The organism is Halomonas sp. KO116 (assembly GCF_000734975.2).
Lineage (GTDB): Bacteria > Pseudomonadota > Gammaproteobacteria > Pseudomonadales > Halomonadaceae > Vreelandella > Vreelandella glaciei.
In genome coordinates this window covers 2,126,202-2,183,872 of sequence record NZ_CP011052.1, presented here as the reverse complement: position 1 = coordinate 2,183,872, position 57,671 = coordinate 2,126,202, and the positions used below count along the sequence as shown (strand labels likewise).

General features: G+C 52.9%; 54 protein-coding genes and 2 tRNA genes (2 of these 56 cut by a window edge). 20 read left to right on the top strand and 36 right to left on the bottom strand.

Features of this window, described 5'->3' with window-relative positions:
• Together KO116_RS10120 and KO116_RS10115 are read left to right on the top strand one after the other, a co-directional pair.
• A protein-coding gene (locus KO116_RS10120) for a 6-carboxytetrahydropterin synthase (protein WP_035557537.1) crosses the window boundary here: on the top strand, positions 1-253 show its 3' portion. The gene continues 593 nt to the left of window position 1, outside the view; 253 of the gene's 846 nt are visible here — the last part of the coding sequence; its start codon lies off the left edge, out of view; the stop codon is at positions 251-253.
• Entirely contained in the window at positions 250-507 is a 258-nt protein-coding gene (locus KO116_RS10115; protein ID WP_035557534.1) for a YkgJ family cysteine cluster protein, read from the top strand. The genes KO116_RS10120 and KO116_RS10115 overlap by 4 nt, the downstream gene beginning before the upstream one ends.
• 44 nt (positions 508-551) lie before the next feature.
• On the opposite strand, the gene KO116_RS10110 is transcribed toward KO116_RS10115, so the two are convergent.
• Complete coding sequence (locus tag KO116_RS10110; protein ID WP_035557531.1) at positions 552-4,451, bottom strand: AAA family ATPase; 3,900 nt, start codon at positions 4,449-4,451, stop codon at positions 552-554.
• 27 nt (positions 4,452-4,478) lie between these two features.
• Complete coding sequence (locus tag KO116_RS10105) at positions 4,479-5,150, bottom strand: tRNA-(ms[2]io[6]A)-hydroxylase (protein ID WP_035557528.1); 672 nt, start codon at positions 5,148-5,150, stop codon at positions 4,479-4,481.
• 527 nt (positions 5,151-5,677) lie between these two features.
• Here KO116_RS10105 and acnB point away from each other — a divergent pair.
• From acnB to KO116_RS10090, 3 genes are all read left to right on the top strand, one after another.
• A complete protein-coding gene (gene acnB, locus KO116_RS10100; RefSeq protein ID WP_035557525.1) occupies positions 5,678-8,281 on the top strand; it encodes a bifunctional aconitate hydratase 2/2-methylisocitrate dehydratase in 2,604 nt (867 codons plus the stop codon).
• A gap of 182 nt (positions 8,282-8,463) precedes the next feature.
• Positions 8,464-8,958: a ribonuclease E activity regulator RraA gene (gene rraA / locus KO116_RS10095; RefSeq protein WP_176303724.1), complete on the top strand. Its 495-nt coding sequence runs from the start codon at positions 8,464-8,466 to the stop codon at positions 8,956-8,958.
• A gap of 37 nt (positions 8,959-8,995) precedes the next feature.
• A complete protein-coding gene (locus KO116_RS10090; RefSeq protein WP_035557518.1) occupies positions 8,996-10,939 on the top strand; it encodes a glycerophosphodiester phosphodiesterase family protein in 1,944 nt (647 codons plus the stop codon).
• 5 nt (positions 10,940-10,944) lie between these two features.
• Here the strand turns inward: KO116_RS10090 and ggt are convergent, their stop codons facing one another.
• Together ggt and ppsA are read right to left on the bottom strand one after the other, a co-directional pair.
• Complete coding sequence (ggt, locus tag KO116_RS10085; protein WP_035557514.1) at positions 10,945-12,735, bottom strand: gamma-glutamyltransferase; 1,791 nt, start codon at positions 12,733-12,735, stop codon at positions 10,945-10,947.
• A 115-nt stretch (positions 12,736-12,850) separates the two neighbouring features.
• Positions 12,851-15,226, bottom strand: coding sequence for a phosphoenolpyruvate synthase (gene ppsA, locus KO116_RS10080; protein WP_035557634.1), 2,376 nt, complete (start codon positions 15,224-15,226; stop codon positions 12,851-12,853).
• Between the two features lie 273 nt (positions 15,227-15,499).
• Here ppsA and ppsR point away from each other — a divergent pair, with 273 nt between their 5' ends.
• Positions 15,500-16,333, top strand: coding sequence for a posphoenolpyruvate synthetase regulatory kinase/phosphorylase PpsR (ppsR, locus tag KO116_RS10075; RefSeq protein WP_035557511.1), 834 nt, complete (start codon positions 15,500-15,502; stop codon positions 16,331-16,333).
• Between the two features lie 20 nt (positions 16,334-16,353).
• On the opposite strand, the gene KO116_RS10070 is transcribed toward ppsR, so the two are convergent.
• From KO116_RS10070 to KO116_RS10055, 4 genes are all read right to left on the bottom strand, one after another.
• A complete protein-coding gene (locus KO116_RS10070) occupies positions 16,354-16,932 on the bottom strand; it encodes a hypoxanthine-guanine phosphoribosyltransferase (RefSeq protein WP_007114399.1) in 579 nt (192 codons plus the stop codon).
• Positions 16,933-16,980: 48 nt separating this feature from the next.
• Positions 16,981-18,012 carry a beta-N-acetylhexosaminidase gene (gene nagZ, locus KO116_RS10065; protein ID WP_035557508.1) on the bottom strand — a complete coding sequence of 344 codons (1,032 nt, stop codon included), beginning with the start codon at positions 18,010-18,012 and terminating at the stop codon, positions 16,981-16,983.
• 64 nt (positions 18,013-18,076) lie between these two features.
• On the bottom strand, positions 18,077-18,613 hold the full coding sequence (locus KO116_RS10060; RefSeq protein ID WP_035557504.1) for a L,D-transpeptidase: 537 nt from the start codon (positions 18,611-18,613) through the stop codon (positions 18,077-18,079).
• Positions 18,591-19,268 (bottom strand): TetR/AcrR family transcriptional regulator, encoded by a 678-nt coding sequence (locus KO116_RS10055; RefSeq protein WP_035557501.1) that lies wholly within the window; start codon positions 19,266-19,268, stop codon positions 18,591-18,593. Before KO116_RS10055 ends, KO116_RS10060 begins: the two co-directional genes overlap by 23 nt.
• A gap of 268 nt (positions 19,269-19,536) precedes the next feature.
• Here KO116_RS10055 and lexA point away from each other — a divergent pair, with 268 nt between their 5' ends.
• Positions 19,537-20,217: a transcriptional repressor LexA gene (gene lexA, locus KO116_RS10050; RefSeq protein ID WP_035557499.1), complete on the top strand. Its 681-nt coding sequence runs from the start codon at positions 19,537-19,539 to the stop codon at positions 20,215-20,217.
• A gap of 9 nt (positions 20,218-20,226) precedes the next feature.
• Here lexA and KO116_RS10045 read toward each other — a convergent pair whose 3' ends face one another.
• Both KO116_RS10045 and purU read right to left on the bottom strand, forming a co-directional pair.
• Positions 20,227-20,898 (bottom strand): energy-coupling factor ABC transporter permease, encoded by a 672-nt coding sequence (locus tag KO116_RS10045; protein ID WP_035557496.1) that lies wholly within the window; start codon positions 20,896-20,898, stop codon positions 20,227-20,229.
• Positions 20,899-20,922: 24 nt separating this feature from the next.
• Positions 20,923-21,777 (bottom strand): formyltetrahydrofolate deformylase, encoded by an 855-nt coding sequence (purU, locus tag KO116_RS10040; RefSeq protein WP_008956237.1) that lies wholly within the window; start codon positions 21,775-21,777, stop codon positions 20,923-20,925.
• A 230-nt stretch (positions 21,778-22,007) separates the two neighbouring features.
• Between purU and KO116_RS10035 the strand changes: the two genes are divergently transcribed.
• Positions 22,008-23,618: a ribonuclease J gene (locus KO116_RS10035; protein ID WP_035557492.1), complete on the top strand. Its 1,611-nt coding sequence runs from the start codon at positions 22,008-22,010 to the stop codon at positions 23,616-23,618.
• 36 nt (positions 23,619-23,654) lie between these two features.
• Here KO116_RS10035 and moaE read toward each other — a convergent pair whose 3' ends face one another.
• The 10 genes from moaE to KO116_RS09985 form a co-directional block, all read right to left on the bottom strand.
• The gene (gene moaE / locus KO116_RS10030; RefSeq protein WP_232774576.1) at positions 23,655-24,071 is read right to left on the bottom strand and encodes a molybdopterin synthase catalytic subunit MoaE; all 417 of its coding nucleotides are present in this window, start codon (positions 24,069-24,071) and stop codon (positions 23,655-23,657) included.
• Between the two features lie 41 nt (positions 24,072-24,112).
• Positions 24,113-24,910 (bottom strand): cyclic pyranopterin monophosphate synthase MoaC, encoded by a 798-nt coding sequence (moaC, locus tag KO116_RS10025; protein ID WP_035557486.1) that lies wholly within the window; start codon positions 24,908-24,910, stop codon positions 24,113-24,115.
• Between the two features lie 5 nt (positions 24,911-24,915).
• Complete coding sequence (gene mobB / locus KO116_RS10020) at positions 24,916-25,479, bottom strand: molybdopterin-guanine dinucleotide biosynthesis protein B (protein ID WP_035557484.1); 564 nt, start codon at positions 25,477-25,479, stop codon at positions 24,916-24,918.
• A 58-nt stretch (positions 25,480-25,537) separates the two neighbouring features.
• The gene (locus tag KO116_RS10015) at positions 25,538-26,770 is read right to left on the bottom strand and encodes a uracil-xanthine permease family protein (RefSeq protein WP_035557480.1); all 1,233 of its coding nucleotides are present in this window, start codon (positions 26,768-26,770) and stop codon (positions 25,538-25,540) included.
• A gap of 87 nt (positions 26,771-26,857) precedes the next feature.
• Entirely contained in the window at positions 26,858-27,487 is a 630-nt protein-coding gene (gene upp / locus KO116_RS10010; protein WP_035557479.1) for a uracil phosphoribosyltransferase, read from the bottom strand.
• 93 nt (positions 27,488-27,580) lie between these two features.
• Complete coding sequence (gene ung / locus KO116_RS10005; protein WP_200897148.1) at positions 27,581-28,264, bottom strand: uracil-DNA glycosylase; 684 nt, start codon at positions 28,262-28,264, stop codon at positions 27,581-27,583.
• Between the two features lie 2 nt (positions 28,265-28,266).
• Positions 28,267-28,746: a xanthine phosphoribosyltransferase gene (gpt, locus tag KO116_RS10000; protein WP_008956229.1), complete on the bottom strand. Its 480-nt coding sequence runs from the start codon at positions 28,744-28,746 to the stop codon at positions 28,267-28,269.
• Positions 28,747-28,752: 6 nt separating this feature from the next.
• The gene (locus KO116_RS09995; protein WP_035557476.1) at positions 28,753-29,298 is read right to left on the bottom strand and encodes an adenine phosphoribosyltransferase; all 546 of its coding nucleotides are present in this window, start codon (positions 29,296-29,298) and stop codon (positions 28,753-28,755) included.
• A 53-nt stretch (positions 29,299-29,351) separates the two neighbouring features.
• Complete coding sequence (locus KO116_RS09990; protein WP_035557474.1) at positions 29,352-30,650, bottom strand: NCS2 family permease; 1,299 nt, start codon at positions 30,648-30,650, stop codon at positions 29,352-29,354.
• A gap of 201 nt (positions 30,651-30,851) precedes the next feature.
• Positions 30,852-31,493, bottom strand: a complete 642-nt coding sequence (locus tag KO116_RS09985; protein ID WP_035557472.1) for a riboflavin synthase — start codon at positions 31,491-31,493, stop codon at positions 30,852-30,854.
• 574 nt (positions 31,494-32,067) lie between these two features.
• On the opposite strand from KO116_RS09985, the gene KO116_RS09980 reads away from it, so the two are divergent.
• The 4 genes from KO116_RS09980 to KO116_RS09965 all read left to right on the top strand — a co-directional run bounded on the left by KO116_RS09980 (position 32,068) and on the right by KO116_RS09965 (position 35,236).
• Positions 32,068-33,126 (top strand): methionine ABC transporter ATP-binding protein, encoded by a 1,059-nt coding sequence (locus tag KO116_RS09980; protein ID WP_035557469.1) that lies wholly within the window; start codon positions 32,068-32,070, stop codon positions 33,124-33,126.
• Complete coding sequence (locus KO116_RS09975; RefSeq protein ID WP_008956224.1) at positions 33,107-33,760, top strand: methionine ABC transporter permease; 654 nt, start codon at positions 33,107-33,109, stop codon at positions 33,758-33,760. Before KO116_RS09980 ends, KO116_RS09975 begins: the two co-directional genes overlap by 20 nt.
• A 103-nt stretch (positions 33,761-33,863) precedes the next feature.
• Entirely contained in the window at positions 33,864-34,655 is a 792-nt protein-coding gene (locus KO116_RS09970; protein WP_008956223.1) for a MetQ/NlpA family ABC transporter substrate-binding protein, read from the top strand.
• A 101-nt stretch (positions 34,656-34,756) separates the two neighbouring features.
• Complete coding sequence (locus KO116_RS09965; RefSeq protein WP_035557466.1) at positions 34,757-35,236, top strand: GAF domain-containing protein; 480 nt, start codon at positions 34,757-34,759, stop codon at positions 35,234-35,236.
• Between the two features lie 57 nt (positions 35,237-35,293).
• On the opposite strand, the gene KO116_RS09960 is transcribed toward KO116_RS09965, so the two are convergent.
• Together KO116_RS09960 and KO116_RS09955 are read right to left on the bottom strand one after the other, a co-directional pair.
• Positions 35,294-35,370, bottom strand: a tRNA-Val gene (locus tag KO116_RS09960).
• A 23-nt stretch (positions 35,371-35,393) separates the two neighbouring features.
• Positions 35,394-35,470 (bottom strand) — tRNA-Val (locus KO116_RS09955).
• Positions 35,471-35,686: 216 nt separating this feature from the next.
• Between KO116_RS09955 and KO116_RS09950 the strand changes: the two genes are divergently transcribed.
• A complete protein-coding gene (locus tag KO116_RS09950; protein WP_035557462.1) occupies positions 35,687-36,757 on the top strand; it encodes an endonuclease/exonuclease/phosphatase family protein in 1,071 nt (356 codons plus the stop codon).
• A gap of 20 nt (positions 36,758-36,777) precedes the next feature.
• Here the strand turns inward: KO116_RS09950 and KO116_RS09945 are convergent, their stop codons facing one another.
• Positions 36,778-38,154 (bottom strand): class II fumarate hydratase, encoded by a 1,377-nt coding sequence (locus tag KO116_RS09945; RefSeq protein ID WP_035557459.1) that lies wholly within the window; start codon positions 38,152-38,154, stop codon positions 36,778-36,780.
• Between the two features lie 309 nt (positions 38,155-38,463).
• On the opposite strand from KO116_RS09945, the gene KO116_RS09940 reads away from it, so the two are divergent.
• The gene (locus KO116_RS09940) at positions 38,464-38,838 is read left to right on the top strand and encodes a phasin family protein (RefSeq protein ID WP_035557456.1); all 375 of its coding nucleotides are present in this window, start codon (positions 38,464-38,466) and stop codon (positions 38,836-38,838) included.
• A 123-nt stretch (positions 38,839-38,961) separates the two neighbouring features.
• Here KO116_RS09940 and hda read toward each other — a convergent pair whose 3' ends face one another.
• Together hda and KO116_RS09930 are read right to left on the bottom strand one after the other, a co-directional pair.
• The gene (gene hda, locus KO116_RS09935) at positions 38,962-39,669 is read right to left on the bottom strand and encodes a DnaA regulatory inactivator Hda (protein ID WP_035557453.1); all 708 of its coding nucleotides are present in this window, start codon (positions 39,667-39,669) and stop codon (positions 38,962-38,964) included.
• Entirely contained in the window at positions 39,666-40,811 is a 1,146-nt protein-coding gene (locus KO116_RS09930) for an AI-2E family transporter (RefSeq protein ID WP_035557450.1), read from the bottom strand. The genes hda and KO116_RS09930 overlap by 4 nt, the downstream gene beginning before the upstream one ends.
• A gap of 225 nt (positions 40,812-41,036) precedes the next feature.
• Between KO116_RS09930 and purM the strand changes: the two genes are divergently transcribed.
• Together purM and purN are read left to right on the top strand one after the other, a co-directional pair.
• On the top strand, positions 41,037-42,104 hold the full coding sequence (gene purM / locus KO116_RS09925) for a phosphoribosylformylglycinamidine cyclo-ligase (protein WP_035557447.1): 1,068 nt from the start codon (positions 41,037-41,039) through the stop codon (positions 42,102-42,104).
• A complete protein-coding gene (purN, locus tag KO116_RS09920) occupies positions 42,101-42,868 on the top strand; it encodes a phosphoribosylglycinamide formyltransferase (RefSeq protein WP_035557444.1) in 768 nt (255 codons plus the stop codon). Before purM ends, purN begins: the two co-directional genes overlap by 4 nt.
• A 101-nt stretch (positions 42,869-42,969) precedes the next feature.
• Here purN and dcd read toward each other — a convergent pair whose 3' ends face one another.
• The 4 genes from dcd to cobA all read right to left on the bottom strand — a co-directional run bounded on the left by dcd (position 42,970) and on the right by cobA (position 46,776).
• Positions 42,970-43,536 (bottom strand): dCTP deaminase, encoded by a 567-nt coding sequence (gene dcd, locus KO116_RS09915; RefSeq protein ID WP_008956214.1) that lies wholly within the window; start codon positions 43,534-43,536, stop codon positions 42,970-42,972.
• A gap of 11 nt (positions 43,537-43,547) precedes the next feature.
• Entirely contained in the window at positions 43,548-44,348 is an 801-nt protein-coding gene (gene apbC / locus KO116_RS09910; protein ID WP_052703755.1) for an iron-sulfur cluster carrier protein ApbC, read from the bottom strand.
• A gap of 151 nt (positions 44,349-44,499) precedes the next feature.
• Complete coding sequence (locus KO116_RS09905) at positions 44,500-45,789, bottom strand: kinesin K39 (RefSeq protein ID WP_035557440.1); 1,290 nt, start codon at positions 45,787-45,789, stop codon at positions 44,500-44,502.
• A 186-nt stretch (positions 45,790-45,975) separates the two neighbouring features.
• Positions 45,976-46,776 carry a uroporphyrinogen-III C-methyltransferase gene (gene cobA / locus KO116_RS09900; protein ID WP_035557436.1) on the bottom strand — a complete coding sequence of 267 codons (801 nt, stop codon included), beginning with the start codon at positions 46,774-46,776 and terminating at the stop codon, positions 45,976-45,978.
• 266 nt (positions 46,777-47,042) lie between these two features.
• Here cobA and KO116_RS09895 point away from each other — a divergent pair, with 266 nt between their 5' ends.
• From KO116_RS09895 to KO116_RS09880, 4 genes are all read left to right on the top strand, one after another.
• A complete protein-coding gene (locus KO116_RS09895) occupies positions 47,043-47,945 on the top strand; it encodes a GGDEF domain-containing protein (RefSeq protein ID WP_035557433.1) in 903 nt (300 codons plus the stop codon).
• Between the two features lie 30 nt (positions 47,946-47,975).
• The gene (locus tag KO116_RS09890; RefSeq protein ID WP_035557430.1) at positions 47,976-48,314 is read left to right on the top strand and encodes a 4a-hydroxytetrahydrobiopterin dehydratase; all 339 of its coding nucleotides are present in this window, start codon (positions 47,976-47,978) and stop codon (positions 48,312-48,314) included.
• Positions 48,315-49,505 carry an amino acid aminotransferase gene (locus tag KO116_RS09885; protein WP_008956208.1) on the top strand — a complete coding sequence of 397 codons (1,191 nt, stop codon included), beginning with the start codon at positions 48,315-48,317 and terminating at the stop codon, positions 49,503-49,505. It abuts the gene before it with no gap.
• A 139-nt stretch (positions 49,506-49,644) separates the two neighbouring features.
• Positions 49,645-51,129, top strand: a complete 1,485-nt coding sequence (locus tag KO116_RS09880) for a uracil permease (RefSeq protein WP_035557427.1) — start codon at positions 49,645-49,647, stop codon at positions 51,127-51,129.
• On the opposite strand, the gene KO116_RS09875 is transcribed toward KO116_RS09880, so the two are convergent.
• The 7 genes from KO116_RS09875 to KO116_RS09845 form a co-directional block, all read right to left on the bottom strand.
• Complete coding sequence (locus KO116_RS09875) at positions 51,126-52,460, bottom strand: MATE family efflux transporter (protein ID WP_035557632.1); 1,335 nt, start codon at positions 52,458-52,460, stop codon at positions 51,126-51,128. The genes KO116_RS09880 and KO116_RS09875 overlap by 4 nt on opposite strands.
• Positions 52,461-52,568: 108 nt before the next feature.
• Complete coding sequence (locus KO116_RS09870) at positions 52,569-53,153, bottom strand: YceI family protein (protein ID WP_035557424.1); 585 nt, start codon at positions 53,151-53,153, stop codon at positions 52,569-52,571.
• 83 nt (positions 53,154-53,236) lie between these two features.
• The gene (locus KO116_RS09865) at positions 53,237-53,818 is read right to left on the bottom strand and encodes a cytochrome b (protein WP_035557421.1); all 582 of its coding nucleotides are present in this window, start codon (positions 53,816-53,818) and stop codon (positions 53,237-53,239) included.
• A 201-nt stretch (positions 53,819-54,019) separates the two neighbouring features.
• Entirely contained in the window at positions 54,020-55,234 is a 1,215-nt protein-coding gene (locus tag KO116_RS09860) for an O-succinylhomoserine sulfhydrylase (protein WP_035557418.1), read from the bottom strand.
• A 12-nt stretch (positions 55,235-55,246) separates the two neighbouring features.
• Entirely contained in the window at positions 55,247-56,767 is a 1,521-nt protein-coding gene (gene purF, locus KO116_RS09855) for an amidophosphoribosyltransferase (protein WP_008956202.1), read from the bottom strand.
• 100 nt (positions 56,768-56,867) lie between these two features.
• The gene (locus KO116_RS09850) at positions 56,868-57,443 is read right to left on the bottom strand and encodes a CvpA family protein (protein ID WP_035557415.1); all 576 of its coding nucleotides are present in this window, start codon (positions 57,441-57,443) and stop codon (positions 56,868-56,870) included.
• Between the two features lie 3 nt (positions 57,444-57,446).
• Positions 57,447-57,671, bottom strand: partial view of an SPOR domain-containing protein gene (locus tag KO116_RS09845; RefSeq protein WP_035557410.1) — the end only. The gene runs 459 nt beyond the window's last position; only the last 225 of its 684 coding nucleotides appear in the window; its start codon lies beyond the right edge, outside the window — the gene reads right to left on this strand; it ends in the stop codon at positions 57,447-57,449.

Below are 57,671 nucleotides of genomic sequence, written 5' to 3'. Positions count from 1 at the left end.
TGAGGAGGCAGATATCGCGGCTCGCAATAGTGAAACGCTTACCTGCCGCTACCGAGCCGCCCAGGGGGATTTTTCCATTACCCTGCCACAGTCGCTGTGTACCGTGCTGCCCGGTCCGACCACGGTAGAAAATATTGCGGCCTGGCTGGCACAGGAAGTCGCCACACAGAGCGGTCAAGCCACACGCATTCAGGCATTCGAGGGTATCAACAAGGGCGCGATTGCTATGTTTTCACCAAGTGCTGCGCAATGAGCGAGGAATGTCGTGCGGGGTGTGGTGCCTGCTGCATTGCGCCTTCGATTAGCTCTGCTATTCCCGGCATGCCAGAAGGCAAGCCGGCAGGGGTACGTTGTGTTCAGCTAGATGAGCACAACCTGTGTCGTCTATTTGGTGACCCGAGCCGCCCAAAGGTTTGCGAACGTTTTAACTTTGATGCCAGCGTGTGTGGCGAGCACCGAGAAGAGGCGCTCGCCACGCTGACCTGGCTAGAAGAAGACACACGTTAGAAAGTGCAATTTCTGCCCCTCTGCCAAAGACAACTCCCTTAGGGCTAGCTTTCAATGCTCACGGGGAGCGGCAAACGGCGGTCCAGCAAGCTGATCCAGCGTGTCAACACCGGGGCATCACTGTGGCTGACTTCGCTCAACAAGCGCCTGAAACTCTCTTTGGCCTGCTGGTCATTAGGCTCAATGCGCGTCAACCATAGCTCAAGGGCCGCCAGCTCCTGGTGACGGTTGCCATGCTCGCGAGCTTGGTTAATCGCCATCTCAGCTAATGCTTTCACCTCATTGGCGGGATGCCCAAGCAGATCACGCACCTTGGCAAGCTGGGTGGCTAATTCCGGCAGGAATAGCGTTGTCCTTTCACGGGCGATCACTAAGCACTGATCCAGGTAATCCTCTGCAGCGTTTAGCTCGCCCAGCTCAATACACGCATCCGAATACCAGAGCACTGGCCGCTGGTAGCGGTTACGCCCTTTCAGCTCGGCCATCTGATCTAGACAGTCACGCAGTTGGGTAAGCCCCGCCGTATCCCCTGCCAACGCCCGCTGCCAGCCGAGAATAATTTGTGCGGAAATTTGCCATAGCTGCAAATCTGGTGTGCCGGTCATAGCGGCCGCTCGCTCGGCGTGCCGGGCAGCCAGATGAACGTGTCCCAATTGACGATAAAGCGCCGCGGCAAATAATAGCGCCATCGCCAAAGTCCCAGGGTGTGCAATCTTCTCCGCTAGGCGAATCGCCGACGAGACTTGACGTTCAGCGCGCTGATAATCGCCACGCAAACAGAGCGCCCAGCCTTGAAAGCAGGCAGCAGAAACCTGCGGGTGATCAGAGAATGGCAGCCACTCAATCATCATCTGCGCATTCAGCGGATCAATTTCATCCAAGTGATCGTGCGCCTGCTGAATGCGCCCAGCCCAATACTCGCAATTAGCCCGGGCATAATCGGCTAAACGGCGATAACGCGGGTCTTCGAGACGAGACGCGATATCGGCCAGAGTTGAAGCCAAAGCAAACGCATCCGCATGGGCATAGCGCTGACTACGACCGACCCAGAGCCCCCATTTGACCAGGAATATCTGTTCAAGATCTTCCGGGTCTTCAAGGCTATCGCTGCCCGATTCACGCAGCAGCTCTCGTGCACGCACAAAGCTTTCGTGGGCGGTCGGTGAACCATGCCCCTCTAACGAAAAGGCCGCCTGACCGCGAACGGTGAGCAGACTCACTTCACGCTCGATCTCGTGCTCAACATGGCGAAGGCTCGCTAAGCCGAAATCCGCCATACGCAGTGCGGTTCGGTTAGCACTGACCTTGAGCGCTTCCCGAGCGGCCAGCTCAAAGTAACGGGCGCCACGGGCATAGTGCCCACTACGACGTAGGTGGGTCGCGAAATCACCGGGGTGACGACTGATCCATACCGGAAAACGCTCTTCTATTAAAGTCACCACCTGCTGGTGCAGCTTGACCCGCACATCTCTCGGGCAAGAGAGATAAGCGGCTTCCTGCAGCAACTGGTGACTAAACTGGAATTCATGGTCACCACTCTCTTTATCAACCGGCTCAACAATTTCCAGTACCCGCATATGCTCAAGCGCTTGGTTAAGCCGACCTTTTTCCCAGCCACTGCACTCAAGTAGAAAATCCAACCGAAAGCGCTTACCCAGTACCGCTGCTACGTGGGCAATTTCACGGTCGCCCTCAAGTTGATCAATACGGCTTGCTAAAAGCCCTAATAACCCTTTGGGCAGTTCTTCAAACTGAACACTGCGCCCTTCTCGGCGATCCATATCCAAACGACGGCAAATCTCCTGCATATACAGAGGCACACCATCGCAGCGCTCAATAATTTGATTACGCAACCGCGGACTCAGGTGGATACGGTAACGGCGGGAAAGCTGCGACAATAGCCGTGAAGACTGCAGCGCATCCAGGTTGCCTAAGCTAATTTGCTGATCCCAGTGCAATTTCACCGGCAACGCTTCACGCCCATGATGACTAGCGACCAACATAAAAGCAGTATTGATGGGTAGTCTTGCCTGCAACCCTGCCAATACTTTAAAGGAGGGTTCATCCAGCCACTGTAAATCATCAATCATGAACACCAGCGTGTGGGTCGTTGCTTGCCGCTCAATTAAACGGTGCAAAAGCATCACGACCAGCTCAACGGCTTCGCCACTTTGGGCAAGCTGGGTGATCTCCTGTACTTCATGCACTCCAAGCGCTTGCTCCAACAGATGCTGCCGGTCAGCCGTCAGCTGATCAAACCCTAGCGTTGCCTGTAGTTCGTGAATGGCTTCAACGGTAAGCGCCTGCTTGAGATACCAGCCAACCAGCGTGCGGGCCACCCCATAAGGGTCTAGCACCGAAAGACGCGTGGTGGGCTGCCAGCATATCGCCGCGTCACGGCTAAGTTCTAATTGGCGAAAACCGACCATTAACGCCGATTTTCCCATACCCGAGGCACCACGCACCAATACACTTTGGCGCAAGCCAATACCCGCCCGCGCCAGCGCATCGCGCAGGGTACGCAGCGACGTCTCACGGCCCACCAAGCTGGGGGGAAGTGCATCGCGGCCGCCTTCGTTCTGGCCCAGCACCAGAGCACGCAGGCGCACACGACCATCGCTGGCGATCAAACGTGACACCAGGCGTGGCTGAAGATCAAGCGCGGGCGGCATATGCTGACTGGCTTCTTGGGAAATAACCAGTTCACTACCTTCTGCAGCGCTCATCAGCTCCAAAGACATTTGCGTGACTTGCCCTAACGGGTCCGCCAACTGACGCTCGGGTAGGTACACCACACGACCGCTGTGCAAGCCAGCGGCCAACTCAAAGTGCGGTATATCACCCTCACCAGTCCAGTGGCGCCCGCTCTCTTGGGGAAGGGCCTGACGACAATGCTCATAAAGCGCCACTAGCTCCGCCAACTGATGCGCGGGGCCATGAGTGCCGAAACAGGCCAAGCCTAAGCCGCCCGTAGCACCTGGAAGCCAAAAGCCGCCTAAGTGATGGCACTGCTGCTCTAACCAGCGTAGTAATTCCAACTGCAGCGTAAGGCAGTGGCGTGTCGCCGCGCGATCTTGCCACTCCCCTTTTAGATGCAAGCGTATAGCCATCACGGAGAGCTGACGCAGTTCGATTTCATCTTCACGGAGCGGCTTACTATCTGCTGCCAGCGCGCGCGAAAAGGCACCTTGAGGGCTCATCATCCGCGGGTCGTGGTGGCCATCTGACCAGTAGCTGGCTAACTGCAGAAAGCTTGGCTCAGGCTGCTGACCCGACAGCGCTAACAGCTGTAAATAGCTGTTGTATTGCTCATGGGCAGCAGCCATTTGGTTCTGTTCGGCGAGTTGACGAACCAAACGCTCATGAAAGGGACCGTAGCCTGAAAAGCGGCTGACCAACGCTTCCAAAATTGCATCAGGTACATCGGCGTGAGCTTCGAGCACCTGTTCAGCAAAACGAATGACACGCTGACGCCACTCATTACGAACTTGGACTAACCAACGCTGAAATTCGCTACAGTTGGTCAGTTGCAGCTCTTCAATCAAGTCGCCTTGGTAACAAGACATCAGCGCTTCAAGGGTATTTAAATCGCGGGGTCCTTCTAAGAGCCGCTGCAGCGTATGGAGGTCAACCTGCCAGTTATTAGGAAGTTGAAAAGCAATCGTTTGCCGGGAGACACTTAATACATGGTCAGCGCTCTCACCTAACGATTGGCGCAAACAGTGCAGCGCATGGCGCAGGTTGGTTCTGCCTGATGACAACCCTTGGTCGGGCCACAACAGCTCTGCCAGAGCAGCCCGATTGACCGGCTGGCGGTGCAGCAAAAGATAAACAAGCAGCGCTTTCACTTTGTCGTAACTAAAGTGGGTCAATACATCTTCGCCCTGGGTAAGCGAAAAGTGGCCGAATAAGGTTAACTGGTCTGTCTCACGAGCATCGCGCATGATAAACATCCTGCCGGGCTAAGCGGCTTAAGCTGGCACACCGCTATGAAAACGAAAAGCCGTATCGGGCGAAGTAATCAGCTCCGCTTCACGCGCTACAAAAAAAGCGATCCGCTCGTCAATAGAGCTTGCTGTTTGCTGGCGAGCGAGCAACAAATAGTCTTCAAAATGACGGCCTTCTGACTTCACAAGAGTGCGATAAAACTTGGCAAGCTCTTCGTCTAAATAAGGGATCAAACAAGCGAACCGTTCACAGCTACGTGCTTCAATAAGTGCACCGATGATTAACACATCAATTAGCCGTTCGGGATCATTACTACGCAAGTGTCGCCTAAGCCCTTCAGCGTAGCGTGATGCCGTTAAATGTTGGTAAGCAACGCCGCGTGCTTCCATGAGCGCGACTACCTGCTCGAAATGGAGCAGCTCTTCACGGGCTAATTGCGACATTTTGCTGAGCAACAGCGGTTGATCAACATAGCGATAGAGTAGACTCATTGCCGTAGAAGCGGCTTTTTTTTCACATTGCGCATGGTCGATTAATAGCGTTTGAGGATTTTCGAGCGCCCACTGTAGCCATGCGTCAGGGGTTGCACAGGCCAGAAACTGGTGCAGACTTTCAGGCAACAAATCATCCGCTTTTAACGCATGGTCAGCCCTTTGCAAGGCATTCGTTTGTAAAGTACTGGATTGTATCGACATAACACCATTACCAATCTTGTGTTTCATTATTGTACAACATATAAGCGCTAAAAACGCTCAGTCCCTGTTAGGTACAAATCTTTATACCTTGCATCGCCTATTACTAATGTAATCATTCGCTCAAAAATGCTCCATACACTTTATAAGCACACTATTAATACGATGCCTCTAAGGTTATAAATTGAGGTCTATGGTAACCCGCTGTAACCCCAATCACACCCGCACCACCCTATGTTAACTTAGAAAATGGTAAAAACTTTCCTGATTTTGAGCCAAACGACTAATAAAAAGGTGCTTTTTGATTCATTTAGATCGTAGCATCAACATAAAGTACAACAGACGTCACGCCATGCCAGCTTAACATTGTCGACAGTTTGCCGTAGAATCTCGGCCATCCAACCATATGCTGTTTGTCAAGCGTATGTCATATGTGATTGGTCCACTTTCCAACACTGCGCAGCCAATACGGTGCTACGTGTAGGCCGTCACCATAAAGTAAATCAGAACGTAGATGAGAGGGCCCCAACGTGCTTGAAGCTTACCGCCAACATGTCGAGGAACGTGCTGCTGAGGGCATCCCGCCCAAACCCCTAACCGCCGAACAAGTAGCGTCAGTGGTTGAGCTGCTTAAAACGCCACCGGCCGGTGAAGAGGAGTTTATTCTCGATTTAATCACCAATCGCGTACCGCCCGGTGTTGATGAAGCCGCGTATGTAAAAGCGGGTTTTCTAACTGCAGTCGCGAAAGGTGAAGCAAGCTCGCCGCTGATCGACAAGGTGCATGCTGTTAAACTGCTTGGCACCATGCAGGGCGGCTACAACATTGTTTCAATGGTTGAACTTCTCGATAACGAGGAGCTTGCCCGTGAAGCTGGTGAGCAGCTCAAGCACACACTGTTGATGTTCGATGCTTTCCATGATGTCGAAACACGCGCCAAGAACGGCAATAGCGTTGCTAAAGAAGTCATTCAATCTTGGGCAGATGCTGAGTGGTTCCTCTCTAAACCGGCCCTGGCTGAAAAAATTACACTCAGCGTGTTTAAAGTACCTGGCGAAACCAACACGGATGACTTGTCTCCGGCGCCAGATGCTTGGTCACGCCCTGATATACCGCTGCACGCCAATGCGATGCTTAAAAACGAGCGTGATGGCATTGAGCCTGTGGTGCAAGGCACCACAGGCCCGCTCAAGCAGATTGAAGACGTTAAAGCAAAAGGCTTTCCGGTTGTTTACGTTGGTGACGTTGTGGGCACTGGTTCATCACGTAAATCAGCGACTAACTCCGTACTCTGGTTCTTTGGCGACGACATTCCTTACGCCCCGAACAAGCGCGCTGGCGGTTTCTGCTTTGGTAGCAAAATCGCGCCTATCTTCTTCAACACCATGGAAGACTCAGGCGCCCTGCCGGTAGAGATGGACGTCACCAACCTGAACATGGGCGACATCATCGACGTTTATCCTTATGAAGGCAAAGTCTGCAAGCATGGCAGCGATGACGTCATCACTACGTTTGAACTTAAAACGCAGCTGATCCTGGATGAAGTTCGTGCTGGCGGCCGTATCCCTCTTATCATTGGTCGCGGACTAACCGGCAAGGCGCGTGAGTCGTTGGGAATACCGGCCTCTGACGTTTTCCGCTTACCCGATCAGCCCAAAGATACTGGCAAAGGCTTTACCTTAGCCCAGAAGATGGTTGGCAAAGCGTGTGGTTTGGACGGCGTTCGCCCAGGCATGTACTGCGAGCCTAAAATGACCACCGTTGGGTCTCAAGACACCACCGGCCCGATGACACGCGATGAGCTGAAAGACCTTGCTTGCCTAGGCTTCCAGGCCGATCTGGTCATGCAGTCTTTCTGCCATACCGCCGCTTATCCTAAGCCGGTCGACGTGGATACCCACCACACTCTGCCGGACTTCATCATGAACCGCGGCGGTGTTTCACTACGCCCCGGCGACGGTATCATTCACAGCTGGCTGAACCGCATGCTGCTGCCTGACACAGTAGGCACCGGCGGCGACTCGCACACCCGCTTCCCGCTGGGCATCTCGTTCCCAGCCGGTTCAGGCCTGGTAGCATTTGCTGCTGCTACCGGTGTAATGCCGCTGGATATGCCGGAATCGGTACTGGTTCGCTTTAAGGGCCAACGTCAGCCGGGCGTTACGCTGCGCGATCTGGTTCACGCCATTCCACTTTACGCCATCAAGCAGGGCTTGTTGACGGTCGATAAATCCAACAAGAAAAACGCCTTCTCAGGCCGCGTGTTGGAAATTGAAGGTTTGGAAGACCTAACCGTCGAGCAAGCCTTTGAGCTTTCCGATGCCTCTGCCGAGCGTTCTGCTGCTGGCTGTACGATTACGCTGTCAGAAGAGAGCGTGACCGAATACTTGAAGTCCAACATCACCCTATTGAAGTGGATGATGGGCAACGGTTACGGTGACGAACGTACCATTAGCCGCCGTATTGAAGGTATGGAAGCATGGTTGGCTAACCCGAGCTTGATGCGTGCCGACCAAGATGCCGAGTACACTGAAGTTATCGAAATTGACCTGGCTGAAATTAAAGAGCCGGTTCTGTGTGCCCCGAACGACCCCGACGATGCTCGCCTGCTATCAGAAGTAGCTGGCCAGAAAATCGACGAAGTCTTTATCGGTTCATGCATGACTAACATCGGCCACTTCCGGGCTGCGGGTAAGTTGCTTGAAAAGCAGCCTGCCGGTAGTTTAAAAACCCGGCTGTGGCTGGCACCACCGACGAAAATGGATCAGCACCAGCTGACCCAAGAAGGCTACTACGGTATTTACGGTCGTGCCGGTGCCCGCATGGAAATGCCGGGTTGTTCACTGTGTATGGGTAACCAGGCGCGCGTTGCTGCCAAGAGCACCGTCGTGTCTACGTCTACACGAAACTTCCCGAACCGCCTGGGCGATGGTGCCAACGTGTACCTTGCCTCTGCGGAACTGGCGGCTGTTGCCGCGGTAGAAGGACGCCTACCCAGCGTTGAAGAGTATCAACGTTACATGGGTGAGTTTGACGCCATGGCTGGCGAGATTTATCGTTATATGAATTTTCACGAAATCGAGGAGTATCAAAAGATCGCCTCTAACGTGATTCCGATCGCTCAAGAAGCTTAGTTTAACGCTTGAGTCTGATCACCCCATCGCCGATGCTCGCACCATCGCAGAGAATGTGACAGATTGCATTTTCTGAGTCGATGACCGAACGCCCCGCCACTGTTCTTCAGGGCGGGGCGTTTTTTTGCACTGCCTTTGGACACCGGTTTAATATCAACAGCCTCTACCATTAGGAGCGTGTGATGACGAATTCAACGCAAATTGTGACACCCGATCTTTGTGATGCGCACCCAGAAGTCGCCGTGCTAGACCCACTGTTTGTTAACTTTGGCGGTCTTGAAGCCTTTTATGGTCCTATTCGCACCATTAAATGTTTTGAAGATAACTCCATGGTTAAGCAGGCGGTCGCCGAGCCAGGTAATGGCGCGGTACTGGTGGTCGATGCAGGCGGCTCGCATCGCTGCGCCATGCTGGGTGATATGCTGGCAGAGCAGGCCGTCGCCAACGGCTGGGCAGGCGTTGTGATGTACGGCTGCGTGCGTGATGTGGATATACTCGCCGCCTTGCCGATTGGCGTTCAGGCATTGGGAAGCCATCCCCGCAAGAGTGAAAAGCACGGTGAAGGTCAGCGCGACATCGACGTCACCTTTGCAGGCGTCACCCTTCAGCCCGGACAGTGGTTATATGCAGATAACAACGGCATTATTGTTGCTGCGCAAAAGCTGTCACTTTCCTGACTATTTTTACTACCTATAAAGGTTGATTACAGTCCACTTGCCAGGTGTGGTGCTTACTGCCACCCTGGTGATTCATTCTTACCGTTTAGTGACGATGCAGCCTTTGACCTACCTTGGCTCTGCCTTACTGCGCACGCTGCGCGATCATCTTCGCCCTCTGATCGCCTATCACCTCTTTTTTACCCTGCTCGCCTCAGCCTTACTGCTGCCAGCGATCACCTGGGTGACGCGTGGGCTGCTGGCCCAACTCAACCGCACCGTCGTCACCAATGATGAATTGATTGCTCTGCTCTTTAGCCCGCTGGGATTGATAGGCATGCTGATAGGGCTTGGGTTCGCTTTTCTGATTATTTACTGGCAGCAGGCAGGCATGCTGCAGGTAGCCGTCAGACCGCGCGATAACCATTACCGGCTCGCCCTTGAAGCACTCTGGCTGAGCACTCGTCGGCTGCACACCCTGGCGGGCCTTGTCATACTTCAAGTAGGCACACACTTATTATTGCTCGCGCCCTTTATGGCCGGCCTCACATGGCTTTACGACTTCTGGCTGAGCGACATAGACCCTTACTACCTTCAGCGTGTGCGCCCTCCTGCACTGTGGTACTTCATTGGCTGCGCCCTCCCCCTGATCATTGCCTGGATATGGGCGGCCTCATGGCTCTATCTGCGTTGGCTGCTCGCACTGCCCTTAGTGGCCCTGGAAAGTTGCAACCCCTGGCAAGCACTGAAGCGTAGCGTGAGCCTAACGCGCGGCTGGCGCCGTTCGATTGGTGCAGCGGTGTTGCTCTTGCTACTGATTATTATCAGCCTGCCGTTACTGACCACGTTGCTATTCGACCGGCTATTTACGCCCTTGCTGTGGTGGCTGCCTGAGCATAACGCCGTACTCATACCGGCGATGTTGGCGTACCTGTTGGGCTATGTGCTGATTACACTGACCATTACCTTTTTGGGTATTGCCACTAACGCCCTCCTTTCTGCCTGCTTGTACATGCAGCTGGCGCATCAAGAACCACGCCCAGCGGCCCCACCGGACGATACGAACGCAGGGCGCCTTGCCTGGGCGGTTGAGCTCAGTGTGCTTGTTTTTGCCGGCCTTCAAGCGTGGTGGATTCTGAATAGCTTCGAAATTCGTGACAACGTCGCAGTGATAGCCCACCGCGGGAGCTCCATGGTGGCTCCTGAAAACACCCTCTCTGCATTAGAGCAGTCACTTATTGATGGTGCTGACTATATCGAAATTGACGTACGCTTGAGCAGTGACCAGCAGGTAATGCTCTACCATGACCGCAGCATGGCACGGCTAACTGGCGACAGCCGTGAGTTTGGCGAGCTAACCAGAGACCAACTTAGCCAATTCGATGTGGGCAGTTGGTTTGGAGATGCGTTTCAAGGCGAGAACATTCCTGGCCTGGACGAAGCGCTCGAAAGAGTTCGCGGAAAAGCAGGGTTAATGATTGATATCAAGCCCTTGCCGGGTCAAGAGCAAGCGTTAGCCGATGCCGTTATTGATACCTTAAATACCGAGAGCGACATTCGATACCGCTGCTGGGCAACCCAACAAAGCGCCTTTGATGGTTATACCGCCTGCGGTTTCCCCAATACGCTGTTGGATATGCGGATGGCGACCATGTCGCCGTCACTACTTGAGTATATTAATGCCCGGGCGCCAGAACTACGAGTTACTTTGTTGGCGCAGCTCATTCTGCCCGGCACACTCAATCGACGTGGCTTTGATGCACTCGGCCTACGCCATAACCGCATCACGGAAGGAGAAGTTCGCCTGGCACGGCTTTACGGCTACGAAATACACGCATGGACGGTTAATGATCGCGCCAGAATGTCGACGTTGATTGACCTAGGCGTCGATGCCATCATCACCGACTACCCAGATCGTTTAACAGAGCTTATTCAGATTCGCCGTGAGTTAAGTGACGGGGCGCTAATGCTAGTGAAACTGCGCAACTGGCTTCGTCAGTAGCGCTCCTAATCGCCCATCACCACACCCTCACGCCGTGGGTCAGCGCCACCAAACAGCGTACCATCGTTTAGCCGCCTAATGGCTTGTAGCCCGCTGGTCAACTCCCGTTCGCTAACCGTGTGGCCGCGCTCCCTTAGTGACTCAATAGTTTCCTCAGGAAAACGCCCCTCTTCGATGTAAACATCGCCGCCCAACGTAATGGCATGGGGAAGATTGAGTGCTTCCTGGGCACTCAGCCCCCAGTCACGCAGCGCGATTAGAGTGCGGGCCGTATAATGAATGATCGCCGCACCACCCGGCGAACCCAAGCTAGCCACTAGCTCACCGCTTTCTTGATCGAATACCAGCGTAGGGCTCATGCTAGAACGCGGGCGCTTGCCTGGCTCGACTCGGTTCGCCACCGGGTCGCCATCCACTTCAGGAGCAAATGAAAAATCGGTGAGCTCATTATTGAGCAAGAAACCACCCGCTAGGCCTGTTCCGCCATCCGAGAGAATGCGCGAACCGAACGCCTGCTCAATGGTGGTCGTCATGGCCACCGCATTGCCCTCCTCATCCACAATACTGATATGGCTAGTGCCATACTCAGGCTGATCGGGCTGGCTGGCCCAACTAACGGCAAGCTCGCCGGGATTGCCCGGTTCAGCGCTGTCGCCCATGCTCATCTCTTCAATGAGCTCACTGCGTTGCTCAAGGTAGTCAGGGGCCAGCATCAATGACCAATCGCCCCCCGGTGCTTCGACAAAGCCTGGGTCGGCGATATAACGACCGCGGTCAGCAAAAGCGAGCCGCGAGGCTTCCAGAAACTGGTGCAACCACCCGCTGCTTGGAGCGCCGTTATCTAACGGGGCTTCAAGCAGCGGCTGTTGATCGAGCATGCCCAAGATCTGCATCACGGTGAGATGGCCCGACGAGGGAGGCGGAAAGCCGCATACTTCCCACTGCTGCCAAGGCGTGCATAAAGGTTCGCGGTCAAGCGCCTCGTAGCCACGCATATCTTCAACCGACAAACTACCTGGCCGCTCAGGGTGATTCTGAACCCGCTCAACGATATCTTCCGCCACGGAACCTTCGTGCAAGGCAGCGCTGCCTTGGGTTGCTACGCGACGTAGTACCTCTGCCAAGGCCGGATTCTTGAGTGTTTCGCCAACCGCGATAGCCTCACCTTCGCTATCGTAATAAAACTGGCTGGCTAACGGATCTTGGCGCAGAAACTCGTCACTCGTCAGGCTGGTATGCAACCGATTGCTGACAGCAAAGCCTTCTTCGGCCAGGGTAATAGCCGGTGTAAACAATTCTTCCCAGGCTAGCTCACCATGCTCTGCATGGGCTTTTTCAAGCATACGCAGCGTACCCGGCACACCGACAGAAAGGCCGCTAACCACCGCGTCGTTAAACGCAAGCGGCTCGCCATCCTCTAAAAACAGCTCGCCATTGACTCCCTGCGGTGCGGTTTCACGGCCATCATAGGCGCGCACTTCGCTTCCATCGTAATGCATTAGAAAAGCACCGCCACCGATACCGCTGGATTGAGGCTCTACCAAGTTCAGTACCATTTGCACTGCAATGGCCGCATCAATAGCGTTACCACCGGCTTTCAATACTTGATAACCAGCATCGGTTGCGAGCGGGTTGGCTGCCGCCACCGCAAACGACTCAGCCTCCCAGCCTGGCTTCTCTTCATAGCCAGACTCGCTTTCAGGAGCAATGGAGGGTGTCTCGTAGCTAAACCCCCAACTATAAAGCGGCGTTACCAGCAGCACAGGTAGCGCAAACTTAGCTGATTTTGTGAACATTTCAGCGCTCTCCGCGACAAGTTAAATACAAAAACACACATAAAAGAGTAGTCTATAAAAACAGCAACGCCCGGCTCAATGTCCGGGCGCAAACTAAATGTTTTAGCAAACAAACTTATTCAATTTTTTGGCCTGCGAGCATAAACCACGTTTCCAGGACCGCATCGGGATTGAGCGATACGGAGTCGATCCCTTGTTCCATCAACCACTTCGCCAAATCGGGATGATCTGACGGCCCCTGGCCACAAATGCCGACGTATTTCCCCTTCGCTTTACACGCCTGAATCGCCATCGCAAGCAGCTTTTTAACCGCCCCATTACGCTCGTCGAACAGATGTGCAACGATGCCCGAATCACGATCCAACCCCAATGTTAACTGCGTTAAATCGTTAGAGCCGATAGAGAACCCATCAAAGTACTCAAGGAACTCGTCGGCTAGCAGGGCGTTAGCTGGCAGTTCGCACATCATAATCACTTTCAGGCCTGTCGGGCCGCCCCGCTCCAAACCGTTGGCGGCCAACAGCTCTACCACCTCTCGCGCTTCGTCGGTGGTACGCACGAAGGGCACCATGATCTCCACATTCTCGAAACCCATCTCTTCACGCACCCGCTTCAGGGCACGGCATTCAAGTTCAAAGCAGGGCCGGAACGCTTCAGAAATGTAGCGCGACGCACCCCTAAAACCGAGCATCGGGTTCTCTTCACCCGGCTCATAGAGCTTACCGCCAATCAGGTTTTCGTATTCATTAGACTTAAAGTCTGACAGCCGCACGATCACACGCTGCGGGTGGAACGCGGCTGCCAGCGTCGAAATACCCTCAACCAGTTTATCGACGTAAAAACTGACGGGGTCGGCATAACCGGCCGTCCGTAAATCGATCACCTGCTGCAAATCCACCGGCAGCGTGTCGTACTCCAACAGTGCTTTAGGGTGAACGCCGATCATGCGGTTAATAATAAACTCCAGACGCGCCAAGCCTACCCCCGCATGAGGTAGGCTGGCGAAGCCAAAGGCGCGATCGGGATTGCCCACATTCATCATGATCTTGAAGGGGATTTCCGGCATAGCGTCGACACTGGAAACTTTGCAGTCAAACTCCAGCAGCCCTTCGTAGACATTGCCGGTATCGCCTTCCGCACACGAAACCGTAACGTCGATGCCCTCTTTGAGCTGAGTCGTTGCGTCGCCACACCCCACTACCGCGGGAATGCCCAATTCACGGGCAATAATGGCGGCATGGCAAGTGCGCCCGCCACGATTGGTGACGATGGCGGAAGCGCGTTTCATTATTGGCTCCCAATCCGGGTCAGTCATATCGGTGACCAGAATATCGCCATCATGGATCTTGTCCATATCGTCAGGGCTGAGCACCACTTTAACGGTACCGCGGCCAATGCGCTGGCCAATTGCTCTGCCGGTGATTAATGTGCGGCCTTTTTCGCGCAGCTGGAAACGTTCAAGCTTGCCGCCTTCCTGCTGGGAGACGACCGTTTCAGGACGCGCCTGAACGATATACAGCTCACCATCATCGCCATCTAGCGCCCACTCAATATCCATGGGGCGCTGGTAGTGCTGCTCGATCGTCATGGCCTGACGAGCCAGCTCCATCACCTGTTGATCATTAATACAGAAGCGACCACGGTCTTGATGGGGCACATTGACGGTTTCAACGGATTTACCGGCGCTGGCATCCTGGCCATAAACCATCTTTATTAACTTGGAACCCAAGTTACGGCGCAGCACTGCCGGGCGGCCCGCCGCTAGGGTCGGTTTATGCACGTAGAACTCATCGGGATTGACTGCGCCTTGCACCACGGTTTCGCCTAAGCCCCAGGAGCCAGTAACGAAAACCGCATCGCGGAAGCCAGACTCGGTATCCAAGGTAAACATAACGCCCGACGCACCTATCTCAGAGCGCACCATTTTCTGCACACCGGCCGACAAAGCAACATTTTCATGGGCGTAGCCACGGTGGACGCGGTAGGAGATAGCGCGGTCGTTAAACAGCGAGGCAAATACTTCGTGCACGGCGCGCTTAATATTGTCGAAGCCGTCAATATTGAGAAAAGTTTCCTGCTGACCCGCGAAGGAAGCATCGGGTAAATCTTCAGCGGTAGCAGAGCTGCGTACAGCCACTTTTAACTGAGGATGCTGTTGCTGGAGCTGTCCGTAAGCGTCGCGAAGGGCTGCCTCAAAGCTAGGCGGCAACGGCGTATCAATAATCCATTGGCGAATAGTGCGGCCCGCCTCGGCGAGCGCTTTAACATCGTCCACATCCAAGCGCGCAAGCGTGGCATTAATGCGCTCGTTAAGGCCTTCGTGGGAGAGAAACTCGCGGTAGGCATGAGCGGTAGTGGCAAACCCGCCAGGCACCGTTACGCCAGCACCGGACAGATTGGAAATCATTTCACCTAGTGAGGCGTTTTTACCACCCACGCGTTCGACGTCTGACATGCCCAGTTGATCGAACCACAGAATGTACTCTTCCACGTAACCCCCTCGCTCATAGACATCGACACGATCACTAATATTGCCGTTTAGACGTAGGATCATGGATTATTGATTGAGACACCCTAGCACCGCGCTACTATATTCGCCATTGGTCTAATAGCGAAGGGAATGGAGGATTTTTACAACACGAAGGGTTTTTAGGTCATTTGTGTAGTCAGTCACTTTGCCCCTCCCTAGCCAGCACGCATAGCGAGTTGCTCTAGCAAACGGCTCAGCACACAATAGCGCAGTTACTTACCAGTGGATGTCACTATGAAACGTACGGCTTTTTTTATCTCTGATGGCACCGGGATCACAGCAGAAAGCTTAGGGCGCAGCCTGCTGGCCCAGTTCAGCGATGTTGAGATCGATATGCAAACCAAGCCTTATATCGATACGCTGGAAAAAGCTCAGGCACTAGCAGCCATTATCGAAGCGACAGCCAGCCGCGACGGTCATCGTCCGATCATCATTGACACCATTGTTGACCAACAAATTCGCAACGTCATTCGGCAAGCATCCGGCTTCAAGGTCGATATTTTTTCAACCTTCCTGGAACCATTGGAACAGGAACTTAATACTCACTCTTCCTATAGCGTTGGGCGTACGCACTCAATTGGCAGCGATGACGTCTATATGGACCGTATTCACTCAGTGCACTTTGCGCTGGATAATGATGACGGAGCACGCACTCATCAATACGATAAAGCAGATATTATTCTGGTCGGCGTCTCACGCTGCGGCAAGACCCCGACCTCTCTTTATCTGGCACTTCAGTTTGGTATTCGAGCGGCCAACTATCCGCTTACGGAGGATGATTTAGACGAAGATGGCATTTTAAAGCTGCCCAAGGCGCTAGCGCCCCATCGTCAAAAACTGTTTGGGCTAACCATTGATCCGCGGCGTTTATCAGCGATCCGCAATGAGCGGCGGCCAAATAGCCGTTACAGCTCCATTGATCAGTGTCTTCAAGAAGTAGGGCAAGCGGAGTCGCTTTATCGCACCATGCACATTCCCTTTATTGATGCGACGCGCTTCTCGGTAGAAGAGATATCAACGCGGATGATTGCGGAAACGGGTTTAGCGAGGCGCTTTTCGCCCCGCTAACGATCCATTCTGCGGCTAACTTACATTCCTTTAGGGGCAAAAATTCCCGGCGCGTTTCGCCAGTAGCCTTTGTAATCCATCCCAAAACCAAACACATAACGGTCGGCGACTTCCAAGCTGCAGTAGTCGGCCTTTAAACCAGGCACCGCTTTACGGTTGTGCTGTTTATCCACCAGTACAGCCGTCGTGACACTGGCGGCCTGGGCTTCTTCGCAGTAAGCCAAAATGGCGGCTAATGTGGCGCCTTCGTCCAAGATATCGTCAACGATCACCACATGGCGCCCCGCCATCGGCACCTCAGGAGACACACGCCAAAACAGCTCACCGCCGCGCAGCTCGTTACGGTATCGAGTGGCATGTAAGTAATCCACTTCAAGCGGAAAGCCCAGTCGGGTTAGTAAATGCCCTGTGGTGATTAAGCCGCCATTCATAACGCAGTAAAAGACCGGAAGTTTGTCGCCTAAATCTCGCGTGATCGCTTCCGCCATACGATCAAGTGCCCGCTCTACCTCTTGCTGAGAAATAAGGCAGTCGGCGTTATCCATCAATTCACGCATTGAGTCCAATGACTCTAAGGCTTCTTTATCCAACTTTGACATCTAAACTCCAGGCGGGTTAAAAGCTTCAATTACATCAGTCGTGTGAATTTACACAGCATTGGGTTTCGGTTTATCAGCCAATGCTTCCAACTTAGCGTGGGTACGACGCCATCTGCCCAACGCACTTAGGGCATCGATATCAGGCCGTGCACGGCTGTAGCGCAGTTTGGCGGGACGTTTGGTTTCAATACCCCGGCAGGCTTCAATCACCTCAAGTGCCGCGGCGCGATCATTGCATACCAGCAACATATCGCAACCAGCCGCTAGTGCTGCCTGGGCTCGCTGTTTGGGCCCACCCGCCTCGTGGGCGCCCGCCATACTTAAATCATCAGAAAAGATGCAGCCTTTGAAGCCCAACGATTCACGCAGCATGCCCAACCAATGAGGGGAAAACCCGGCAGGACGCGTATCGAAAGCACTGTAAATCACATGCGCAGGCATTACACCGTCTAACGGCGCGGCCAAATGGGCAAAGGGCACCAGGTCACGTTGTTTAATCACTTCTAGCGGGCGGTCATCCACCGGCAGCGCAACGTGAGAGTCTGCCGCAACTCCGCCGTGACCGGGGAAGTGCTTCCCGACAGCGGCCATACCAGCCTCATGGAGCCCTTGAATAAAGGCGCTGCCGAGCTGCGCCACATGCTGGGGATCGCGGCTAAAACTTCGGTCTCCAATAACACTTGAGACACCGCTTTCGACATCCAGTACCGGAGCAAAGCTAAGATCCAAACCGCAGGCGGCCATTTCCATGCCCAATAGCCAGCCAGCATCTTTTGCGAGCGCAAGACCATCATCGGGGTTGGCGCTATAACACTCACCAATGCGAGCCATGGCAGGAAGACGCGTCATCCCTTCTTTAATACGCTGAACGCGGCCACCCTCTTGATCAACGGCAAGCAATAAGTCCGCACGCACACGTCGAATATCGCTGCAGAGCTGGCGTACTTGGTAGCCGTTCTCGACATTGCGGGCAAACAGAATAACGCCCCCTACCACCGGTTCTAGCAGCAAGCGCTTTTCTGCGGCCGTTAATTTCGGGCCTTCAAGGTCGAGCATGACCGGGCCTAACGGTTGAGTCATCGTGATAGGTCCATTAAAAAAGAGGCGGTGATTCTAGACGATCGTCTAGCGGTGTCAAAACAGATTAGTCAAACGACTGACGACCGCCGTGCAGCCAAACGGGGGTTCCTGGTAACGCTAACGAAAAGATATAGAGCAAATCACTATTGCGTAAACGAATACAGCCGTGGGATGCAGCAACCCCCATGGGCTGGTCAGGGGGCGTGCCATGAAGATAAATATAGCGACGCTGTGAATCGACCTGACCACCACGGTTCACGCCTTTTTCTAATCCGCATAACCACAGGATGCGGGTCAAAATCCAATCCCGCTTCGGATATGCTTCAGCTAGCGCAGGAGAGAATGCCTCCCCCGTCCAGCGACGACCCCGAAATACCGCATTATCAGGCATCCCGTTGCCGATCGCGGCTCTTATATAGTGCCAACCATGGGGTGTTTTGCCACTGCCGTTGTGCTCACCAACGCCCGCGAGGCCAGACGATATCTCACACTCATACAGCACCTTCGGCCCTCGCCAACAGCGTAGCTGCTGCTGTGTGGTATCGATTTCCAACCAGATGTCCTCTACAGGGGGAAGCTCAGCGAGCTTGGGCGTTCGCATATTTTCCTTCTTCAAGTGCTGGGGGCAACGGTGCATTCATGGCAGCCACCACTACTGGGCGCAACCGCCTAACCAAATCCCGCACGGTGACCTGCTCTTGATAATCCTTTTCAGCGATATCGCGCAGTGCATCAAGGCCTGAAAGCGTAAAAATCACCGTACCAAGCATAAAGTGTAGCCGCCAAAAGCGTTCCGCGTCAGGCAAGTCGGGCGTGGCTTGACGCACTAACTCGGTGAAGCGGGTAAACACATCACCATACTCTTGCTGAATATGACGCCTAAGATGCCCCTGCGCTTGGCTATAGGCAAGGCCCAGCAAGCGCATAAACACCTTTAAACTGTTGCGCTCGGCAGGCACAGCCAGCACGGTGGTCGCCATGGTTTCGAGTAGCGTTTCCAACGGAATAACGCGCCCTGCATGCTGGGCTTCAAGTTCATCAAGCGCAGTATGAAAACGCTGGGTGAACGGGTCCAGATAGCGTGAAAACACGGCCTGAATTAAGGCTTTTTTGGAACCAAAATGGTAATTCACCGCCGCTAAATTGACGCGCGCTTTGCTAGTGATGTTGCGCAGCGATGTTTCAGCAAAACCTCGCTCAGCAAACAGCACTTCCGCGGTGTCGAGTATTCGAGTTACCGTATCAGATTGAGCCATGCCGCTCTCCGGGGAAACGAGTGTTTAAAACATAGCAAAATACTATGCCATATCGCTGGTGGGCTCAACGCTTGATTTTCTGATGAAATATGGCTGTCTATATGAGTAGAAGCTTAGTTTAAAACGATTAGGAAAAATTCGGGGCCTTTCTAGAGAGGGGGTTGACAAGACATGTACTGGACAGAGGAACATACTGTATACTTAACCACTTACCGATTAAGTCGACATTTAATTTGTTACTGTCTATTCACTATTTTTGGAGTCTGGTATGTCGCGTCCGCTAACCGCTCGCCAACAGCACGTATTTGATTTTATTGTTAAGACCATGGGCGAATTTGGCTACCCTCCGACCCGTGCTGAAATTGCGAAAGCACTGGGGTTCCGCTCACCTAACGCCGCGGAAGAGCACCTGCGCGCACTTGAGCGTAAAGGCGCTATTCGCATTATTCGCAATACGTCACGCGGTATTCGACTACCCAATCAAGAGCCCCAGGAATTAGTAGACAGCACCGCAAGCGCGTTACCCGCTGCCAATATTGAAGCCTCGCCTGCTGGCCTGCCGGTGATTGGCGAAGTAGCCGCCGGGAGCCCTATCCTAGCGGCTGAGCATATTGACCGTTACTGCCCTTTGCCAGCCGAGTACTTCACTCCTAAAGCCGATTATCTGCTGCGTGTGCGGGGCCTTTCGATGAAGGATATTGGTATTTTAGAAGGTGATTTATTGGCAGTTCACCGTACCGAGCGGGTGCGCGATGGCCAGATTGTCGTTGCGCGCCTGGATGATGAAGTAACCGTTAAGCGCTTCAAACGTCAGGGCCACCAAGTAACGCTATTTGCGGAAAATGCAGACTTTGCGCCGATTGAAATCGATCTGCGTTCACAGTCACTCGACATCGAAGGTGTCGGCGTTGGCGTCATTCGTGGCGGTAATGGCCAAGCACTGGGCTAACCACCGTCATTACTGCATGTCGATATAGCGGTGGTCATTAAAGGTGGCCACCCAGTTAGGATGATAGACCAGCAGAATACTCAGCAGCATCCCGGTAATAAACGCCTCTGAAGGCATTAGTAGAGGTAAGAAGCGTGCATACTCCTGGGCAAGATAGATAGCGTTAGGATCTGTGCCTGCCATGATAATCAGCAGCACGGCAGCCACCCCTGCCCCTAATGTTGCCAACGCAGCCCCAAAAAACCCGCAGGCAAATAAAAACACCATCAGGTTATCCGGCAGGCGGCGATCTACCAGCCGCCACACTGTGCCAATAATGGCAGCCGGAACAATGCCCGTTACCAGTACATTTGCCCCCAGCAGCGTCCACTCATTGCGGCCGATAACTACCATTGCCACATTAATGAGCACATTGCTGATCAGCGCTAATGGCGCTTTAAACACGAGTGTCATCAATACCGTAAAGACGAGATGCAGCGTTAGCCAGTCGACCGCCTGAGCGCGTAGCTGCCACATCAGCGCCACTGCCAGCGTTGCGCCTAACCAACGGTGCTGAAGAGCAGCGTCTTCCAGTAGCACTTGCCAGGGCCGCCGCCAAAGAGCCCACACCACTACGCCTAACGAGAGTAGCGAGGTGAATATCAGCGCCCAGGGCGCCAGTACACTTTGTGCGAACGACATAGCGGCTTCTCACATTATCGAGCGTTAGCTAAACACCACGGTCTTGTTGCCATGCACTAAAACCCGATCCTCAAGATGCCAGCGTAAACCGCGTGCGAGAACGGCTTTTTCCACATCACGCCCAAAGCGGACTAAATCGGTTGGGGTATGGCAGTGGCTAACGCGATGAATATCCTGTTCGATAATCGGGCCCGCGTCGAGTTCCTCGGTAACATAGTGGCAGGTGGCGCCAATCAGCTTCACTCCGCGCTGATATGCCTGGTGGTAGGGCTTCGCCCCAGCGAAAGAGGGTAAAAAACTGTGATGAATATTAATCACCCGCCCTGCATAGCGGGCGCACAGGTCAGGCGGCAGAATTTGCATATAACGCGCCAGCACGACGCAATCAGCACGTGCACTATCGATTTCTGCTTGCACCTTGGCAAATGACACTTGCTTGTTATCGGGGTCGACTGGCACATAGTGATAAGGAATGCCGTACCATTCGGTCAATGAACGCATATCGTCATGATTGGAAATGACGCCAACAATATCGCAATCCAACTCACCCGCCTGCCAGCGATAAAGCAAATCTACCAAGCAGTGTGACTCTCTAGAGACCATCAATACCACCCGGCGGCGCTGCTGTGTATCCACCAATGACCACTGCATATCGAATTCGATTGCCACCGGCTCGAACGCTGCACGTAGCGCTTCTACCGACATCCCCACTGAATCCGCCAAGATTTCGTAACGCATAAAAAAACAGCCCGTTTCTAAATCAGAGTGCTGGCTGGCTTCAGTGATAGACCCCCCTTGCTTAGCAATAAAGCTCGATACTCGGGCCACAATACCTACCCGATCAGGGCAGGACACAACTAAACGATAATAATGGGACATGTGAGCGACTCTTGACCTATTTCTAAGGTAATTATGACAAACCAACGGCTTAGGTTGCATAGTGTATCGGAAGGCCAAGGATGATTGTTAGCCGCCCCTGCCTTCCCGTATAGTTGAGTCACTACTTTTTAGGCTTTTCATAACTGATGCACTCTTCACGCGTTCAAATTCGTCCCCGTCGTCGTCCTCCGCTGCGCATGTTGCCGCTGGGGGGATGCGGTGAGATTGGCATGAATCTAACGCTCTACGGCTACGATGATCACTGGATTGTCGTCGACTGCGGCATGATGATTCGCCAGGATTTCCCCAACTCACCGCTACAAGTGCCTAATCTTGATACACCAAAATCATTAGGGATAGTCCCGAAAGCACTATTTGTTACCCACGGCCATGAAGACCACATTGGCGCCGTCGCTTGGCTCTGGCCGATGTGGAATTGTCCTATTTATGCCACGCCATTAGCCGCAGGGCTGTTACGCCTTAAATTTGCTGAACATCAACTTAGCAGCGCTGCGATTCATGTCATCGAACCAGGTGAGGCACTTGAAAGCGGGCCGTTTACGCTGCGCTACTTGTCGTTGACGCATTCAATACCCGAAAGCTGTGCCATTATGATGATGGCTGGTGGTTATCGCGTTTTACATACTGGTGACTGGAAACTTGATCCTGAGCCGCTTATCGGTTCACCGGTAAGCGCGGCGCAGTTTAGAGCGCTGGCCCCGGTCGATTTAGTGGTCGGCGATTCCACCAATGCCCCCATGCCAGGCCACTCCGGCAGCGAAGGTGATGTGGCAAGAGCATTGGTAAAAGCCCTCGCCAACTGCCAGGGCCGTGTGGTGGTATCTTGCTTTGCCAGTAACCTTGCGCGGGTATTAGCTATCGGGCGCGCAGCGCATCAGTGTGGCCGTCGCATCAGCTTAATGGGGCGCTCAATGGAGCGAATGGTTAGCGTTGCGCGTGGGCTTGGCTATATGGATGACTTACCGCCGCTGGTACCCAATCACGATCTGGGTTATCTCCCCCCGGATGAAGTGGTCATTATCGCCACCGGCAGCCAGGGTGAGGCCCGTGCCGCGCTTCAGCGTCTTGCTCAGGGCCGCCACCCCTTTGTGGATCTTCAGACCGGCGATAATGTTATCTTCTCGGCTAAAGCCATTCCAGGCAACGAACGCCCTATTGAACAGCTAAAAAAACGTTTAGCGCAGTTAGGTGTTCGTATTTACGACGAAATCAACCATCCCGAGTTACATGCTACTGGGCACCCCGCTCACGATGAGTTAATCAAACTCTATCAATGGGTTAAGCCGAAGCACCTGATGCCTGTCCACGGCGAAGCAAGGCATCAGCAGGCGCATCAGGCAATTGCCCGTCAATTAGGGATCAGTGCGCCGTTGTCGCCAGTTAATGGCGATTTAATAAGCTTTGATAACCAAGGGCTGCGCTGCGAGGCACGCTATCCCCAGCCGCCCTGCATCGTCAGCCAAAACAGCGTGGTTCCTCACCCAGGGTTGGAAGTAAAAGACGCCGGTACGGCACGTCGTGGCAGTTTGTACCTAGCACTGCCGGTGACCGCGACTGATACGGGCTGGGTGCGCATTGGACGTTTGATGCTGGATGCGACGGGTGCCAGCCCGCTGGATGAAGATAGCTTTAGTGATTGGCTGGATGATCAGCTTGATGAGATTGCCGCCGACACACTGGCCGACCTTCGCCAAGCATTGCAGCCTCGCTTGGTACACTGGCTGGCGGAGCATATGCAGCACCTGCCCGATGTGCATCTTCAGATTATGGCCGCCGAAATGCCAGAAGCCCTTACCTTGGAAAATGCTGCCAATCGTTAGTGGTGCATCATTGCGGAGTAGCAAGACGTGGCAAACTCACTCCCAGCGTGCCGCGTCTTGTTGGTCAGAGTGGCGTTCTTTGACCCAATATTCTCCCCGAGTGGAGTGCTCTTTCTTCCAAAAAGGCGCCTGGGTTTTTAAAAAATCCATAATAAAATCGCAGGCTTCAAATGCCTCTCGGCGGTGAGCACTAGCTACAAGCACCCGCACGATGGGGTCGCCAGGGCCCAGATAACCAACGCGATGAATTATCCGCACCGCTTGTAGCGACCAACGCTGCCACGCCTGCTCGCCAATCTCCGTTAGCGTGCGCTCGGTCATACCGGGGTAATGCTCCAGTGTTAACCCCGTAACATCGGGCGTCTCGTTGAAATCACGCACCAGTCCGGTAAAGCTCACCACCGCGCCAATATCGCTGCGCCCGACTAATGCATCGCTATAGCCGTAGTCCATCGAGAATGGCGCTGCTTGAACCGCTACTTTAATATCCAACGTTAACCCCCTGTGACCGGTGGGAAAAACGCCACTTCGTCATCATCGGTCACTAGCGCATCATCGTTTGCCATTACCTGATTAATGGCACATAACGTGCGCTGATCAGTAAGCAGTTTAAACCGATCATCGCGCTCGGCCAGCGCTGCCTTTAAACCACTGATATCGCGGCTAGCAAGCTGGTCCAGCCCAACAGTCGCCTCGCTTTCTCCTACCCGCTCGCGCAGTTCAGCCAGAAATTTAACCCGCACGCAGGGGGAAGGACAGCGCTCACCCAGGCTTACTTCTCCTGAGGTGCCTTCGCCCGTCACGATAGGCGACTGCCTATTCACACGCTGATAATCCCCGCGTTGGCCGCCCTGCTTGCTGTCGAGCTGGATCGCTTCAATATGCATGCCCTTATCGACCGCTTTGCACATATCGTAGAGGGTTAAGCAGGCGACTGAAACGGCTGTAAGCGCCTCCATCTCAACACCGGTGCGACCATTTAAACGACACAGCGACGTTACATGCACACAGGACTCGGCCATGTCGATCTCGAATTCAACCGACACCTTTGATAGCGCCAATGCATGGCAGAGTGGAATCAATTCATGAGTGCGTTTTGCAGCCTGAATGCCCGCGATACGGGCGGTGGCGAGGACATCTCCTTTCGGCAATCCCCCTTCGGTGAGCAATGTCAGCGTTTCAGGCAGCATTACAATGCGCCCCGAGGCGACGGCTTCGCGGCGCGTTTCTTGTTTATCGCCGACATCCACCATGTTGGCTTCGCCCCGGGTATTGAGGTGGGTTAGATGCATGCTGGTCACCTTTCCTTTTTTGAAGCCACAGTTTGGTTTTTTGCGTTTATCCAGGTCACTATCCAGCGCGCGATTGCGTCGCTGTCATCAAGATTTAACTGCGCTACGCAAGAAGTTAAATCAATTGGCGATGGCGCGCTTAATGCAACCGCCTCGACCCATGGGTCGGTCAAAATTGCCGAGTCCCCTACGCCATCGCGATAAAGCACCAGCTTAGGGATCGGCCAAGCTTTAAAGCCTTCGACAATCACTAGGTCGGGATGGTGCGGCACCATCATGGTTATTAAGCTGGCTAAATCGGGTTCTTCCTGGTCGGGCGTTTCCTGCATCAGCGCAAATCGTTGCCGTGAAGCGACTAGAACAGGGGCCGCGCCCGCACTACGCAGTTTATAGCTATCCTTTCCAGGCTGGTCGACTTCAAACGAGTGATGAGCATGCTTAATCACGGCTACTTTCAAACCATACGCAGCTAATAGAGGCAGCAGCTTCTCTAACAGTGTCGTTTTGCCGGTACCGCTCCAGGCAGCAATCCCTAGAATGGGGAAGGATGCGGTTAGTTCGTTACTCATACAGCCTACCCCCCTACTTGCCATTCATACGATGCTTACAGCGTTAAAGTGGATGACTTTACTCGCCCTCTTGCGCCTTGGGTAATAGCCAGTTCAACGCAATACCTACCAGTGCAGCCAAGCTCACGCCTTGCAGGGTAAATTGACCGCTCCCGAACTGCATACCACCTATTCCGAATACCAGTATGAGCGAGACCACTACTAAGTTGCGAGGTGCCGTCAGCGACTGCCCTGCTCGCACTAGCGTGTTCATACCAACGACCGCAATAGAACCAAACAGCAATGTCATAATCCCCCCCATGACCGGGCCGGGTATAGTCTGCAGCAGCGCACCAAGCTTAGACACAAACGCCAGCACAATGGCAAAAATCGCAGCAACAATCATGTACTTGGGGTTAAATGCCCGAGTCAGCGTTACCGCCCCCGTGACTTCCGAGTAGGTTGTATTCGGGGGGCCGCCAAATAGCGCTGCCACACTGGTCGCCAACCCATCGCCTAACAGGGTGCGATGCAGGCCGGGTTTTTCCAAATAGTTTTTGCGGGTCACTGAGCCAATAGCAACCATGTCACCAATGTGCTCTACCGTCGGGGCGATAGCGACCGGGATCATAAATAGAATAGCGGCCCAGTGAAAACTGGGTGCGGTAAAGCTGGGCACCGAAAACCACGCCGCTTCGCGTACCGGGGTAAAATCTACTAATCCCATTAACAACGCCAAGCAATAACCCGTGACGATACCCCCCATAATCGGCACTAGGCGGAGCAGGCCGCGGCCAAAAACGGCCAGCAACAAAGTCACCAACAAGCTGGTCATTGAGAGAAAAATGGCCGGACCATAGCCGATGTTGTCACTGGTTTCACCGGTTGCCATGCTGACTGCCACAGGCGCCAGCGCCAAGCCAATGACCATGATTACCGGCCCGACCACAACGGCAGGGAGTAAGCGGTGCAGCCAAGCGGTACCTTTTAATCGCACCGCTTGTGAGATCGCGACATATACCAGCCCTGAGGCCATCAGACCGCCCATCGTGGCCGGCACACCGAAGCTTGCTACCGCCCCCTGAATAGGCGCGATAAAAGCAAACGAAGAGGCCAAAAAAACGGGCACACTTTGCTTCGTCACTGCATGAAATATCAACGTGCCAGCCCCAGCAGTAAACAGTGCGACACTCGGGTCAAGTCCGGTTAAAAGCGGTACTAATACCAAGGCACCAAAAGCCACAAACAGCATTTGTGCACCGGTTAATACTACTTTTGGCCACGACTCTGCCTGGCTGGTAGCTTCACGCATTAGAGAATTCCTAGTGATTATTAGAGAGTAGATATGCAAAAAAATGCCCCTAACGCGAAGCGTGAGGGGCTAATTTAAAAAAGGCGCTTAGCGCGTTCCGAAAATCTTATCGCCTGCGTCACCTAGTCCAGGGACGATATAGCCATTTTCATCGAGTCGCTCATCGACCGAAGCAGTGTAAATTTCGATGTCGGGATATGCTTCCTGCACCCGTTTGATGCCTTCAGGGGCAGCGACAAGCACAATCACCTTCATATGCACACAGCCACGCTCACGCAGCATGTCCAACGTAGCCACCATTGAACCACCGGTGGCCAGCATAGGGTCAATCACGATTGCCATACGCTCTTCGATATCGTTAGCGAATTTGGCGAAATACGGTACTGGCTCAAGCGTCTTTTCATCGCGGTAAAGACCAACAACACTGACTCGAGCACTGGGAATTAAGTCTGTTACACCTTCTAACATACCCAAGCCTGCGCGCAAAATCGGTACCACGGTAACTTTTTTACCCTTAAGCCGTCGTGTTGCAATCGGCTCGCCGTTCCATCCTTGGATTTCGTGATCTTCCAGCTCAAGACCTTTGGTTGCTTCATAGGTCAATAGCTTAGCGACTTCACCTGCCAGCTCACGAAAGCTCTTAGTGCTCAGATCAACTTCGCGCATCAGTCCCAGCTTATGTTGAACAAGCGGATGGTTAATGGCGTAAACACTCATGGGACTTCCTCACAGCTGGGGATTCAAAATGACAATCTGGGTATGTCACTAGACGCAAAATTGCGCACATTCTACCCGCAACCTAATAGGAGGTTAAGGGGTTTCCGGCAATTGCCAGTCGATAGGCGTGCGCCCCTGCGCTTGCAGGAATTGATTTGCTTGCGAAAAGTGCCGGGTGCCAAAAAACCCTCGATGCGCAGAGAGCGGCGACGGGTGCGGGGCTTCAAGCACCAAATGGCGACTCTGGTCAATTAATGCTTTCTTCTGGCGCGCCTGACTTCCCCATAACAAAAACACACATGGCGACGCATGCTGGCTAACGGCTTCAATGGCGCGGTCAGTGAATACCTCCCACCCCTTGCCGCGATGAGAACCAGCATTCCCTTGTTCAACCGTTAACGAGGTGTTTAATAACAGGACGCCCTGCTTGGCCCAACTATCCAAGTTGCCATGCTGCACCGGTTTAAAGCCGACATCGCTGGCCAACTCTTTGTAGATGTTAGCTAGCGAAGGCGGCACCTGTACACCGGGCCGTACGGAGAAACTCAAGCCATGAGCTTGGTTGGGGCCGTGGTAAGGATCTTGCCCCAAGATAACGACTTTCACTTCATGCAGAGGGGTTAACTCAAAGGCGCGAAACCATTGCGCTGAGTGGGGGTAAATGGTTTTTTTAGCCGCCTTCTGCTGCGCCAAAAACTCCTTTAGTGCGAGCATATAGTCAGCCTTAAACTCATCACCCAGCCACTGACTCCAATCGTCAGGAAGTGGATTGGCCATCATTACCTCTTCATTTGATCGACGAGTGGTTCAACGTAAGCAACACCCATATCCCAAGGAAACTGGATCCAGCACTGCTGCGCTACTTCCGTTAGGTATTGATCCACCAATGGACGACCGTCCGGTTTGGCATAAATGGTCACAAAGTGTGCCTTAGGCAACATTTTGCGTACTGCGCGTGCAGTTTTGCCAGTATCGACTAAATCATCGACGAGTAGCCAGCCATCACCGTCATGGTCGACACCCTTCATAATATCCAGGCCACCCTGATCCATATGGTCGTAGCTCTTAATACACACCGTATCGATCAGACGAATATTAAGCTCACGGGCGATTAGTGCGGCCGGAATTAAACCGCCACGGGTAATCGCCACAATGCCCTTAAAATCACGCTCGATCATCTGATGACAAAGCGTACGCACATCACGGTGAAGCTGATCCCAGGAGACAGTGAAGTGTTGGTGATAACGATCGCTGCTCATTGGGGGCTACTCGTCTTCGTTGAAGGAACAAACTGCGAATACGCTGTAACCCGCATCGCGAATTTTTTGTGACCCACCCAGTTCGGGAAGATCAATAATCGTAGCCGTTTCCACTACGTGACCACCGCTGCGCTGGATAAGGTTAGCCGCTGCCAGCATAGTGCCACCGGTGGCGATCAAATCATCCATCAGCAGAATACGGTCATCTTTCTGGAAAGCATCGGAGTGCAGCTCAACTTCCGAATGACCGTACTCCAGCGTATAAGTCTCGCTGATGGTTTTAAACGGTAGCTTGCCCTTCTTACGCACCGGCACAAAGCTACACCCCAACTCATAAGCGAGCGGTGCGCCAATAATGAAACCGCGCGCATCGATTGCCGCGATAGCATCCAGGTTCATTTCCTGATAGCGATGTACGAAGCTATCAATCAGCTTGCGAAAGGCCGCGCTATTTTGTAGCAAAGGAGTGATGTCGCGAAAATTCACGCCTTTCTCAGGCCAATCTGGAACCGTGCGAATAACGGACTTAATGTAGTCGCCGTAGATGCTCATCGCGTCTCTCATTGAGTAGTAAAATTAAGTAGTTAGAAAGCGGAAAAGGCCGATCAAACCAAGAAGAGATACCTTACCGCAAACAGGAGCGCCAAAATAATAACGGCCGGATTCAAGTCGCTAAAACGGCCTGATAACGTTTTGATCGCTACGTAGCTGATGAAACCGAGTGCAATTCCTTCGGCAATCGAGAACGTCAGCGGCATTGCCAAAGCAGCAATCAGTACCGGCGCAGCATCCGTTGGATCTTCCCAATTAGCATGCGCCAAGCTACCCGTCATTAATACCGCTACATACAGCAGCGCACCAGCGGTAGCGTAGGCCGGAATGGAGCCCGCCAACGGTGCGAAGAACAGGCTGATCAGGAATAGGCCGCCCACGACTACCGCCGTCAAACCAGTCCGGCCACCGGATGCGATGCCCGCTGTTGATTCAATATAGCTAGTGGTAGTGGAAGTACCCAATGCAGCACCCGCCATAGACGCGGCACTGTCAGCCATCATGGCACGGCCAAGGCGCGGCAGCTTGCCATCTTTATCCAGTAGTTTGCCCCGATGAGCAACGCCCACCAACGTGCCCGAGGTGTCAAACAAATCAACAAACAAGAAGGCAAAAATGACGCTGAGCATCGCTACATCTAGCGCGCCCATTAAATCCATCGCCATAAATGTAGGCGCAATCGAGGGAGGCATCGACATTAGACCGCCGTACTCATTATGGCCCAGCACCATGGCAATCACTGTCACGCCCAAAATACCGATCATGACCGCACCGGTGACGCGCAGGTAAGAAAGCGCGGTAATCACAAAGAAGCCTAACAGCGCATATAAGGCGGGCGGCTGAGATAGATCACCTAAAGAAACAAAGGTAGCGGGATTAGCAACCACAATACCGGCATTTTTCAGCGCAATCATCGCCAAGAAAAGACCGATACCAGCAGCGATCCCGAGTCGCAATGTCATGGGAATAGAGTTAATAATCCATTCACGAATTCTAAAAATGCTTAACAGGAAGAAAGAGAGACCAGAGAAGAAGACGGCGCCGAGTGCCGCTTCCCATGTATACCCCATACCCAATACAACACCGTAGGTGAAAAAGGCATTCAACCCCATGCCTGGTGCTTGGGCGATTGGATAATTGGCCCATAGGCCCATCACGAAACAGCCAATCGCTGCGGCTATGCACGTCGCCACAAATACCGCACCGTAGTCCATGCCCGCTTCAGACAGGATGCTCGGGTTAACAAAAATAATGTAGGCCATCGTCAGGAACGTAGTGATCCCGGCGATAACTTCTGTTTTCACATTAGTTTTGTGCTCAGTGAGCTTGAAATAACTATCCAGAAGTTTCATGAATTTTCTTATCCTTAGCGATAACGCAGCACGCGCACGCGTTCTGGTGCTGAGAAAAGCCGCACATACTACCGAAACGCTCACCGTGATGCGAGCGCTTCAGCATGGCGACCCATGTAAGCGAGAGCAGCCCCGCCGCTGTATACAAAGCAATCTTCAGGCCACAACCTAACCGATCGGTCAATTCAATGGCGGATTAAGCTAAAGAGGGTTGCTGCGCCCGTTTTTTTGAGAGAGCACGCGCTCTACCGTTTCAACGATCACCTGGGTTTGCGGATCAATTTCAATATTGACTTGATCCCCCGGCGCTCGATCCTGAAGCGTAGTGCGCGATAAGGTTTCAGGGATTAAATTGACGCTAAACTCTACGCTTCCGCTACCGCTTTGACGTACATCACCGATAGTCAAACTGATACCGTCCACCCCGATATAGCCTTTCTCGAACACAAATCGGCCAAGCCTTTCCGGCAGGGAAAACCATAATCGACGGTTATTGGGCGCTTCTTCAATAGCCACTACCTCTGCCATGGAAATGATGTGCCCCGACATAGAGTGCCCACCAATCTCATCGCCAAAACGCGCCGCACGCTCTATATTGACGCATTGCCCTGGCACAATTGCACCAAGATTAGTCAATCTCAGCGTTTCACGCATCAAATCAAAACTAACGCTATCACCATCGATGGCCGTCACCGTTAAGCAAACGCCGTTATGAGCAACAGATGCACCAATCTCAAGCCCCTCGCGCATGGCTGGCGGCATTTCCACAACATGTACGCGAAAATCATCCAGCTCACGCACCGCTACTACCTTGGCGACCCCTTGCACAATGCCCGTAAACATATGGCTCATTCTCCTAATGGGTAAAAACTAAGTATTAAAAAACTAAGTATTAAAAGCGGGGAGGTAAAAATAACCAAAATCATGGGCACAAGCTTACTACTGGCGCCCCCTATGTGTGCACTCTTATGGTGATTTCCATAAGAGCATGAAACGTGAGGCCCTCTATTCTACGTCACTCGTTTTTATAGGGTCTTGCGTAAGCGTGTTTTTCTCTCATCGAACACGCCCCTCTAAGCCTGTCGACAGCTCTAAAAACCTAAACACTCTTTTCTAATAGAATAAAAGACTATTGTAAGCTCCTAAAACATAAAATCAGACGGCTATAATTGACAAAACACCTACCTATCTCTAAGCTTTTGCCGCAAATGTAATGACGCCGATTTGTACCCAGATTGCGGGCGTCCACCAAGTTTCTAACTCGGTGAAGTGCAGCTAAAAGGGTGTGTCCAGCGTTGATGGCCGCCCATTAGGGTGGCCTTTTTTGTTTCTCATTCGCTGCAGGCCCGCCCTATACTGACCCGCCCAATGCTTGCACCCCGCACTCCGTCTTCGGCCTACCGTTAAGGCAGACGCTATGATTGAACTTAGCAACGTCAGTAAAACCTATTTCAGCAACAACAAAGGCAACGGCTCCAATGCCATCCATGCGCTTAAAGAAGCCAACCTCATCGTGCCCAAAGGCACCATTCACGGCGTCATTGGCCTGTCTGGCGCGGGGAAATCGACACTAATTCGCTGCGTTAATCTGCTAGAGCGCCCCACTAGTGGCACCGTGACAGTGGATGGCCAGGAAATGACGAGCCTGAGTAACGCAGCCCTTAACCAGGCACGTCACCGCATCGGTATGATTTTTCAGCACTTCAATCTGCTAACCACGCGCTCGGTCTTCGATAATGTTGCCCTACCGCTTGAGCTGATGGGACAAAAACGTCATACCGTTCGCGAACGTGTTATTCCACTGCTGGAAATGGTTGGCCTGGCAGATAAAGCGGATCAGTATCCCGCCCAGCTTTCAGGCGGCCAGAAACAGCGCGTCGCGATTGCTCGGGCACTGGCCAGCAAGCCGCAGGTATTACTGTGCGATGAGGCCACCTCCGCGTTAGATCCACAGACCACCAGCTCTATATTAGAACTGCTGCGTGACATTAATCATCAACTGGGGATCACCATTCTACTGATCACCCACGAGATGGAAGTGGTGAAATCGATCTGCCACCGCGTCAGCCTGATTTCAGACGGCGAATTGGTGGAGGATTCCGAAGTCGGCGACTTCTTCACCGCCCCTCGCACCCAGCTTGGCCGTGAGTTTCTCAATGACTTTCTTCAGCTAACGCCGCCTAAAGAGCTGATAGAAAGACTCGTTGATACCCCTGGCGATAATACACATCCGGTGGTACGCCTAACGTTTTCTGGCGACGCGGTTTCCACACCGCTGATTTCACGCCTGGCTCGCGAGTGCGGGGTCGATGTCAGCATTTTGCAAGCCAAGGTAGAGTCGATCCAGGAACGCACACTGGGCCTGATGATCGCTGAGCTGCTGGGCACGCCGACGCAAACTCAGCAAGCCATGACCTATCTTGAATCTCATCAACTACAGGTAGAGGTACTCGGCCATGTCCAGCGCAATGATTGATCTTATTTTACAGGCCACGCTGGATACCCTTTATATGGTGGCCGTCTCAGGGCTTATTTCTACCCTAGTGGGCCTACCGCTTGGCGTGATGCTGTATGTCACTCGCCCACGCCAAATATTGGCGAAGCCGGTGCTCAATCAATTGCTGAGCATTATTACCAACATTGGCCGCTCTATTCCGTTCATTATTTTGATGGTGGCCATCATCCCTTTTACGCGCATGTTGGTAGGTACCTCAATTGGTATTAACGCCGCGTCAGTGCCGCTTACTATTGCTGCCATTCCGTTTGTTGCTCGGCTGGTAGAAGCAGCGCTGAATGAGATTTCGCCAGGATTAATTGAAGCCGCCCAAGCCATGGGGGCAACGCCGTGGCAGATCATTTGCAAAGTACTGATCCCAGAAGCCCGTGGCGGAATCATGACTGGCTTAACGATTACCGCCGTCACGCTGGTCAGTTACTCCGCCATGGCGGGTGCCGTCGGCGGCGGCGGCCTAGGCGACTTGGGCATTCGCTACGGCTACAACCGCTTCAACCCCACCATCATGCTGATTACGGTAGTGATTCTGGTTGTTATGGTGCAAGGCTTCCAAAGCCTGGGTGACTACTTGGTGCGCAAGAGTGATCGTAAATAAAAGCGCCCAACGGAATAATCCAATATAACCAAAACGCATTAGACAACTGCTTCTTATTACCGCATCATTGAACCATTACGTACAACGTTACTGGAGAGACCTCATGCAAAAACTCATTATTGGTAGTCTTACCGCCTTAGCCCTTGCGGTTAACGTCGCTAACGCTGAAACGCGCAGCATCAAGATGGGTACCGTTGCCGGCCCTGAAACGGAAGTAATGGAAGTGGCAGCGCGCATTGCCAAAGAAGAGTATGATCTGGATGTCGAAATCATTGAGTTCACTGATTACGTCACGCCCAATGCTGCTCTGGCCGACGGCAGCCTGGATGCCAACGCCTACCAGCACGAGCCCTACTTGCAGTCGATGGTAGAAGATCGCGGCTATGACCTGGCAATTGCGGGTTATACCTTCGTTTACCCAATCGGCGCTTACTCAGAAAAATACGACAGCATCGACGATCTACCTGACGGTGCGCAAATCGCGCTGCCCAACGATCCTTCTAATGAGGGCCGCGCGTTGATCCTGATGCACAACGAAGGGCTGATCACCCTTAACGACCCAGAGTTTCTGGAATCAACACCTATTGATATCGCTGAAAACCCCCGTGACTTCCGTTTCCGCGAAATTGAGGCGGCCCAGCTTCCTCGCGTACTGCCTGATGTCGATATGGCGTTCATCAATAATACCTTCGCGCAGCCTGCTGGCCTGAGCCTGGATGACGCCTTGATTAAAGAAGGCCCTGAATCTCCGTATGTTAACTTGATCGCCGTACGTGGCGGTGACGAAGAGCGCGAAGAGATTCGCCAACTGGTCGACGCCTATCAGCGTGATGAAGTGATTGAAAAAGCGGAAGAGCTATTTAAAGGTGCTGCGGTACCTGGCTGGACCGAGTAAAACCGCGAATTAGTAATCAATAGATGACATCAGGCCGGCACGCATAGGTATCTCCTATGCAAAAAGTGCCGGCCTGTTGCGTTAGTAGCAAGAGAGGCTTCATGCAAAACAGCGTTGACTACCCACTTCTTAATCGCCAGCTCGAAGCGCTGCTTGATACGCGCGACTGGCTCACCAACAGCGCCCAAACGTGTGCTTTTATTCAGCAGCAGCTTAGCGACCTTAACTGGGTCGGCTTTTATCTCCAGCGCCAGCCTGACGTCTTGGGCCTGGGCCCGTTCCAAGGGCAGCCTGCCTGCCACCCGATCCCATTCAGCAAAGGCGTATGCGGTGCCGCTGCACGCCAGCAAATCACTCAGCGAGTCGACGATGTGCATGCGGTGGCTGACCATATTGCCTGCGACGCCAACTCACGCTCCGAGTTGGTAGTGCCCATTGTAGTCAACGGCACCCTTTGGGGGGTTCTTGACCTGGATAGCCCTCGCCATGCGCGCTTTACCTCACAAGACCAAGCAGGCATTGAAGCGCTAGTCGCCACCTTTATACGTCAGACAGAGCTGCCCGACTTAATTGAACGCTAACAACGCCCATACAAAAGCACCCCGAGCAATAAATGCCGGGGTGCTTTTGATAATAGCTGGTAGGACCAGGCGGATTTGAACCGCCGACCTCCACGATGTCAACGTGGCGCTCTAACCAACTGAGCTATGGTCCTAGAAATTGGGGCTGGCTAGCGAATGGTAGGACCAGGCGGATTTGAACCGCCGACCTCCACGATGTCAACGTGGCGCTCTAACCAACTGAGCTATGGTCCTATTGCGCGCTGAAACAGATGGCGCTAGCTAAGCAACGGATGCGTATTTTACGCTTTCATCACTGAATTGCAAGCTATTTTACACCACGAGCGAATGCACCCTGAGCCGCTCAACGGGATATAGATCGTCATTTATAGCGCATTTCTATCTTTATAATCCTTATACCGCTAGGCTGGGTATTTTAATATTCTTGATATTCATTAAGGGTGATAGACCATGCTGGGTATTTTGCTAGGAAGCATAGCCATCGTGTTATTAATAGCGACACTGATGGCGCGCATAGAATTACATTGGTGGTGGGTTCGCAGTTTTGAGTTTCCACGCCTACAGATTATTAGCCTAGCGTTAGTCACCTTCATTGCAACGGCAATACTGGTCGAGGCTGGCCCATGGCAATGGGTAGCACTACTTGCGTCAGGCATCACTTTTCTGATCCAAGGCTACTACATTATGCCTTTTACTCGCCTATGGCCTATACAGGTTAAAACAGCAAAAAGTAACGACGAAGATAAAACCATTACCCTGCTGATTGCTAACGTGCTGACGCCTAATCGGCAAGTTCAACCGTTAATCGATATGATCAAACAGCACCAGCCTGACATCGTATTAACGCTAGAGTCTGACCAATGGTGGCAAGACCAATTGGATCCCGCGTTAGCTGAGCAATGGCCCAATAGCGTTAAAATCCCGCTAGACAATCTTTATGGCATGCACCTCTATTCTCATCTTGAGCTTACCGACACCTCCGTTGAATGGCTGATTCAAGATGACATCCCGTCTATTCATACCAGAGTAACGCTGGCTAACGGTGACTCTATTCGCCTATTTGCCCTGCACCCTCGCCCGCCAGCACCTAGCGAGAGTGAAAAATCCCTTTGGCGCGATGCAGAGCTGTTGTTGGTAGGCAAACGTATTCATGAAGACCCCCAACCGACACTAGTCGCTGGCGACCTTAACGACGTGGCATGGTCACGCACAACACGCCTGTTTTGCCGTGTTGGCGGCATGCTTGACCCACGCCGAGGACGCGGGTTGTTCAGCACCTTCCACGCCAAATACCCGATATTGCGCTGGCCACTGGACCATATTTTTGTGACCGAACACTTCACACTGCTGGGTATGCAGCGGCTGAAGTACTTTGGTTCTGATCATTTTCCTATGTTGGCAACGTTTTGCTATCGCCCTTCGCGCAAAAATGAAGCAGAAACCCCAGAGGCCAGTACGGAAGAGCGAAGTGAGGCCAGCGAAACAATCCAAGAAGGTAAAATTGAAAAACAAGAGACCTGATCGCTGGCTACCTGCATTGCTTACTCAGGGACGCCTCCCTGGGTAAGCACGGCCGGGTCTAGCAGCCGCTCTAACGTTTCGCGATCCAGGTCGGTCCTCTCCTCAGCAACATCAATAATCGCCCGCCCGGCTTGATAAGCCTCTTTAGCAATCGCCGCGGCAGCGTTATAACCAATCACGCCGTTTAATGCCGTTACCAAAATAGGGTTCTTTGCTAGCGGCCCTTTTAAATTCTCTTCACGCACTTTAAAGGTCGCAATTGCTCTATCCGCTAGCAGCCGGGCGGTGTTACTCATCAGGCTAATGGAGGTAAGTAGATTGGAAGCGACCAGCGGCAACATCACGTTCAATTGAAAATTGCCGCTTTGCCCGGCAACCGTAATGGCCGTATCCAGGCCAATCACTTGCGCGGCAGCCTGAGCGGCTGATTCTGGAATCACCGGGTTAACTTTTCCTGGCATAATGGAGCTACCGGGCTGCAGTGCCTCAAGTTCAATTTCCCCCAGCCCTGCCAGTGGGCCAGAGTTCATCCAGCGCAAATCATTGGCAATTTTCATGATGACGCAGGCGAGCCCTTTCAGTTGCCCCGACAGCTCTACTGCCGCATCTTGTGACGAGAGGCTGGCAAAAAAGCTGTCATTGGGCGTGAACATTAACCCGGTCTGTTCACTAAGCTCTTGAGCAACCTGCTCAGCAAAACCGGCTGGCGCGTTAACACCGGTACCTACAGCGGTCCCGCCTTGCGCTAATCTGCAGAGCCTCTTCATTGCGCTGTCAAAACGCTCTATGGCCTGATTAATCTGGCTCGACCAAGCGCCCAGCTCTTGATCCATGCGCAGCGGCATAGCGTCCATAAGATGCGTACGGCCGGTTTTTACCACATGGCTTAGTTCGCTTGCGCGCTGATCAATAGTATCGCGCAGATGAACAAGGGCTGGGCGCAGCGATTCGTGAACAGCAATGGCCGCGGAAAGATGGATAGCCGTTGGGATCACATCATTACTCGATTGCCCCATATTAACGTGATCGTTCGGGGTTACCTCAACGCCCTCCCTGCTTGCTAAGGTCGCCAACACCTCGTTGACGTTCATATTGGTGGAAGTGCCTGAACCGGTTTGAAAAACATCGATGGGGAAATGCTGGTCATGCTTGCCGGTTAATACGTCACGAGCCGCTTTTTGGATAGCTTCACCACGTGCGCTATCTAACCCTCCCAGGGTTTGGTTTGCACGTGCTGCGGCTAGTTTGATGCGGGTGACCGCATGAATAAAAGCGGTCGGCATAGGCGTATGGGAAACAGGAAAGTTATTGATTGCCCGCTGAGTCTGCGCGCCGTAGAGGGCATCGAAAGGCACTTCCAGTTCGCCCATGCTGTCGCGTTCCGTCCGTGTGGCCATTGCTCTTACTCCCATCAGTGAAATTAATAATGCTGCTTATCTGAGCGCATACTCTCTCTTTCGTTCGCCAGCATAAAACTGCATCAACTCCCTTTAAGCTAGCTGGTTAGGCCATGCGGGTAAACATGACCTAGTCCACATACACTTACTTGCCTGCCTATCCTAAAATGCCTAAAGCCAAATGTTGCACTGCACAAAAACAGTTGTTATGCTGCATCGCAAGATAGCTTAAAAAGCTACCCAATCAATAAGCAGCGCCAACCTCTGGATAGCTGCTTTTGGCAAGACTAGACCCTGGAGGGTATGACGATGCGTACTTTAAACACGAACGAAATGACTCAGCAATTTGACAACATGTTTATGGCGCCAGTACGCGCTTATATGGCATTGAGCATCGATTACAGCGAAAAAATGGTCAATGCTCAAATGGATGCCAGCAAAGCCTATTTCGACACAGGCGTTGCACAGATGCGCCAGATGATGGATGTCAAGGATGCAGAAGGTCTGCGTAGTTACATGGAAGGTCAGCAGAAAGTTGTTAAAGATTTAGCCGAGCGCGCTAAAGGCGACGCAGATAAAGCTGTATCGCTACAGCAGGACTTTATCCAGAAAAGCCAGAAAATCACTGAAGATAACGTCAAGCAGGCGCAAACTGCCGCTAGCAAAATGACGAAAACTGCCTAAACCAACAAGGTTTAAGTAAACCATAACGCCACCGCTGGCCCTGCCAACGGTGGCGTTTTAGTCTCTGGGCCATCAATTTTCATCTCATTTCACCAACTATTTCAGTTCACCAACTATTTCAGTTCACCAACTAAGTGCAGATTTCACAAACGGAATGGTTAGTTTGCGCTTGGCCGACAAAGACGCTTTATCCAGTGTTTCCACCGCGCGGCAAAGCTCGCCCAACTCGCGCGGGCCACGATGCAAAATATAGCGCCCGACATCATCGGGTAGCTGCATTCCTCTCACGCTGGCGCGCAGCTTTAAAGCTGTCAAACGCTCTTCATCGTTCTCTAAAGGGTGTACGTGAAAGGTTACCCCCCAAGTCAAACGCGAAGCCAAATCGGGCAGTACCACATTGAGCTGGCGTGGGGAGGCACTTGCCGTGATCACCAGTTTTTTACCGGCATCACGCAGTCGATTAAAGGCGTGAAATAGCGCCTCTTCCCAACGTTTACGACCAATCACACACTCCAGGTCATCAATGGCGACAAGGTCCAGGCGCTCGATATCTTCCAGCATTAATGGCGGAAAATGGCCTAAATCACTTAGTGGCAAATAAAGCGTGCGCTTGTCAGCATCCGATGCGGCGTGACAGGCGGCTTGAAGCAAATGACTACGGCCAACACCAGGAGCACCCCAGAGATAAAGAAACTGCTCTCCCGTGGGGGTTAACTGCTGGGTAATATGCTCAACCAGCGGTGCGTTTGCCCGCGACGCATAATAGTTATCGAAAGTAGTGTCATCCCGCAGCCCGATCCCCAGTGGAAGCTGTGCCGGTATTCGGCTCATGGTGATTCCCCAAAATCGTTACGACCCTGCTTATCACGACCTAACTCATCATGATATGAAGAACTGGATTCAATTATCGTTGACTCTTTGTCGATGTTTTTATCGTCGTACAACTCACTATGTTGGTAACGAACCTTAACCTCTTTAAGTAGCACTAGAATGACCGCCGCGACGGGCAGTGCTAACAACACCCCTGTCAGTCCAAATAGATTCCCCCCCGCCAGCACCGCAAATATGACGGCGACCGGATGCAGGCCAATTTTATCACCTAGTAACTTAGGCTGTAGAATCACACTCTCAGCCACTTGGCCGATACTGAACACCAAAATGACGCCGACCAAGGCCCACCAAGTAGCATACTGGAAAAGCGCGACAACTAGAGCGATTACTAACCCAACGATAAAGCCCAAAAACGGCACGATGCTTACTAGCCCCGACACAAAGCCGATGAGTAGGCCAAAATTTAGGCCCATCAACGTCAAACCTACCGAATAAATAATTCCTAAACACAGCATAACGAGCAACTGCCCGCGCAAAAATGATGAAAGCACTTCATCGCAGCGGCGCGCTAAGCGAAAGGTATCATCTGCCCACTGACGCGGAATCAAATTGGCAATATTATCGAGCAAACGGTTCCAGTCCAAAAGCAAATAGAAAGTAACGACAGGGATCAAGGCCACATAGGTAATCCAAGAAACGAATGCCATCCCTGAGCGGCCAATTTGGCCTAAGGCCTGGGCTAAATAGCCACCGGCATCCCGCCAGTTTTCAGCGAGTGTTTCGCGGACATTGGTTAATTCCGCCGTCACATCGTAGCCAGTCCACTCCTGCACCTGTGGGGCAAGGATATTTTCCACCCAGTTGAAGATACTCGGGATGGCCTCTCCCAATTGTTTAAGCTGCTGGACAATCAGCGGAATCAATATGAGCAAACTCACCACTAGAATGAGGAGTAACACCAAAAACACACTACTGACTGCTAATGGGCGGTTCATCCCCCAACGCTGGAACTGGTTTGCTAACGGATCGGCTAGATAAGCGAGAATCATCCCAGCAATAAAAGGCATCAGTACTGCATCTAACAAATAAATCAAACCGCCGATCACCACTAAAAACAGGACACCCCACCAAGAATTCCGCATAGTTCCCTCTCAAACGTGGCTTTAAACCAACATTTTCATTAAACACTACTATTTTTACTTACCACTACTATGCCGCATATGAACAAAAGCTGCTCGTATGCTTTTCATCATGTGTCACAGCGGTGCGACCTGAGCCGCTGAGTGTTACAATCCGCTCAAGTTAAGCCCAGCACTGGCTTTGTCGCCAGCACTACCAGCACCGCTAATTGCTTCACAGGATCTGTCATGACCGAGACCTCCTCTTCTTCGGCTACTCCTTCCCTCAGCTATAAGGACGCAGGCGTCGATATTGATGCCGGTAATGCCCTGGTTGACCGCATCAAACACGTTGCCAAACGCACCACACGCCCAGAAGTCATGGGCGGGCTGGGTGGTTTTGGCGCGCTATGTGAAATTCCGGCGGGCTATCGGCAACCCGTGCTTGTCTCGGGTACCGATGGCGTCGGCACCAAACTGCGCCTAGCGATGGATCTTGGCAAACACGACACGATTGGGATTGACTTAGTCGCGATGTGTGTCAACGATCTGATCGTGGCTGGCGCCGAGCCATTACTATTTCTTGACTACTATGCCACGGGTAAGCTTGATGTGGATATTGCTGCTGACGTTGTCACCGGCATTGGTGCTGGCTGCGAGCTGGCCGGCTGTGCACTGGTCGGTGGTGAAACGGCCGAAATGCCGGGCATGTACGAAGGCAGCGATTACGATTTAGCTGGTTTTTGTGTCGGCGTAGTTGAGAAAGCAGACATTCTGGATGGCAGCAAAGTGGCCGAAGGTGATGTCATCCTGGGGCTTGCATCCTCAGGACCGCACTCCAACGGTTATTCGCTGATTCGCAAAATACTCGACGTCAGTAACGCTTCATTGACTACTGACATCGACGGCAAGTCCCTGGGTAATGCATTAATGGCGCCCACCCGCATTTATGTGAAATCACTGCTCTCGTTAATGCGCGGTAGTGACATCCCTGTGCACGCACTGTCACACATTACCGGTGGCGGTCTGCTGGAAAATATTCCCCGCGTTCTACCGGATGATCTCGCTGCTCATATTGATATTAATAGTTGGCAGCGCCCTGCCGTATTTGACTGGCTGCAGGCACAGGGCAACGTCAACGAAACCGAAATGCACCGTGTGCTTAACTGCGGCATTGGCATGGTCGTTGTCGTGCCTGCGCAACAGGCCGAGCAGGCCATCGCTCATCTGCAGGGCGAAGGCGAATCCGTTTATCGTCTTGGCCAGATCGTCAAACGCCAAGGGGAAGCCGTCATTCTGGAGAATCTCTCGGCATGACCAATACGGACTACCAAAGCGATACCATTAAAGATATAACCCCAGACCCCCTGGGTGCTCGCCGCATCGTGGTACTGGTGTCGGGTAGCGGCAGCAACCTTCAGGCATTGATAGATGCGCAGTCCCATGACCGCCTCGGCGGCGGGGAGATTGTTGCCGTTATTTCGAACGTGGCGGATGCTTACGGCCTAAAGCGGGCCCACGAAGCGGGCATTGAAGCGGTCGCCCTGCCCCACCGCGAATACGATAGCCGTGAAGCTTATGACGGCGCGTTGATCAAAGTCATTGAACGCCATGAACCGGATCTTATCGTCCTGGCAGGCTTCATGCGTATTTTGACGCCTCGTTTTGTTCAGCGTTTCTTAGGTCGCATGCTGAATATTCACCCTTCGCTGCTCCCCGAGTACCAAGGGCTTAATACTCACGCCCGTGCCCTGGCAGCCGGCGTTACCAGCCATGGGTGCAGCGTGCACTTTGTCACCGAAGAGCTGGATGGTGGGCCCGTCGTGCTGCAAGCAGAGCTCCAGGTCAGCCCTGACGATACGGTGGAAACACTGCAGGAAAAAGTGCGTTCCCGTGAGCATCTACTCTACCCGATTGCAGTGCAGTGGTTTTTGGAAGGCCGACTGCAGTTCAGCGCCGAAGGCGCCAAAATGGACGGTCATCTGTTACCCGAGCATGGAATGCGCCTTTCTCACGCCGACGCGGCTGAAGAGCTGGATGAGGAGTGGGACACAGAGCTGGATGACGAACAGCAGGACTAATGAATGCTTTCTAGCCGGAAATGACTGTTCACTCAGTTTGAAATAGAAACGCCTGACGGCTTTACCACCGTCAGGCGTTTTTTGTCAGCAAAGCAGTAAGGCTAGGTGCGCGGCAAAGTAACACCGCGCTGGCCCATGTACTTTCCTCCGCGGTCTTTATACGAAGTTTCGCACACCTCATCGGACTCTAAGAACAACATCTGCGCAACACCCTCATGGGCATAGATTTTCGCTGGCAGATTGGTGGTGTTAGAAAACTCTAGTGTCACGTGGCCTTCCCACTCGGGCTCCAGCGGGGTCACATTGACAATAATGCCACAGCGCGCGTAAGTAGATTTCCCCAAGCAAATAGTCAGCACATTTCGAGGAATCCGGAAGTACTCGACCGTACGCGCCAGTGCAAAAGAGTTGGGCGGAATAACGCACACATCGCCTTTAATATCGACGAAGCTTTTCGCATCAAACGCTTTAGGATCAACAATCGCTGAGTGAATATTAGTGAAAACTTTAAATTCATCTGAGCAGCGTACGTCATAGCCATAGCTTGACGTGCCGTAAGAAATCACGCGTTGGTCATTCACATAACGCACTTGCTCGGCTTCAAACGGCTCAATCATCGCGTCGCTTTTGGCCATGCGGCGAATCCAATTATCAGATTTGATACTCATGTGTTACTTCTTCACTCGCTAAAGGAAATAGTGGGTCCATCGCCTTGATTGGCATTAACCGCTTCGGCTACTTTTTGGGCGATAACAGCAAAGGTCTGGCTCACCGTCCCCTCAGGTTCAGATATGACACTCGGGCGCCCTGAATCCGTCAGTTCACGGATGGAGAGCGTGAGTGGTAGCCGTCCAAGCACTTGGGTATCGTATTCTTGAGCGATGTTATCTCCGCCACCAGTACCAAAAATAGCCGCTTCATGGCCACAGTTTTCACAGTGGTAAAGGCTCATATTTTCCACTACGCCCAGTACCGGCACGTTAACCTTGCGGAACATCTCGATCCCCTTGCGGGCATCTAAAAGCGCAATATCTTGCGGCGTTGTGACGATCACAGCGCCTGCCACCGGCACTTTCTGCGCCAGCGTCAGTTGGATATCGCCAGTGCCCGGCGGCATGTCGATCAACAGAAAGTCGAGATTGTCCCATTGGGTTTGCGTCAGCATCTGTTGAAACGCCCCCACCACCATAGGACCACGCCACACCATTGGCTCGCGAGTGTTAACCATAAACGCCATCGACATGGCTTGAAGGCCATGCGCTTCCAGCGGCAGAAATTTATCGTTGGCAGCCGCTTGAGGGCGTACACCCTCTTTAACACCCAGCATCTGAGCCTGACTGGGGCCGTAAATATCTGCATCAAGAACACCCACACGATATCCTTGCGCAGACAAGGCTAACGCCAAGTTAACGGTGACCGTGGATTTACCCACGCCACCTTTACCCGATGCCACTGCAATAATATGTTTAACCCCATCCATTCAATGGCACTCCTCATTTAGGCACTTAATTAACGTTGAGTGAATGATACTCCTCGGGGGCTCAATCATAAACCAGCAAACAAAAAGCGGATGCCGGTTGCCCGACATCCGCTCTCGTGTTGCTAGTCTACAGCGTTACCGCTTTTCACTATTAGCCAGCAGCGTTTTGCTGTGCTTCCTCACTACCACCATCGCTATCGTTGGCGCTCTCATCGCCATTGCTAGACGCTTCTTCTGACGAATTCTCTTGTGCAGAGCTGTCATTTGAAGAACCACTATTTGAAGAGCCATCGTCTGAAGCGCCGTCGTCTGAAGAGCTGTCTTCAGACGAACCGCTTTCTGACGAGCCACTTTCTGAACCGCTGCTCTGGGAAGAAGAAGTGGCTTCACCAGCAGACTCCTCAGCGTCGGCCAAACGGCTGTCTAGTGTGGAAAGCTCATCGCGCCATTCACCAAGCTGACTCTCTAAGCGCTCTAGTTGGCTCTCACGCTCTTCAATATCATTCTCAACGCTCGACACTTCCTCACGGCCCATCTCTAAAGCGACCATGACGTCATCGAGCTCGGTGCGCACGTCGCTCAAGCTCTGCTCTTCCTCTTCGCGAAGCGCCGTTAGCGAATCCACTTCATTTTGCAGCTCATCGCGTTCGCTAGTGATGGAATCACGCTCGCTTTTTAGTTCATCAAGCTCGCTTTGGGCAGTTGAGATTTCCTCTTCTAAACCGCTTAGCTGTTCATTTGACTGGCTAATCTGCTCTTCTAGCCCTGACAGCTCCTCTTCCATGCTGCCCAGCTCTTCAACCGCTTGTTGGCGCTGCTCCTCGGCTTCTTGACGGGCGGCTTCAGCCTCCTGACGAGCTTCTTCAGCGCTAGAACGCGCTTCTTCAACTTGCTGGAGAGTACTTTCCGCCTCATCGCGAGTGCTGATGATCTCGTCGCGCTCTTCACGCAGCGCGCTCATCTCACTGTCAGCGCTCTCTATCTGCTCATTAAGAGAGGCGATTTCTTCTTCTAGCGCATTTCGCTCGGATTCAAGTTCTTCTAACCGCGACTGCACATCGCTGACATTGGTTTGAGCACTCTCGAGCGAAGAATTGGCCTCTTGCTGCTGAGCCTCAAGAGACGCCATTTCCTCTTGCAGCGCGGCTAAATTGGTTTCAGCTTCCTCTATTTCGCTAATGCGCTGGCTCATTTGGCTGTTTTCTTGCTCAACGCTAGCGAGCTGCTCTTCTAAGCTATCGACGCGATCCTGGCGAGAGCCTGCGTTAGACTGCGCCATAATCGCCCAGACAACCGCAATAGCAGCGATCCCTGCAATCGCTTTTACTCGGTTATCTTGAAAGAGAGTTTTCATATCCGTCTTTTTAGCCGGCTCTGTCTTTTTGGCTGGCTCCGGCTTGTTGGCCGGTGTCGGGTGATCCGTATTATTTGTTTCTGACATTATGCGTTCCTCTTTGGTCTAAGCTAACGTTGGCCAAGCTAACGTAATCAATTGCATTTGTAATGCGCTAGCCGTGGATGTTCTCCCTTTCAGCATACACAGCTCCCTGTATCTAGCCAGTCTGTTAGTAACAATCGTATATAAATGTTGCTGTAACGTTACCACCACCCTCTATGATAAATCACGTTAAGCTGAAGGGGGGTGTTTACCCTCATAGAAGCCTGATGCTTGTCCATTGTGCACATCAAACCAACTGAGCGTCGTGTGCAGCGACACCACACTTCCCACTATTAGCAGCGTAGGCGGTTTAATGTGGCCCGCCAAGAAAGTAGCTGGAAGCGCTGACAAACACCCAATATGAGTTTGCTGTTGGCGCGTTGTTCCTTGCTCAATCAAGGCAAGCGGTGTTTCCGGCGCTAAGCCGTGCTTAATCAACGCCTGGCTAATCACATTTACGTTACCCAACCCCATGTAAAAAACCAACGTTTGCCCAGGCCGCGCGAGCGCATCCCAATCAAGATCACACTCGCCTTGCTGCAAATGTCCGGTCACAAAGCGCACCGACTGGGCATGATCGCGATGGGTCAGCGGTATTCCCGCATACGCCGCACAGCCCGATGCCGCGGTTACTCCCGGTATAACTTCCACACTAATGTGCGCCGCCACCAGGGCCTCAAGCTCTTCGCCTCCGCGGCCAAAAATAAACGGATCGCCGCCTTTGAGGCGAACAACGCGCTTACCTTGCTGCGCCCATTTTACTAGCGCTTGGTTAATACCATCTTGAGGAACGCTGTGCTGCGAGCGCGCTTTGCCGACATAAAAACGCTGCGCTTGCGCGGGTATAAACGCAACAATCTCATCGCTGACTAAGCGGTCATATAGCACGACTTCAGCAGACTGCAGCCGCTTATATGCTTTGAGCGTTAATAGCTCGGGATCGCCGGGGCCTGCCCCCACTAAACTGACCAAGCCATATGAGCGAGACATTTGCTCTCGTGCTTCTTCCAAGAAACCACCTCAGGAATAAAAAAGTTTTTTAATATGCAAAAAAGTAATTAATTTTATCACTAAATGCCAATAACGCATCGACTATTGCTTAGAATTCAACTTTTTATATTTTATAAAATAATATGTATATTCTTAAAAAATATAAATTTTAACCATATTGCCTGAAATTACTTACATACTGATTACGTAAATAGCGCTAATCTTCACGACCAAAATTAAATTGGCATATGCTTGGAGATTCACGCATGCCCGTGAATGATATAGACGCACCCCAGCGAATCAGCGCTGACCACTTGATACCCCACATTCCTGGCGTCATCTTTCAATTACACCGCGCTCGTAACGGTCATATGCGCTTCCCCTATATAGAGGGTGGCGGTGTGGCTCTCAAACATATTGACCGAGACCTGCTCGCACAAAATGCTGGTGAGTTGGTTGAGCAATTAACGGGCAATGATCACCCCAAAATCATGTCAGCGATCGAACGTTCAGCACGCTGGATGCTGCCGCTGACGACCCGCTTTCTACTACCGTTGCCGAAAGAAAAACCTCACTGGATTGCGGTGAGCGCACGACCAAAGACGGTCGTGGATGGAGTGCAGTGGAACGGCATAATGATGGACATTAGCGACCAGGTCTCCGAGGAGCAGCGGCTTCGCAAGCTATGCGATACAGACCCGCTCACAGAGTTACCCAATCGGCGCAAATTGATGGTGCATTTAACTAATATAGCCTCACTTAGCACCCGCCATGGCACGCCGCTCTCCATCATGATGATCGATATCGATCATTTTAAACGCCTTAACGACCGCTGGGGCCATTTGCACGGTGATGACGTGCTCAAACAGTTGGCGACACAAGCGCAGTCACTACTGCGCTGTGAAGACATGATCGCCCGCCTGGGCGGAGAAGAGTTTATGGTCGTGCTGCCGCTCACATCGCTGCAGCATTGCCATACACTTGCCGACCGAATACGCCATGCCATCAGTGTGTACGACTTCGGCATGGGTGCTGGCCAGGTAACACTAAGCATCGGAATTGCCGAATTTCGTTGTGGCGAGCCTCTTACGAGTTTGATCGAACGGGCCGACCAGGCGCTGTATAACGCCAAGGATATTGGTCGCGACTGCGTTTGCCTTCTACGCTAGTAAGAAACACCCCGCTAGAGGAGCAAAAAGATGGCAACGCTCGCTGAATCTACCTGCGAACCCTGCGGTAAAAATGCTCAGCCGCTAAACTTAGGAGAAGCCCAAGAGCGGCTAAAAAGCCTCAGCCAGTGGCAGATTGTCGAGCACGATGGCATCATGAAGCTGTCACGGAGTTTTACATTTCGCGACTTCGCCAACGCATTGGCATTCACCCAACGCGTTGGTGATATTGCAGAGCAGGCTGGCCACCACCCCGTTATTACCACAGAGTGGGGCAAAGCCACCGTCACGTGGTGGTCTCATGCTATTAAAGGCCTGCATCTAAATGACTTCATTCTTGCCGCCAGAACCGACGAGGTAGCCGAATAAATGTTTGAGCATATTGAGCGAGTCCCAGGAGACGCCATTCTCGGGCTGATCGAAGCTTTCAAAAAAGATACCAACCCACAAAAAGTGGATTTAGGTGTCGGTGTTTACCGTGATACCCAAGGCAATACGCCGGTAATGCGCGCTGTTAAGGAAGCAGAAGCTCGCCTGCTCAAAAACGAAACGACAAAAACCTATATCGGTTCTCACGGCGCGCCTAGCTATGGCGAAGTCGTGCTGCCCATGGTTTTTGGCGCTGATTCATCCGTCTTGAAAGCCAATCGTGCCAGCGCCACCCAATCACCAGGCGGTACCGGCGCGCTGCGCTTGGCTGCAGATTTTATTGCCACACAGCTGCCGGGTAAGGGTATCTGGGTAAGTGACCCGACATGGCCGAACCACCACGGCATTTTTACCGCGGCTGGTATTGAGCTGCACAAGTACCCTTACGTTGACCCCGACAACCGTCTCGACTTTGACGGCATGCGGTCAGCGCTGAAAAGCATTCCTGAAGGTGATGTGGTGGTGCTACACGCCTGCTGCCATAACCCCACCGGTTTTGATCTTTCCCATGACCAGTGGCAGGAAGTGCTGGAAATCGTGCGTGAACGCAAGCTGCTTCCGCTGATCGATTTCGCCTATCAAGGCTTTGGCGAAGGTCTGGATGAAGATGCTTATGGCGTGCGCCTGCTGGCAGAGAACCTTGATGAAGCGATCATCACCAGCTCATGCTCTAAAAACTTTGGTATTTACTGCGAGCGTACCGGTTGCTTGATCATGGTGGCCAAAAATAACGAGCAGATGGACAACATCCGCTCTCAAGTCGCCATCGTTGCCCGTGAGAACTACTCGAACCCGCCCGCTCACGGCGGCTCTATCGTCAGCGAAATTCTCCACGACGCCGAACTGACCGAGATGTGGCGTGAAGAACTCACCGAAATGCGTGATCGCATCAATACCCTGCGCCGCGACTTTGTGGAAGCACTGAAGCCCTACGGACTGGACGAGAAGTACGCCTGCGTTGCTGAGCAGCGTGGCATGTTCTCCTACACCGGCTTAACGCCGGAACAGGTCGATCGCCTGCGTGACGAGTTTGGTATCTACATGGTGCGCTCGGGTCGCGCCAACGTAGCGGGCTTCTCCCACGAGAATCTCCCCTACTTGGCCAAAGCGATTGCCGCTGTTAACGACTAATCGCCAAGCAGCAACGCAGTAACAAACGCCCAGGCAACGCCTGGGCGTTTTCATGTATTAGGCACTTGACCGATTAGTCAACACTTCGGCACACTCAGTATAGCCTTGTATACAACACACCATAATCAAGAGGCATAACATGGCGGCTGCCAGCACTCACTATCCGTGGTACAAAAAAGAAGACACTGACGCATTCTTCGCGCTATTCCAAAACAACATCGCCAACTTTGTCATTATCGCCATCACCATGCTGGGCATGGGGTTTCCTGCCTCCATTGTCTATGGGCAAGTGCTGCCCGGCGCAGCGGTAGCGGTGATGGTAGGCAACTTCTACTATGCATGGAGCGCGGCAAGGCTGGCACGCAAAGAAAACCGGGCGGATGTGACAGCGCTCTCTTACGGTATCTCGACGCCGGTGATGTTCGTATTCCTGTTCGGCGTATTGCTACCCGCCAAACAGCTCACCGGCGATGCGGAAATGGCTTGGAAAGTGGCTGTTGCCGCCTGCTTTATAAGCGGTGCCATTGAAGCCGCGATTAGCGTCATTGGTCGCTGGGTGCAATACCACTTACCAAGAGCCGCTATGCTTGGCGCAGTGGCCGGCGTTGCACTGACGTTTATTGCCGGAGAAATGCTGTTTAAAACACTCGAAATGCCGATTATCGGCCTGCTGGTATTAGCGATTATTATTGTTGGGCTGGTCGCACGAGTGAGCATGCCCTTTAAGCTTCCAACCTCGCTATTTGCCATTATTGTCGGTACCGCCATGGCCTACTTGATTGGCGACGCTGGCACCGAACGGTTTAGCGATGCCTTTACCCACCTAGGCTTTTATCCATTACTTCCCAATCTGGCCTGGTTTGAGGGGCTGGGGCTACTGCTGACCAGCATGCTTGCAGTGCTGACCGTGGTGCTGCCCATTACACTGTATAACGCTATTGAAACCATGAACAACGTGGAAGCAATGGAGGCGGCAGGCGACAAATACGATGTGCGCGAATGCCAGGCAGTAGATGGCGCAGGCACCATGATTGGCGCGCTATTTGGCGGCGTCTTTCCAACTACGGTTTATATCGCAACGGTAGGCGCTAAATGGATGGGCGCGGGCCGGGGATACAGCCTGCTGAATGGCGCTGTATATGCCTTAGCCACCATGTTCGGTCTCATTGCTGCGCTGGCAGCAATTATTCCCGTTTCTGTAGTAGCGCCCATTCTAGTCTTTGTTGGCATGTCGATGATTGCGACCGCCTTTCAAGCCAACGACACGCGCTACTACCCTGCCGTGGCGCTGGCCATGCTGCCCTACTTTGCTAACTACGTGATGACGCGCTTTAATCGCGGGGCTGGCGAGGTAGTGACCGATATCTCAAGTGCCATCGTAGTAATGGGCCAAGGGGCCATGTTTATGGCGATCCTACTGGGCGCTATGACGGTCTCGGTGATTGATCATCAGTTTAGGCGTGCAGCCGCCTTCGCGGCAATTGCGGCGGGCTTTTCGTTTTTCGGACTAATGCACGCCCCTAAACTCTCTTTCAATGCAGCGCCAGAGTTTGTCATGGGCTACTTGGGTATGGCACTACTGTTTATGTATTTTTCCTATCAGGAAGCAGCACGCAAGCGTTAATGGATGAATCCCGCCTGCCGATGCGGGCGGGATAAAATACGCCGCATAACGAGCCATGCCATAAAGCCTGCCAGCAGATTCCCCACGGCCGCACCCGCCGCCAGCCCCCACCAACCGAAGAACTGCGAGCCCAACCATAGGCAAGGCAAATAACAAATAAACAGCCGCGCACTGGATAACAGCATGGCTCGTAATGGCCAACCTAACGCATTACCTGCCGAGACGACTAGCATGCAAACACCTAGTGCCGCATAGCTAGGCAAGAGAAAACGAATCAGCAGCGTCAGCTCGCTTTTCACATCCGGGTTGCCTGCCAACGCCATCGCTAGCCAGGGCGCTCCCAGTGCCAATACTATGCCGAGACCCAGCTGCCAAAATAGCGCGACCTTAATAGCTAACGTCATCAGCTGCTGAATTTGCCCCCAATCACCGGCACCGTAGCAACGCCCTAACCATGGCGGCAGCGACATGGTCATGGCCAGAATGACCATCAGTGAGAGTGTCTCCAAACGGCTTGCCAAGCCCCAGGCGGCCACTTCGCTTTCACCCAGGCCCGCCACAACAGAGATTGCCAGCATCGCAGCCAAGGGTGGCATCAGCTGGCTGACCATGGCCGGTGCGGCAATACCCGTAAATGGCCGCCACGACTGTTTGGCCTCTTGCCACAGTCCCTGCTGAGCGGCCCACTGGCGTTTAAGTAATTTACGCGTGGTCACCAATAGACCTACTGAAAAAGCAATCGCGGTTGCCCAGGCTGCGCCAGGTAGACCCCAGCCTTCCCAATCACCAATGCCAAAGATTAGCAGTGGATCGAGAACAAGGTTCACAAGACTACTCAGCACCATCATTTTGCCTGGTAGGCGGGTGTCACCGTGGGCACGAAAAACGCTATAGCTGAAATAAAGCAGTGCCCCCAACCATGTGGATAGCAGCTGAGGCGCCCAATAAATGCGGATATAGGAAAGCGTCGTTTCATCCGCGCCCAGCAGTCGAAAGATAGGCACATAAAATATCCATAATGCGATCGCCAAGAGGCCGATGACGCCGCCACCCGCCATAAGCACCAAACTGCTTAAGCGTCTCGCCCGGGCTTCTTCACCCGCCCCCAATGCCCGCGAAATAAGCGCGGCAATTGCAATACCCATCCCTACCTGAATGCCGATAATCAGAAACGACAAAGGAAAGGTAAATGACTGCGCGGCCAACGGCGCAGTACCCAAACGAGCAATAAATGCGCTATCAACAAGTTGAAAACCCAATAGCGCCAACACCCCAATGGCCATAGGCCACGTTTGACGCCATAGGGTTATCGCCAACTCTTTTTGTTGCATGACAGCAGCCAAGCACTCTCTCCTTAGGTGATGGATAAATATTTATCGGTTGTAACGTAAAACGCCACCGCCCTTAAAGGGCAGTGGCGTACTTAGCGCAGTAAATTCTTACTGACGAATACCTTCAAACGTCACATATAGCTCAAGTTCGTGCATAGATTCAGGGAAGTCACTCATATTAATACCATAATCGCCCAAGGTCAGCGTAGTGCTACCTTCAAAACCAGCGCGGTAGTTGCCCCACGGGTCATCGCCTTCACCCATCAGGGTAACCGGCATTTCAATCTCTTGAGTTTCGCCGTGCAGGGTCAAATCACCGGTCAACACGCCTTCATTATCACCCGTTGACTCAAAGCCTGTGGAGGTAAAGGTAGCTGTCGGGAATTCACTGGCATTCAAGAAGTCGCCGCTCAAGATATGACGGTCACGCTCAGCATGGTTGCTGGTCAGGCTATCCACTTGGACTTCGATTTCTGCTGAAGATGCTTCAAGGTCTTCAGGATCGTAAGCGAACTGGCCCTCAAACTCTTCAAAGCTACCTAGAATGTAAGAGAAGCCCAAGTGAGAAATTTTGAATTGAATAAAGGCGTGCTGGCCTTCGGTATCGATTTGGTAATCAGCTGCCTGTGCTTGGCTCAATGGTACCAGCGCTACAGCGGCGATCGCGGATGCAAATGCTGTTTTCTTGAACATATTGAATTGCTCCTTGCTTTACTTAATAGGCACCGCGGAAAGTCAATTATCTTACGCGCGATGTTTAGAAAAAGTGTAAACGGCTAACGTGATGACTTTGTTGCACTATGATCGCCAGCTCGGCTATGCGCAGGGTTTAGCATACGTACCAATGTTGAATGCCGGTCTAGCCAGTGGTGCTTAAACGCGGCAAGCGCGTGACCTGCCGATATAATTATCAATGCCAGAGCGCTATACCAATGTACGTTACCTGCCAAGCTTGCCTGGTTGGGGAAGTCATATACCAGTGCAGGCACCTCAAACCAACCAAAGACACTGATACCGCTCCCGTCAGCGGTAGAAATTAAGTAGCCGCTCACCATGACCAGCAATACAAGCACATAAAGAGCGATATGCCCCACATGGGCAGCAATAATCTCTAGGCGGTCGCCTTCTGCCGTAGGGGTTGGTTGAGCAAAACGCCATACTAATCGCGCCAGGGTAGCAAATAGTAGCAACATACCAATCGAGCGATGTACCCATGGGCCCTGATTGTACCAGGGGTCATAATAGCCAAGGTCCGTCATCCACCAGCCCAGCGCAAACAGACCGATAATAGCCAGCGCGCTTAGCCAGTGAAACAGAATACTGATCAACCCCCACCCGCTACGACTATTACGCCACATCACTGTTTTCCCTTATTCGTCGCTACCCGTTAGCGAATACGTTAATAACGCAAGCATATCGTGTAACCGCGTTAGGAACCGCTGAAAAAAGCAGAACACATCATTCGTAAAAACCACTGTTTGAAGATAGCGTGCTGATTGAGATTGGCGCAGAAAAAAACCGGCCAACTGCTGGGCCGGTTTTGCTTATCAAGCGGCTAGTTAACTCGCAGCCAGGGCATCCAGTCCACGGGCTAAATCACGCTGAATGTCTTCCTGGCTTTCTAACCCTACCGCGACTCGGATCAAGCCAGGGGCGATACCGGCAGCGGCCTTTTGGTCATCAGAAAGACGCCCATGGGTAGTGGTGGCCGGGTGGGTAATCGTGGTTTTAACATCACCTAAATTACCCGTTATCGAAAGCATGCGAGTCGCATCAATTACCTGCCACGCGCCTTCCTGACCGGCCTTCACTTCAAAGCCCAATACGGCGCCGAACCCCTTTTGCTGCTGTTTGGCCAAGGCGTGCTGTGGATGATCCTCCAGGCCGCTATAGAACACGCGGTTCACCGCCGGATGTGCATCTAACCAGCGGGCAAGGATCAAGGCATTTTCACAATGCGCTTTCATACGCAGTGATAGTGTTTCCAACCCCTTAGTGAATATCCAGGCATTGAAAGGGCTCAAGCACGGGCCGCAGGTGCGCACCACACCGAACACTTCTTCAAGCAGCGCATGGCTCCCCACTACTGCCCCACCAATGGCACGGCCCTGTCCATCCAAATACTTAGTCGCCGAATGGATGACTAGGTCAGCACCTAACGCCAACGGCTGCTGAAGTGCCGGTGTGAGGAAGCAGTTATCAATTGCCAACAGCGCGTCGTGGCGTTTGGCCAGCGCGGCCAAGGCCGGAATATCGGCAATTTCAGACAGCGGGTTCGAGGGCGTTTCGGCAAACAATAGACGCGTTTTGGGCGTGATCGCCGCTTCCCATGCAGCGGCATTGGAAAGCTCGACATAACGCGTGGTAATACCAAACTTGCCTAAATACTTATCGAACAGACTAACCGTTGAGCCAAATAGCGACCGGGAGGCCACAATTTCATCCCCTGCGGAAAGCAATGCCAACGCGGTCGACAGAATGGCCGACATGCCCGAGCTGGTGGCAACACAGCGCTCGCCACCTTCAAGCGCCGCTAGGCGACGCTCAAAGGTATGCACTGTCGGGTTGGTAAAGCGTGAATAAACGTTACCCGGCTCTTGCCCACCGAACTTACGCGCCGCTTCTGCAGCGCTTTCATAGACAAAGCTTGAGGTCGGAAAAATAGGCTCCGAGTGCTCCTGTTCAAAGGTGCGCTGATGGCCTGCCCGGATCGCCAGTGTCTCTAATGACCATTCATCCTGGTGACCGTCTTCCTGGTGATTGTCATCCTGCATAAGGCTTCACTCCTAATCGTCCAGGTCATCGTCTTGATTGTGCATATCGACAAGCGCGTGATCGCCAGCGCTCTGATCCTTGGCAGAATCATTACGGCTAGCTTCAAGCGCGGCCAAATAAGCGTCGTCGATATCGCCGGTGACGTAGTTGCCGTCAAACACCGAGCAATCGAACTCTTCCATTTCAGGATTCACTTCACGACACGCCGCTTTTAAATCTTCCAGGTTTTGATAGAAGATGCGATCAGCCCCAATTAAATCACCGACCTCCTCTTCGCTACGGCCATGGGCAATCAGCTCAGACGCAGCGGGCATATCGATGCCATACACATTGGGGAAGCGAACCGGCGGCGCCGCCGAGGCAAAATAGACCTTACGCGCACCCGCATCACGGGCCATTTGAATAATCTGCTTACAAGTCGTGCCGCGCACGATGGAGTCATCCACCAGCAGCACGTTCTTGCCTTTAAACTCAACGTCGATGGCGTTGAGCTTTTGCCGTACCGATTTCTTCCGCTGGGTCTGCCCCGGCATAATAAAGGTACGGCCAATGTAGCGGTTCTTCATAAACCCTTCGCGATAAGTCACCCCAAGGTGCTGTGCCATTTCGAGGGCAGACGTGCGCGACGTGTCGGGAATAGGAATGACCACATCAATATCATGATCCGGCCATTCATTGAGGATTCGGTCCCCCAGCTTACGGCCCATCTGCATCCGAGTACCGTAAACATAGGCACCGTCCAGCAACGAGTCTGGGCGCGCTAAATAAACATGTTCAAAAATGCACGAGCGAAGCAGCGGACGATCAGCACAGACTTGGGTATGAATATTGCCTTCGATATCGACAAAAATAGCTTCGCCAGGCGACAGATCGCGTTCAAGTTCAAAGCCGCCGACGTCCAACGCAACGGATTCAGAGGCGATCATGACCGCTTGACCGTTTTCCTCTTCGCGGGTACCGAAGACCACCGGGCGAATACCGAAGGGGTCGCGGAAGGCCACCATGCCAAAGCCATTAATAATTGCCACGGCGGCATAGCCACCTTTACAGCGACGGTGAACGCGACGCACGGCGTCAAAGATGTCTTCCGCTTCCAGATGTAAGCCTTGCTTGCCCAGCTCGTGAGCAAATACGTTGAGTAGCACTTCAGAATCGGAGCTGGTATTGATGTGGCGTAAATCGGTCGAGAACAGCTCCTGTTTCAATTGCTCAGAGTTGGTTAGGTTGCCGTTATGCGCCAGCGCAATACCGTAAGGCGAGTTGACATAGAAAGGCTGCGATTCAGCTTCACTGGAAGAGCCTGCCGTTGGGTAACGCACGTGACCAATGCCTAAGTTGCCTTTTAGGCGGGCCATATGGCGGGTATGAAATACATCACGAACCAAGCCGTTACTCTTGCGCAGTAAGAAGCGTCCCTCGCTCCATGTCATCATGCCGGCAGCGTCCTGGCCACGATGCTGAAGTACGGTCAGGGCATCGTAGATTCCCTGATTTACCGCCTGCTTGCCCAGAAGGCCCACTATACCGCACATTCACGTTACCTCGCTTAATGCCATGGCTTGCCTAAGTCACTTACCTAAGTCACCTAACTATGCAAGCCCGAACGTTCGTAGAATCGACTTCAGTAACAGGTCAATCACCTGTCGGGATAACCTCACGCTCCGTCGCACTAGGCAGACGCAGTTCAGGTAGAGAGATGTCACGCAGCGACGATGGCGCCTCAGGCAGCTCGCGATCCCACTGATCTAACTGGCTCACCGCCCAATCGCGTAGCTGAATAAAGGTCGGGCGCAGCTCGGCTTGTTGCCACGCCTGTAGCTCAGATAACGGGGTGAGCGTAATCAGCACCGTCGCCACAAGCAAAACAACCGCACCGCGGGCAACGCCGAAAGCGGCCCCCGCCACGCGATTCAAAAGCCCCATGCCGACCCACTCCACCGCAGCATGCACTAAACGAATCACAATGCCACACAGTAAAATGACAGCAAATATTACCAGCACGAAAGCGAGCACAAGGCGGGCATCAAAGCTTTCGATGAAGCCGCTCATCAGTTCCGCCACCGGCTCGGCGAGCACCCGGGCCACCATTAACGCGACGACCCAGGCGGCCAAGCCCAATGCTTCGCGTACAAATCCTCTTACGAAACCGGCTAGCATTGATAACGCCAGCACGGCCAAGAACACCGCATCAATCCATGTTAACGCCATGGTTTAGTCTCTTACTCGAACAAGAAGGCCCTGAACATTGGCGCGTTCTTTGATCGAGGACATGGCGGATTCACCGTCTTCGGAGGTGGCATAAGGGCCAACAAATACAGTGGTCATATTGTTATCACGCTCACGTTGATAAACGCTAAACCCCTCTTCTGACAGTTGTGCGCTGAGTCGCTGGGCATTCGCTGGCTCACCGAAACTGCCCACTTGCACCGCCCACTC

Coding starts and splice junctions, on each gene's coding strand:
- KO116_RS09940 (WP_035557456.1), top strand. CDS start 38,464: ATGCGTACTTTAAACACGAACGAAATGACTCAGCAATTTGACAACATG.
- hda (WP_035557453.1), bottom strand. CDS start 39,669: ATGAGCCGAATACCGGCACAGCTTCCACTGGGGATCGGGCTGCGGGAT.
- KO116_RS09850 (WP_035557415.1), bottom strand. CDS start 57,443: ATGGCGTTAACATGGATTGATGCGGTGTTCTTGGCCGTGCTGGCGTTA.
- KO116_RS09980 (WP_035557469.1), top strand. CDS start 32,068: ATGATTGAACTTAGCAACGTCAGTAAAACCTATTTCAGCAACAACAAA.
- purU (WP_008956237.1), bottom strand. CDS start 21,777: ATGTCCCATTATTATCGTTTAGTTGTGTCCTGCCCTGATCGGGTAGGT.
- KO116_RS10015 (WP_035557480.1), bottom strand. CDS start 26,770: ATGCGTGAAGCTACCAGCCAGGCAGAGTCGTGGCCAAAAGTAGTATTA.
- moaE (WP_232774576.1), bottom strand. CDS start 24,071: ATGGACTACGGCTATAGCGATGCATTAGTCGGGCGCAGCGATATTGGC.
- KO116_RS09965 (WP_035557466.1), top strand. CDS start 34,757: ATGCAAAACAGCGTTGACTACCCACTTCTTAATCGCCAGCTCGAAGCG.
- cobA (WP_035557436.1), bottom strand. CDS start 46,776: ATGTCTCGCTCATATGGCTTGGTCAGTTTAGTGGGGGCAGGCCCCGGC.
- KO116_RS10060 (WP_035557504.1), bottom strand. CDS start 18,613: ATGCGAACGCCCAAGCTCGCTGAGCTTCCCCCTGTAGAGGACATCTGG.
- gpt (WP_008956229.1), bottom strand. CDS start 28,746: ATGAGCAGCGATCGTTATCACCAACACTTCACTGTCTCCTGGGATCAG.
- KO116_RS10105 (WP_035557528.1), bottom strand. CDS start 5,150: ATGTCGATACAATCCAGTACTTTACAAACGAATGCCTTGCAAAGGGCT.
- KO116_RS10045 (WP_035557496.1), bottom strand. CDS start 20,898: ATGTCGTTCGCACAAAGTGTACTGGCGCCCTGGGCGCTGATATTCACC.
- KO116_RS10055 (WP_035557501.1), bottom strand. CDS start 19,268: ATGGCTCAATCTGATACGGTAACTCGAATACTCGACACCGCGGAAGTG.
- upp (WP_035557479.1), bottom strand. CDS start 27,487: ATGAGTGTTTACGCCATTAACCATCCGCTTGTTCAACATAAGCTGGGA.
- KO116_RS09895 (WP_035557433.1), top strand. CDS start 47,043: ATGCCCGTGAATGATATAGACGCACCCCAGCGAATCAGCGCTGACCAC.
- purN (WP_035557444.1), top strand. CDS start 42,101: ATGACCAATACGGACTACCAAAGCGATACCATTAAAGATATAACCCCA.
- purM (WP_035557447.1), top strand. CDS start 41,037: ATGACCGAGACCTCCTCTTCTTCGGCTACTCCTTCCCTCAGCTATAAG.
- mobB (WP_035557484.1), bottom strand. CDS start 25,479: ATGAGTAACGAACTAACCGCATCCTTCCCCATTCTAGGGATTGCTGCC.
- ung (WP_200897148.1), bottom strand. CDS start 28,264: ATGGCCAATCCACTTCCTGACGATTGGAGTCAGTGGCTGGGTGATGAG.
- KO116_RS09865 (WP_035557421.1), bottom strand. CDS start 53,818: ATGTGGCGTAATAGTCGTAGCGGGTGGGGGTTGATCAGTATTCTGTTT.
- dcd (WP_008956214.1), bottom strand. CDS start 43,536: ATGAGTATCAAATCTGATAATTGGATTCGCCGCATGGCCAAAAGCGAC.
- purF (WP_008956202.1), bottom strand. CDS start 56,767: ATGTGCGGTATAGTGGGCCTTCTGGGCAAGCAGGCGGTAAATCAGGGA.
- KO116_RS09885 (WP_008956208.1), top strand. CDS start 48,315: ATGTTTGAGCATATTGAGCGAGTCCCAGGAGACGCCATTCTCGGGCTG.
- KO116_RS09905 (WP_035557440.1), bottom strand. CDS start 45,789: ATGTCAGAAACAAATAATACGGATCACCCGACACCGGCCAACAAGCCG.
- KO116_RS09860 (WP_035557418.1), bottom strand. CDS start 55,234: ATGCAGGATGACAATCACCAGGAAGACGGTCACCAGGATGAATGGTCA.
- KO116_RS09870 (WP_035557424.1), bottom strand. CDS start 53,153: ATGTTCAAGAAAACAGCATTTGCATCCGCGATCGCCGCTGTAGCGCTG.
- rraA (WP_176303724.1), top strand. CDS start 8,464: ATGACGAATTCAACGCAAATTGTGACACCCGATCTTTGTGATGCGCAC.
- ggt (WP_035557514.1), bottom strand. CDS start 12,735: ATGTTCACAAAATCAGCTAAGTTTGCGCTACCTGTGCTGCTGGTAACG.
- KO116_RS09985 (WP_035557472.1), bottom strand. CDS start 31,493: ATGTTTACGGGCATTGTGCAAGGGGTCGCCAAGGTAGTAGCGGTGCGT.
- KO116_RS09880 (WP_035557427.1), top strand. CDS start 49,645: ATGGCGGCTGCCAGCACTCACTATCCGTGGTACAAAAAAGAAGACACT.
- KO116_RS09995 (WP_035557476.1), bottom strand. CDS start 29,298: ATGAGCATCTACGGCGACTACATTAAGTCCGTTATTCGCACGGTTCCA.
- KO116_RS09990 (WP_035557474.1), bottom strand. CDS start 30,650: ATGAAACTTCTGGATAGTTATTTCAAGCTCACTGAGCACAAAACTAAT.
- KO116_RS10110 (WP_035557531.1), bottom strand. CDS start 4,451: ATGCGCGATGCTCGTGAGACAGACCAGTTAACCTTATTCGGCCACTTT.
- KO116_RS09930 (WP_035557450.1), bottom strand. CDS start 40,811: ATGCGGAATTCTTGGTGGGGTGTCCTGTTTTTAGTGGTGATCGGCGGT.
- KO116_RS10115 (WP_035557534.1), top strand. CDS start 250: ATGAGCGAGGAATGTCGTGCGGGGTGTGGTGCCTGCTGCATTGCGCCT.
- KO116_RS09945 (WP_035557459.1), bottom strand. CDS start 38,154: ATGGCCACACGGACGGAACGCGACAGCATGGGCGAACTGGAAGTGCCT.
- KO116_RS10070 (WP_007114399.1), bottom strand. CDS start 16,932: ATGTCAAAGTTGGATAAAGAAGCCTTAGAGTCATTGGACTCAATGCGT.
- KO116_RS10035 (WP_035557492.1), top strand. CDS start 22,008: ATGAATCTAACGCTCTACGGCTACGATGATCACTGGATTGTCGTCGAC.
- nagZ (WP_035557508.1), bottom strand. CDS start 18,012: ATGACTCAACCGTTAGGCCCGGTCATGCTCGACCTTGAAGGCCCGAAA.
- moaC (WP_035557486.1), bottom strand. CDS start 24,910: ATGCATCTAACCCACCTCAATACCCGGGGCGAAGCCAACATGGTGGAT.
- KO116_RS09975 (WP_008956224.1), top strand. CDS start 33,107: ATGTCCAGCGCAATGATTGATCTTATTTTACAGGCCACGCTGGATACC.
- KO116_RS09970 (WP_008956223.1), top strand. CDS start 33,864: ATGCAAAAACTCATTATTGGTAGTCTTACCGCCTTAGCCCTTGCGGTT.
- apbC (WP_052703755.1), bottom strand. CDS start 44,348: ATGGATGGGGTTAAACATATTATTGCAGTGGCATCGGGTAAAGGTGGC.
- lexA (WP_035557499.1), top strand. CDS start 19,537: ATGTCGCGTCCGCTAACCGCTCGCCAACAGCACGTATTTGATTTTATT.
- ppsR (WP_035557511.1), top strand. CDS start 15,500: ATGAAACGTACGGCTTTTTTTATCTCTGATGGCACCGGGATCACAGCA.
- KO116_RS09890 (WP_035557430.1), top strand. CDS start 47,976: ATGGCAACGCTCGCTGAATCTACCTGCGAACCCTGCGGTAAAAATGCT.
- KO116_RS09950 (WP_035557462.1), top strand. CDS start 35,687: ATGCTGGGTATTTTGCTAGGAAGCATAGCCATCGTGTTATTAATAGCG.
- KO116_RS09875 (WP_035557632.1), bottom strand. CDS start 52,460: ATGCAACAAAAAGAGTTGGCGATAACCCTATGGCGTCAAACGTGGCCT.